General features: G+C 32.1%; 59 protein-coding genes (1 of these 59 only partly in view). 17 read left to right on the forward strand and 42 right to left on the reverse strand.

The features are described 5' to 3' along the window. A protein-coding gene (locus WPG_RS09880; protein WP_045471967.1) for an SLC13 family permease crosses the window boundary here: on the reverse strand, positions 1-847 show its 5' portion. It extends 590 nt beyond the left edge of the window; the window shows 847 of its 1,437 coding nt (coding positions 1-847); it begins with the start codon at positions 845-847; its stop codon lies beyond the left edge, outside the window. Positions 848-904: 57 nt separating this feature from the next. Between WPG_RS09880 and WPG_RS09885 the strand changes: the two genes are divergently transcribed. The 3 genes from WPG_RS09885 (at position 905) to WPG_RS09895 (ending at position 3,257) form a co-directional block, all read left to right on the forward strand. Next, positions 905-1,771, forward strand: coding sequence for a DUF4846 domain-containing protein (locus WPG_RS09885; RefSeq protein WP_045471970.1), 867 nt, complete (start codon positions 905-907; stop codon positions 1,769-1,771). A gap of 20 nt (positions 1,772-1,791) precedes the next feature. Beyond that, on the forward strand, positions 1,792-2,169 hold the full coding sequence (locus WPG_RS09890; RefSeq protein ID WP_045471973.1) for a hypothetical protein: 378 nt from the start codon (positions 1,792-1,794) through the stop codon (positions 2,167-2,169). 80 nt (positions 2,170-2,249) lie between these two features. Then, complete coding sequence (locus WPG_RS09895) at positions 2,250-3,257, forward strand: FAD:protein FMN transferase (RefSeq protein WP_045471977.1); 1,008 nt, start codon at positions 2,250-2,252, stop codon at positions 3,255-3,257. 95 nt (positions 3,258-3,352) lie between these two features. Here the strand turns inward: WPG_RS09895 and WPG_RS09900 are convergent, their stop codons facing one another. From WPG_RS09900 to gpmI, 4 genes are all read right to left on the reverse strand, one after another. Next, complete coding sequence (locus tag WPG_RS09900; protein ID WP_045471980.1) at positions 3,353-4,117, reverse strand: class I SAM-dependent methyltransferase; 765 nt, start codon at positions 4,115-4,117, stop codon at positions 3,353-3,355. Between the two features lies 1 nt (position 4,118). Beyond that, positions 4,119-4,937 (reverse strand): type I methionyl aminopeptidase, encoded by an 819-nt coding sequence (gene map / locus WPG_RS09905; RefSeq protein WP_045471983.1) that lies wholly within the window; start codon positions 4,935-4,937, stop codon positions 4,119-4,121. A 93-nt stretch (positions 4,938-5,030) separates the two neighbouring features. Beyond that, positions 5,031-5,429, reverse strand: a complete 399-nt coding sequence (locus tag WPG_RS09910) for a BT0820 family HAD-type phosphatase (RefSeq protein WP_045471986.1) — start codon at positions 5,427-5,429, stop codon at positions 5,031-5,033. A 43-nt stretch (positions 5,430-5,472) separates the two neighbouring features. Further along, positions 5,473-6,990 (reverse strand): 2,3-bisphosphoglycerate-independent phosphoglycerate mutase, encoded by a 1,518-nt coding sequence (gpmI, locus tag WPG_RS09915; protein ID WP_045471989.1) that lies wholly within the window; start codon positions 6,988-6,990, stop codon positions 5,473-5,475. A gap of 265 nt (positions 6,991-7,255) precedes the next feature. On the opposite strand from gpmI, the gene WPG_RS09920 reads away from it, so the two are divergent. Beyond that, positions 7,256-7,651, forward strand: coding sequence for an ankyrin repeat domain-containing protein (locus WPG_RS09920; protein WP_045471992.1), 396 nt, complete (start codon positions 7,256-7,258; stop codon positions 7,649-7,651). A 46-nt stretch (positions 7,652-7,697) separates the two neighbouring features. Here the strand turns inward: WPG_RS09920 and WPG_RS09925 are convergent, their stop codons facing one another. Beyond that, positions 7,698-8,465, reverse strand: coding sequence for a M48 family metallopeptidase (locus WPG_RS09925; protein WP_045471995.1), 768 nt, complete (start codon positions 8,463-8,465; stop codon positions 7,698-7,700). Between the two features lie 152 nt (positions 8,466-8,617). Here WPG_RS09925 and WPG_RS09930 point away from each other — a divergent pair, with 152 nt between their 5' ends. Further along, positions 8,618-9,043: a GNAT family N-acetyltransferase gene (locus tag WPG_RS09930; RefSeq protein ID WP_045471998.1), complete on the forward strand. Its 426-nt coding sequence runs from the start codon at positions 8,618-8,620 to the stop codon at positions 9,041-9,043. A 3-nt stretch (positions 9,044-9,046) separates the two neighbouring features. On the opposite strand, the gene pepE is transcribed toward WPG_RS09930, so the two are convergent. Further along, complete coding sequence (gene pepE, locus WPG_RS09935; protein WP_045472001.1) at positions 9,047-9,754, reverse strand: dipeptidase PepE; 708 nt, start codon at positions 9,752-9,754, stop codon at positions 9,047-9,049. A gap of 134 nt (positions 9,755-9,888) precedes the next feature. Between pepE and WPG_RS09940 the strand changes: the two genes are divergently transcribed. The 5 genes from WPG_RS09940 to WPG_RS09960 all read left to right on the forward strand — a co-directional run bounded on the left by WPG_RS09940 (position 9,889) and on the right by WPG_RS09960 (position 14,864). Continuing rightward, positions 9,889-10,707, forward strand: coding sequence for a carboxypeptidase-like regulatory domain-containing protein (locus tag WPG_RS09940; RefSeq protein ID WP_045472003.1), 819 nt, complete (start codon positions 9,889-9,891; stop codon positions 10,705-10,707). Between the two features lie 15 nt (positions 10,708-10,722). Then, positions 10,723-11,490: a hypothetical protein gene (locus tag WPG_RS09945; protein ID WP_144374448.1), complete on the forward strand. Its 768-nt coding sequence runs from the start codon at positions 10,723-10,725 to the stop codon at positions 11,488-11,490. 46 nt (positions 11,491-11,536) lie between these two features. Then, a complete protein-coding gene (locus WPG_RS09950) occupies positions 11,537-12,043 on the forward strand; it encodes a DUF6702 family protein (RefSeq protein WP_045472008.1) in 507 nt (168 codons plus the stop codon). A 153-nt stretch (positions 12,044-12,196) separates the two neighbouring features. Next, complete coding sequence (locus WPG_RS09955; RefSeq protein ID WP_045472011.1) at positions 12,197-14,494, forward strand: M1 family metallopeptidase; 2,298 nt, start codon at positions 12,197-12,199, stop codon at positions 14,492-14,494. 79 nt (positions 14,495-14,573) lie between these two features. Continuing rightward, positions 14,574-14,864 carry a twin-arginine translocase TatA/TatE family subunit gene (locus WPG_RS09960; RefSeq protein ID WP_045472013.1) on the forward strand — a complete coding sequence of 97 codons (291 nt, stop codon included), beginning with the start codon at positions 14,574-14,576 and terminating at the stop codon, positions 14,862-14,864. A 9-nt stretch (positions 14,865-14,873) separates the two neighbouring features. Here the strand turns inward: WPG_RS09960 and WPG_RS09965 are convergent, their stop codons facing one another. The 14 genes from WPG_RS09965 to kynU all read right to left on the reverse strand — a co-directional run bounded on the left by WPG_RS09965 (position 14,874) and on the right by kynU (position 27,325). Next, entirely contained in the window at positions 14,874-15,518 is a 645-nt protein-coding gene (locus WPG_RS09965; RefSeq protein WP_045472015.1) for an O-methyltransferase, read from the reverse strand. 26 nt (positions 15,519-15,544) lie between these two features. Beyond that, positions 15,545-15,766: a hypothetical protein gene (locus WPG_RS09970; protein WP_045472017.1), complete on the reverse strand. Its 222-nt coding sequence runs from the start codon at positions 15,764-15,766 to the stop codon at positions 15,545-15,547. A gap of 42 nt (positions 15,767-15,808) precedes the next feature. Continuing rightward, positions 15,809-16,894: an amidohydrolase family protein gene (locus tag WPG_RS09975; RefSeq protein WP_045472019.1), complete on the reverse strand. Its 1,086-nt coding sequence runs from the start codon at positions 16,892-16,894 to the stop codon at positions 15,809-15,811. 37 nt (positions 16,895-16,931) lie between these two features. Further along, positions 16,932-17,423, reverse strand: coding sequence for a 3-hydroxyanthranilate 3,4-dioxygenase (locus WPG_RS09980; RefSeq protein WP_045472020.1), 492 nt, complete (start codon positions 17,421-17,423; stop codon positions 16,932-16,934). A gap of 98 nt (positions 17,424-17,521) precedes the next feature. After that, on the reverse strand, positions 17,522-18,304 hold the full coding sequence (locus WPG_RS09985; RefSeq protein ID WP_045472023.1) for an SDR family oxidoreductase: 783 nt from the start codon (positions 18,302-18,304) through the stop codon (positions 17,522-17,524). Beyond that, positions 18,305-18,832, reverse strand: a complete 528-nt coding sequence (locus tag WPG_RS09990) for a PsbP-related protein (protein WP_045472026.1) — start codon at positions 18,830-18,832, stop codon at positions 18,305-18,307. Positions 18,833-18,895: 63 nt separating this feature from the next. Continuing rightward, a complete protein-coding gene (locus WPG_RS09995) occupies positions 18,896-20,335 on the reverse strand; it encodes an aldehyde dehydrogenase (RefSeq protein WP_045472029.1) in 1,440 nt (479 codons plus the stop codon). Positions 20,336-20,343: 8 nt separating this feature from the next. Further along, entirely contained in the window at positions 20,344-21,048 is a 705-nt protein-coding gene (locus WPG_RS17450) for a hypothetical protein (protein WP_171817135.1), read from the reverse strand. 31 nt (positions 21,049-21,079) lie between these two features. Next, a complete protein-coding gene (locus WPG_RS10005) occupies positions 21,080-22,594 on the reverse strand; it encodes a M20/M25/M40 family metallo-hydrolase (RefSeq protein ID WP_045472032.1) in 1,515 nt (504 codons plus the stop codon). 47 nt (positions 22,595-22,641) lie between these two features. After that, entirely contained in the window at positions 22,642-23,427 is a 786-nt protein-coding gene (locus WPG_RS17455; RefSeq protein ID WP_052471216.1) for a DUF6090 family protein, read from the reverse strand. After that, complete coding sequence (locus WPG_RS10015; protein WP_045472035.1) at positions 23,420-24,136, reverse strand: DUF6090 family protein; 717 nt, start codon at positions 24,134-24,136, stop codon at positions 23,420-23,422. Before WPG_RS10015 ends, WPG_RS17455 begins: the two co-directional genes overlap by 8 nt. Positions 24,137-24,250: 114 nt before the next feature. Then, a complete protein-coding gene (locus WPG_RS10020) occupies positions 24,251-24,655 on the reverse strand; it encodes a RidA family protein (protein WP_045472038.1) in 405 nt (134 codons plus the stop codon). Positions 24,656-24,660: 5 nt separating this feature from the next. Then, complete coding sequence (locus WPG_RS10025) at positions 24,661-26,061, reverse strand: FAD-dependent oxidoreductase (protein ID WP_045472041.1); 1,401 nt, start codon at positions 26,059-26,061, stop codon at positions 24,661-24,663. Then, positions 26,054-27,325, reverse strand: a complete 1,272-nt coding sequence (gene kynU / locus WPG_RS10030) for a kynureninase (protein WP_045475432.1) — start codon at positions 27,323-27,325, stop codon at positions 26,054-26,056. The genes WPG_RS10025 and kynU overlap by 8 nt, the downstream gene beginning before the upstream one ends. A 104-nt stretch (positions 27,326-27,429) precedes the next feature. On the opposite strand from kynU, the gene WPG_RS10035 reads away from it, so the two are divergent. Then, entirely contained in the window at positions 27,430-27,849 is a 420-nt protein-coding gene (locus WPG_RS10035; protein WP_045472044.1) for a (4Fe-4S)-binding protein, read from the forward strand. 150 nt (positions 27,850-27,999) lie between these two features. Here the strand turns inward: WPG_RS10035 and WPG_RS10040 are convergent, their stop codons facing one another. Further along, positions 28,000-28,680, reverse strand: a complete 681-nt coding sequence (locus tag WPG_RS10040; protein ID WP_045472047.1) for a hypothetical protein — start codon at positions 28,678-28,680, stop codon at positions 28,000-28,002. A 41-nt stretch (positions 28,681-28,721) separates the two neighbouring features. Here WPG_RS10040 and WPG_RS10045 point away from each other — a divergent pair, with 41 nt between their 5' ends. Further along, entirely contained in the window at positions 28,722-29,522 is an 801-nt protein-coding gene (locus tag WPG_RS10045) for a methyltransferase domain-containing protein (protein ID WP_045472050.1), read from the forward strand. 36 nt (positions 29,523-29,558) lie between these two features. Here WPG_RS10045 and msrA read toward each other — a convergent pair whose 3' ends face one another. From msrA to WPG_RS10065, 4 genes are all read right to left on the reverse strand, one after another. Then, positions 29,559-30,221, reverse strand: coding sequence for a peptide-methionine (S)-S-oxide reductase MsrA (gene msrA, locus WPG_RS10050; protein ID WP_045472053.1), 663 nt, complete (start codon positions 30,219-30,221; stop codon positions 29,559-29,561). A 112-nt stretch (positions 30,222-30,333) separates the two neighbouring features. Further along, complete coding sequence (locus WPG_RS10055; protein WP_045472057.1) at positions 30,334-30,891, reverse strand: hypothetical protein; 558 nt, start codon at positions 30,889-30,891, stop codon at positions 30,334-30,336. Positions 30,892-30,996: 105 nt separating this feature from the next. After that, complete coding sequence (locus WPG_RS10060) at positions 30,997-31,782, reverse strand: zinc ribbon domain-containing protein (RefSeq protein WP_045472060.1); 786 nt, start codon at positions 31,780-31,782, stop codon at positions 30,997-30,999. 2 nt (positions 31,783-31,784) lie between these two features. Next, a complete protein-coding gene (locus WPG_RS10065; protein WP_045472063.1) occupies positions 31,785-32,879 on the reverse strand; it encodes a Nif3-like dinuclear metal center hexameric protein in 1,095 nt (364 codons plus the stop codon). 40 nt (positions 32,880-32,919) lie between these two features. On the opposite strand from WPG_RS10065, the gene lpxK reads away from it, so the two are divergent. Further along, complete coding sequence (lpxK, locus tag WPG_RS10070) at positions 32,920-33,921, forward strand: tetraacyldisaccharide 4'-kinase (RefSeq protein ID WP_045472066.1); 1,002 nt, start codon at positions 32,920-32,922, stop codon at positions 33,919-33,921. Here lpxK and WPG_RS10075 read toward each other — a convergent pair. Genes WPG_RS10075 through WPG_RS10105 form a run of 7 tightly spaced genes read right to left on the reverse strand, consistent with a single transcriptional unit; the run spans position 33,918 to position 41,228 of the window. Next, positions 33,918-36,155 (reverse strand): ATP-binding protein, encoded by a 2,238-nt coding sequence (locus WPG_RS10075; RefSeq protein ID WP_045472069.1) that lies wholly within the window; start codon positions 36,153-36,155, stop codon positions 33,918-33,920. The two genes, lpxK and WPG_RS10075, sit on opposite strands and share 4 nt — an antisense overlap. Before the next feature lie 30 nt (positions 36,156-36,185). After that, the gene (gene gap / locus WPG_RS10080; RefSeq protein WP_045472072.1) at positions 36,186-37,202 is read right to left on the reverse strand and encodes a type I glyceraldehyde-3-phosphate dehydrogenase; all 1,017 of its coding nucleotides are present in this window, start codon (positions 37,200-37,202) and stop codon (positions 36,186-36,188) included. After that, positions 37,202-38,074 carry a lipoyl synthase gene (lipA, locus tag WPG_RS10085; protein WP_045472075.1) on the reverse strand — a complete coding sequence of 291 codons (873 nt, stop codon included), beginning with the start codon at positions 38,072-38,074 and terminating at the stop codon, positions 37,202-37,204. Before lipA ends, gap begins: the two co-directional genes overlap by 1 nt. Before the next feature lie 50 nt (positions 38,075-38,124). Continuing rightward, complete coding sequence (locus WPG_RS10090; RefSeq protein ID WP_045472078.1) at positions 38,125-39,369, reverse strand: Nramp family divalent metal transporter; 1,245 nt, start codon at positions 39,367-39,369, stop codon at positions 38,125-38,127. Further along, on the reverse strand, positions 39,369-39,914 hold the full coding sequence (locus tag WPG_RS10095; RefSeq protein ID WP_045472081.1) for an RNA polymerase sigma factor: 546 nt from the start codon (positions 39,912-39,914) through the stop codon (positions 39,369-39,371). Before WPG_RS10095 ends, WPG_RS10090 begins: the two co-directional genes overlap by 1 nt. Beyond that, positions 39,905-41,017 (reverse strand): glycosyltransferase, encoded by a 1,113-nt coding sequence (locus WPG_RS10100; protein WP_045472084.1) that lies wholly within the window; start codon positions 41,015-41,017, stop codon positions 39,905-39,907. The genes WPG_RS10095 and WPG_RS10100 overlap by 10 nt, the downstream gene beginning before the upstream one ends. Before the next feature lie 7 nt (positions 41,018-41,024). Next, positions 41,025-41,228 carry a hypothetical protein gene (locus WPG_RS10105; protein WP_045472088.1) on the reverse strand — a complete coding sequence of 68 codons (204 nt, stop codon included), beginning with the start codon at positions 41,226-41,228 and terminating at the stop codon, positions 41,025-41,027. A gap of 135 nt (positions 41,229-41,363) precedes the next feature. On the opposite strand from WPG_RS10105, the gene aqpZ reads away from it, so the two are divergent. Beyond that, positions 41,364-42,050, forward strand: coding sequence for an aquaporin Z (aqpZ, locus tag WPG_RS10110; RefSeq protein WP_045472091.1), 687 nt, complete (start codon positions 41,364-41,366; stop codon positions 42,048-42,050). 72 nt (positions 42,051-42,122) lie between these two features. Here aqpZ and WPG_RS10115 read toward each other — a convergent pair whose 3' ends face one another. The 4 genes from WPG_RS10115 to WPG_RS10130 all read right to left on the reverse strand — a co-directional run bounded on the left by WPG_RS10115 (position 42,123) and on the right by WPG_RS10130 (position 45,872). Then, the gene (locus WPG_RS10115; RefSeq protein WP_045472094.1) at positions 42,123-42,914 is read right to left on the reverse strand and encodes an anti-sigma factor domain-containing protein; all 792 of its coding nucleotides are present in this window, start codon (positions 42,912-42,914) and stop codon (positions 42,123-42,125) included. A gap of 11 nt (positions 42,915-42,925) precedes the next feature. Continuing rightward, positions 42,926-43,459, reverse strand: coding sequence for an RNA polymerase sigma factor (locus tag WPG_RS10120; RefSeq protein WP_045472096.1), 534 nt, complete (start codon positions 43,457-43,459; stop codon positions 42,926-42,928). Positions 43,460-43,668: 209 nt separating this feature from the next. Further along, complete coding sequence (gene murB, locus WPG_RS10125; protein WP_045472099.1) at positions 43,669-44,682, reverse strand: UDP-N-acetylmuramate dehydrogenase; 1,014 nt, start codon at positions 44,680-44,682, stop codon at positions 43,669-43,671. Continuing rightward, entirely contained in the window at positions 44,682-45,872 is a 1,191-nt protein-coding gene (locus tag WPG_RS10130) for a pyridoxal phosphate-dependent aminotransferase (RefSeq protein ID WP_045472102.1), read from the reverse strand. The genes murB and WPG_RS10130 overlap by 1 nt, the downstream gene beginning before the upstream one ends. 113 nt (positions 45,873-45,985) lie before the next feature. Between WPG_RS10130 and WPG_RS10135 the strand changes: the two genes are divergently transcribed. Further along, positions 45,986-47,341 (forward strand): aspartyl protease family protein, encoded by a 1,356-nt coding sequence (locus WPG_RS10135; RefSeq protein WP_171817173.1) that lies wholly within the window; start codon positions 45,986-45,988, stop codon positions 47,339-47,341. Between the two features lie 35 nt (positions 47,342-47,376). On the opposite strand, the gene WPG_RS10140 is transcribed toward WPG_RS10135, so the two are convergent. Next, on the reverse strand, positions 47,377-47,802 hold the full coding sequence (locus WPG_RS10140; RefSeq protein WP_045475436.1) for a DUF1573 domain-containing protein: 426 nt from the start codon (positions 47,800-47,802) through the stop codon (positions 47,377-47,379). A 187-nt stretch (positions 47,803-47,989) separates the two neighbouring features. On the opposite strand from WPG_RS10140, the gene WPG_RS10145 reads away from it, so the two are divergent. Beyond that, positions 47,990-50,626 (forward strand): valine--tRNA ligase, encoded by a 2,637-nt coding sequence (locus WPG_RS10145; protein ID WP_045472105.1) that lies wholly within the window; start codon positions 47,990-47,992, stop codon positions 50,624-50,626. Between the two features lie 2 nt (positions 50,627-50,628). Then, entirely contained in the window at positions 50,629-51,969 is a 1,341-nt protein-coding gene (locus WPG_RS10150) for a GntP family permease (RefSeq protein ID WP_045472108.1), read from the forward strand. Positions 51,970-51,978: 9 nt separating this feature from the next. Here WPG_RS10150 and rodA read toward each other — a convergent pair whose 3' ends face one another. From rodA to WPG_RS10175, 4 genes are all read right to left on the reverse strand, one after another. After that, positions 51,979-53,259: a rod shape-determining protein RodA gene (gene rodA, locus WPG_RS10155; RefSeq protein ID WP_045472110.1), complete on the reverse strand. Its 1,281-nt coding sequence runs from the start codon at positions 53,257-53,259 to the stop codon at positions 51,979-51,981. A gap of 3 nt (positions 53,260-53,262) precedes the next feature. Further along, positions 53,263-55,203, reverse strand: coding sequence for a penicillin-binding protein 2 (mrdA, locus tag WPG_RS10160; RefSeq protein WP_045472113.1), 1,941 nt, complete (start codon positions 55,201-55,203; stop codon positions 53,263-53,265). 495 nt (positions 55,204-55,698) lie between these two features. After that, complete coding sequence (gene mreC, locus WPG_RS10170; RefSeq protein ID WP_045472119.1) at positions 55,699-56,520, reverse strand: rod shape-determining protein MreC; 822 nt, start codon at positions 56,518-56,520, stop codon at positions 55,699-55,701. A 10-nt stretch (positions 56,521-56,530) separates the two neighbouring features. After that, positions 56,531-57,559 (reverse strand): rod shape-determining protein, encoded by a 1,029-nt coding sequence (locus WPG_RS10175; RefSeq protein ID WP_045472122.1) that lies wholly within the window; start codon positions 57,557-57,559, stop codon positions 56,531-56,533. Positions 57,560-57,671: the final 112 nt, after the last annotated feature.

A 57,671-nucleotide genomic window follows, 5' to 3' on the forward strand; every position in this document is an offset into this window, starting at 1 on the left:
AAAGCGACACAATAATTGCAAACGTTAGAAGCACTTGTTTTTCTTTGGGTGAGATCTTACCTAACTTATTTAATTCGTCTTTTATTACTGTATTTGAAGCATCAAAAACTAAATCTTTATTTGGAAATAACTTAATTAAAACAAAATATATAATGGTAATTAAAGTCGCAGAGAACGGAAGTCCAATCAGCATCCAATTTAAAAACGAAATTTCAATGCTATACTCATTTTCTAAAAGACCAATAAGAACAGAATTTGGAGGTGTGCCGATCACAGTGGCAATACCACCAGCATTTGCTGAAAATGCAATACCAAGCATCACACTAAGCGCAAAATTTTGATCTTTTTTGGTAAAACCATCTTCATCACTTATCAGTAAGTTAATAACTGACATAGCTATAGGAAGCATAACAACTGTACTCGCCGTATTACTAATCCACATGCTCATAAAAGCAGTAGCAATCATAAACCCAAGAATAACTTTATTTGGTGTGGTGCCTGTTAACTTTATAATACTAAGTGCAATACGTTTATGAAGATTCACTTTCTCTAATGCTAACGCCAAAACAAAACCACCAAAAAACAGAAAAACTATTGGACTTCCGTAATTTGCACCAACATCAGCTATAGGCATCACTTTAAATAATGGGAATAGTAATAAAGGAAGCAATGATGTTACTGATATAGAAACAGCTTCGGTAATCCACCAGATAACCATCCATAGAGCCGTCGCGATAACGGCATCAGCTTTATCTGAAATAAGTTCTAAAGACGAAATTTGAAGAATTAAAAATAGTAGAGGTCCTAAAAAAAGACCTAGACTTTTAGATAAAGGATGATGTTTCATTGATAGTAAAAATAAAAATTAAATACGAAAACAATAAATTTTAGCGTTTTAGACGATATGAAAAAAATATTAGGTATATCTGGTTTATTTGTCTTAGCTATATGTTTTGGATACTATTTTCTACAAGAAAAAAAAGTGGCAGAGTTGGCTAATGTTGTAATTGAAAAGCCAATTTTAATAAATAAGGATAGCCTAACCATAAGATCTAGAGTTAATGCTCCTGAAGGTTACAAACGCATAGACTATAGGAAAGGAAGTTTTGAAAACTATCTCAGAAACTACAAACTAAAACCCTTCGGAAGTAAAATTATAAACTATGATAATTCAGAATATTATTGGCAAAGAGGCCATATAGGTGTTTTAGAAATCTCTGTGCCTAAAAATGGACTGCAACAATGTGCAGATGCATTAATTAGAATTAGAAGTGAATACCTTTGGGATAACGATAGAAAAGAAGAAATTGGTTTCAAGTTCACTTCTGGTCATTATTGTTCATGGTTTAAATATGCTGAAGGATATCGTCCTAAAATTAATGGTAGCAAAGTAACATTTCATAAAACTGCTACTGCCAACACTTCAAAAGAAAATTTCTATAAGTACATAAATTTAATCTACATGTATTCAGGTACATTATCACTTTTTAATGAACTAAAATCCATTGATGCTAAAGATTTAAAAATTGGTGATATGCTTATTAAAGGTGGTTCACCTGGTCATATTGTTATGATTACTGATGAGGTTGTTAATGATAAAGGAGAAAAGCTATTCTTATTATTTCAAGGTAATACACCAGCACAGAGTGTACACTTGGTTAAAAATCTTGAAGACGATATTATTTCTCCTTGGTATCAATTAAAAAATGATGCCGTTATTCCTGTTTCAAACTACACGTTCGGCAGCGCGAAATTTGTTCGTTTTAAGTAGCTTCTTCGTATCTTTGTTAAATGAGTAAACCTTTATCTCCACAAGAAGTACATAATCTTGCAATGAATCATGTAGGCAAAGATTTAGAAGCTCGTGGTTTTGAGTTTGTAGCCATTAATAGCAAGTTAAAGAGACATCCTCAATTTGTTTGCATTGATAAAAACAGCCAATACTTTTTTGTTGTAGTAAGAGCAGTCATACTTCCCGAAAATCCTAACAATTATGATGTTGTTTGGATGGAAACTTTTAAGAAACATGCTTACGAAAAGGACGCTAAAGTTTTGTATGCTGGAGTTGGTCTAGGTAATCCTAAAGGTGAAGATTTTCCAATCTATTTAGATGAAGAATATCTAATTGAGTATAATGGTATCCAAGTTATTGAAATGAATTTGAATTAATTTAAATACCTTTATAATACAAGTTAATGGCTTCACAGAAAGAGGTGAACTTATATCAATTCACAAAAAAGTAGCAATCAATGAATAATTACACTACATTAAAAAAATTGCAAATAATTAGAATTACTTTATTAGTTCTTCTATTAACTTTCGTTTTTAACTGCACTAGTGAACCAAAAACAATAAAAGTATCTGGAGTTGTTTTTGGAACTACTTACTCTGTGATTTATTTAGGTCAAGAAAACCACAACCAACAATTTGATAGTTTGTTTAATGTTATTAATCAATCTATGTCAACTTATATTGAAGATTCAGATATTTCTAAACTAAATAGAAATGAGGATGTTGAGGTTGACAAACATTTTAAACGCGTGCTTAAGGCGTCAAAAGAAGTCTACAGAAATTCTGAAGGTGCTTTTGATCCATCTATAGGTAACGTTGTAAATGCTTGGAATTTTGGTGCTGAGGAAAATAAATTTTTAACAGATAGCACCATTATTGATAGTCTTATGAAATTTGTTGGGTTAAATCGCATAGGTTTGATAGGTAATAAAATAAAGAAGCCAAAAGAAGCTTACATAGAATTTAATGCTATAGCTAAAGGCTATGGTGTAGATGTAATTACCGAATTTTTAGAAACTAAAGCAGTTAATAATTATTTGGTCGAAATTGGAGGAGAGGTAAGAGTTAAAGGTGAAAATATTGAAAAGAATTCACCTTGGCGTATTGGACTAGACGAGCCACGTTTTGATGGTGGACAATCAGTTTATAAAGCAATAGAGTTAAAAGATGAAGCAATGGCGACTTCTGGCACTTATCGTAAATTTAAAATTGATAAAAATGGAAATCGTTATGCACACATCATCAATACAAAAACAGGTTATCCTACTAAAACAAGTATATTGAGTGTTTCTGTTATTGCGCCAGATTGTACGACCGCAGATGGATATGCAACGGCATTTCAGGCTATGGGAATTGAAAGAGTGACTTGGTTTTTAAATTCACATCCAGAATTGAAAGCTTATTTTATCTATGAAGATGAAGCTAAGAATTTGCAAACTTTGAACTTAAATGATTTTCCTGAATAATAAATGTGACCTATCAAAAATAGCAGTGTCTTATAAGTGCTATTAACTACTATTTATAAAAAAAGTTGTGCCTTGTTCGTTTGGTGCAGCTTTTTTTATTTAAAGACTACTGGAATTATTTCTCCTTTTGCTAATCGGTATTCGTTAATTTGAGAATCTGTAAGACGAGATGTGTAGTCTACTTTTTTAACTTTAAAACCTATTGAACGTAACTTGTCAAAATAATCGCGTCCATAAACTCTAACGTGGTCGTATTGACCAAATATTTTTGCGCGTTCTGCTTTATCAGTTATTGTATCGTCCTCAAAAGTTGTTTCACGATTTAAATCTTGAGGAATTTGAAAAATTCCATAGCCACCTGGTTTCATAACACGATATAATTCTTGCATAGCTTTAGTGTCATCAGGTATATGTTCTAGTACATGATTGCAAAGAATAATATCATAACTGTTATCTTCAAAAGGCAAATCACAAATATCGGCTTTAACATCAGCGATTGGTGATAATAAATCTGTTGTGGTATAGTCTAAGTTATTTAACTGTTTAAAACGCTTAAGAAAACATTGTTCTGGTGCAAAGTGTAATATTTTTTTTTCGGCAGAAAAAAAATCAGTTTCATTTTTTAAGTATAACCAAAGTAATCGGTGTCGCTCTAATGATAGCGTAGATGGTGAGAGAATATTTGGCCTTTGTTTCTCGTATCCGTAAGGTAAAAATGTTTTGAAACTTTTATTGTCAATAGGATCTGTATAGGTCTTTCCTTTTAAAAAGAATGCTAATAAAGGTCTAATAATATAACTAAGCCTTATTAGAATTGGCCTAGGTATGAGGTTTAGAAAAAACTTAAAAACTGATTTCATCTTAAAGCACTAAAGCCTTTTGTCGAAATGCATCCTCTTCATCAGAAGTTATCCCTAAGGCTTCATGAACATATGCAAATGTCGATAAAATCTCTGGCTTGCCATCTACAATAGCAATATCATGTTCAAAATGAACACTAGGTTTTCCGTCTTGTGTAACTATAGTCCAACCATCTTTTAGTTGTTTTACTTTGTGAGTTCCCATATTTATCATTGGCTCAATGGCAACAACCATACCTTCAATAAATTTCTTGCCTCTTCCACGTCTTCCATAGTTTGGCATTTCAGGATCTTCATGCATCTTACGACCTAAGCCATGACCAACTAATTCTCTAACAACACCATATCCTTCTTTTTCACAATATTGTTGTATAGCATAACCGACATCACCAACACGATTTCCAACTTTCAATTGATTGATTCCTACGTAAAGCGACTCCTTAGTAACTTGAATTAATTTTTTTGTCTCTTCAGCTACATTTCCAATTTCATAAGTATAGGCATGATCTCCGTAAAAACCGTTCATTAAAGAACCACAATCGATAGATACAATATCACCATCTTTTAAAGGTACATCTGTAGGAAGCCCGTGAACAACAGCTTCATTAACACTACATAAAAGTGTTGAAGGACAATCGTATAAACCTTTAAACCCTGGTAAAGCACCATGATCTCTAATAAACTCTTCGGCAATTGTGTCTAAGTGATTGGTTGTAACACCTTCTTTAACTTCTTTAGCTAACATGCCCAAAGTTTTAGATACAATAAGTGCACTTTGACGCATTAGTTCTATTTCTTCCTTGGTTTTTACAATAATCATTGTTGAAAATTTTAATGCGCAAAGATATGTAATTCTTAGTACAGTTAGATTAATCTTGTTTTAATGTTAGAAGAGATAAACTGGACTATTCTATTAAAATTGCCACCACTTTTTCCTTGGAGTATTAATATTAGGTTCTTCATTGGTAATCATTTGGTAGACTTCACCCCAACCAAGAACACCACCAATATTACGGTCATCTATAAAAAGATCTGCGTGGATTTTTCGACTTCGAGATTCATCGAATTTTTCCTCAGGGAAGCTTGCATTTACAGCATAAAAATCAATACCGTTTTCTTTGCAAAAATCTACAGCTTCTTGTAATTTGTTACCACTTCTGTAAGTCCATAAGATTAGCCTATGACCATCTTGTTGCAGTCTTTTAAGCGTTTCAAATGCAAAAATGCGTGTTTTGCCAATTCCAGGATAACCATCTTCTACAATGGTTCCATCAAAATCAACTGCTATTATTAATCTGTCCTGAAAATTCATTTTTTATACTCAGTATTAGGTAAAGGTACAATAAATTCTTACCTTAAATAAGACTATGTTGTGTCATACTTTCTGGTTGTGGTACTCCGATTAATTTTAAAACTGTCGGAGCAATATCGCCTAAAATTCCATCTTTAATAGTTTTTAAATCTTTATCTATTAATATAATAGGAACTGGGTTAGTCGTATGAGCTGTATGAGGTGATCCGTCTGGATTTACCATTGTCTCACAATTGCCGTGATCTGCAATTAATATGGTGGTGTAGTCATTTTTTAATGCGGTATCTATAACCTCTGTTACACAGGTGTCAACTGCTTCACAAGCTTTTATTGCTGCTTCCATTGAGCCTGTATGTCCAACCATATCTCCATTAGCAAAGTTGAGGCATACAAAATCTACTTCACCTTTCTTAAGTTCTGGAATTAATGCATCCTTTAATTCAAATGCACTCATTTCTGGTTTTAAATCATAGGTAGCAACTTTTGGTGAGTTTCTTAGAATCCTTGTTTCACCTTTAAATGGAGCTTCTTGTCCTCCAGAAAAGAAAAATGTAACATGAGGATACTTCTCAGTTTCGGCAATACGTATTTGTTTTTTATTATGTTTTTCTAAAATTTCACCCAAAGTCTCAGATAAATTATCTTTATTAAAAACTACATTTATGCCTTTGAAATTATCGTCATAATTAGTTAAAGTAACATAATGAAGATTTAATTTGTGCATGTTGTATTCATGAAAATCTTTCTGTGATAAAGCTTCTGTTAATTGACGTCCGCGATCAGTTCTGAAATTGAAGAATATAACCACATCGTCATCCTTAATAGTTGTTATTGGATTTTTATATTCATCGATACTAACTAGAGGTTTTATAAATTCATCAGTGATGTCGTTTTCATAATTATCCTGAATAGATTTTAGGATATTTTGCGTGTGAGTTCCATTACCTTCCACTAATGCATCATAAGCTAATTTTACACGTTCCCAACGTTTATCTCTGTCCATCGCATAGTAACGTCCAGTAACTGTAGCTAACTTACCAGTAGTTTTATTTAAATGATCCTCTAATTCTGATATAAATCCATATCCCGATTTAGGATCTACGTCTCTACCATCTGTAAAAGCATGGACAAAAACATCTTCTAAGCCATAATCATTAGCAGCATTAACTAAACCAAAAACATGGTTGATGTGTGAGTGAACACCTCCATCACTTATTAAGCCTAACAAATGAACATTCTTGTTATTTGTCTTTGCATATTCAAAGGCATTTTTTAAAACCTGCTCTTCTTGAAGTGTTTTGTTTTTAACAGCTAGATTTATTTTAACTAAATCTTGATATACGATTCTACCAGCACCTAAATTCATGTGTCCAACTTCACTATTACCCATTTGTCCTTCAGGTAAACCAACATGAAGCCCATCGGTTCTTAAACTAGCACTTGGGTATTTTGTATAAAGCGAGTCAATATATGGTGTTTTAGCATTGTCAATAGCAGAAACTTTAGGGTCAGGTGATTTTCCCCAACCATCTAAAATCATTAAAATAACCTTCTTGTTCATTTGAAAAATTTTATTGTATTCAAAGATAACATATACTATAGTATAACAAATTTGTAAACCATAAAAAGTTGAAGCATTATATCTATTTTAAATCTAAAGGATAATACTGTTAACAAAGAACAAACTTTTGGGAAAGCCTTAACAGATTTGTTTCTAGACCGTTAAAAATATGTTATATAACTTTTTTTAGTGTAACACTTTAAAAGTTATGTCGTCTCTTTAGTATATCAAAAAACAAATCAATTAAATTTTAAAATCTTTCATCATGAAAAAATCAGTAGTAGTTTTAGCCTTAGCATTAGGCTTTTCAATTAGTAATTTAAATGCATCAAATGAAGTTTTAACATCAGATGTTAATGAAGCAATTGTAAAAACAGTAGAAGTTAGTCCTTTATGTAAAGCAGTTGCAAAAGGAAATGTTGAAGAAGTAAATAAGCTTATTGCAGCTGGTGCGAATGTTAATGCCAAATCTAATGGTATGCAACCTATCCATTATGCAGCAAAATATAATAGAGTAAACCTTATAAAAGTTTTAATAACTGCAGGTTCAGAAATTCATACACCTTGTGATAAAGGATATACCGCTTTAAGACACGCAAAAAAAGCGAAAGCTAACGATGCGGCACAGTTCTTGAAACGTTTTAAAAACAAGAATGTCTAGGAGTAGACAATTATTTGAGTTAGTTAGTCAAGAAAACGCATCTTATTTAAGATGCGTTTTTGTATTTCTTAATAGCTTCTCTAATTTTTTCTATGCGATTTTCGGGATCAGGATGTGAACTCTGAAATTCAGGAACACGATTTGGACCTGCAGCTGCTTTTAGAATTTCCATGACACCTACCATTTCTTCAGGATTATAACCTGCTTTCATCATTAATAATACTCCAAGTTCGTCACTCTCTAATTCGTCACCTCTACCATTTTTTAATAATTGACCTTGCCCAAATTGTTGTGCAAGTCCTCCCATATCAATCGCTGAGCTTCCCATCGCTAATACTTTCCAGAAGTTAGCATTACTAATTCTTTCGTTAGAGTGTTTACCTAGTACATGACCAATTTCGTGACCTAGAACACCAGCAAGTTGATCTTGGTTTTCTAATTTAGAAAATAGTGCGAAAGTAATAAAGATCTGACCTCCTGGTAATGCAAAGGCATTGATGGTATTTTCATCTAATAATAAATGAAATTCATATTTATAAGGAGTGTCCTTTGCGATACTGCTATTAACTAGTTTATTACCAATATCATCTACTAAGGCCTGATAATCATTTCGTGGATGTAAACCTCCATGTTGCTGAGCCATTCCTGGTGCACTCTGTAGACCAATAGCTATTTCTTCTTGAGGCGATAAAGAAATGGCTTGTTTCTTACCTGTATATGGGTTAACTTCTTCTTGACTACATTTTCTTAAGAATGCAAATGCAGCTACTGCTACAAAGATTAAAATTCGAATTTTAATGCTACCTCTTCTCATAATGATTGTATTAGTGGATTCAATTTACAAAAGTTTGACACAAAATTTATTGTAAAGTCATGGCTTTTGTAATAAAAAATCTAAATTTTTAATTTTTTTCAATTATGAAGAACAGCCTAAAAGATTTATTTTTATCGTAATCTTAATAAGATATGAACTATAGTTTTAGAATTATTCCCAATGATGACTTACATCATGTCATACCTTTAGTGTATGAATTAAATGAAGGAAAAGTCAGTAAAGATTTGCTTCAATCTCGATTTAATGAAATGAAAGATCAAAATTATGAATGTGCAGGTATTTTTGATACTGATGAATTAATAGGCGTTACAGGATTATGGTATTGCACACGTCATTATGTTGGTAAGGCAGTAGAATTAGATCATGTTTATATTAAACTAGAATATAGAAGTAAAGGGCTTGGAAAACAATTTATAAATTGGATTAACGAATATGTGAAAAAGAAAGGGTGTAATTCGATGGAGTTAAATACATATGTGCAGAACTTTCCGTCTCACAAATTTTACTATAATGAAGGCTACGAAATTTGGGGCTATCATTTCTTTAAAAATATTTAAATCTTACTTTAAAAAACTGAGTTCAGAATTTGTTTCTATTTCGTAAGGATCTTTATTATACTCAAAAATTCTAGCGTCTAGTTTCCCTTTTAGAGTTAGTTTATAATCTTTTATTTCTATCCAACTACCTTCTCGCAATCCAATTACAGGTTGAGTCTTAAATGCATGGAATTCTTTAATACGTGTTTCACGTGTTTCACCCATATGTGTACTACCAACAATTGGATCTAAATAATGCGGATTTATATTAAAAGGTACTAAGCCCAAAGTTTTAAAACTAGGAGGATATGTAATTGGCATATCATTAGTTGTATTCATGGTTAAACCACAAATATTACTACCAGCACTAGTGCCTAAATATGGGGTGCCATTATTAATAGCATCTTTAATTGCTACTAAAACATCTTTCTTATATAATTGGTTGACTAATACAAACGTATTACCACCACCAACAAAGATACCTTTGGCGTTATTTATTGCATCTTTTGGGTTTTCAAATTGGTGAATACCTTTTACTGATTTTCCAATGGAATTAAAAGCTTTTGCAACATTTTTGGTGTAATCATCGTGTGATATACCTCCTGGTCTTGCATAGGGAATAAAAAGAATGTCTTCAATATTTTTAAAATGAAGCTTAAGTTCTTCTAAAAGATATTCTAAAGGTCCACTTCCATGAAGGGTTGATGTGCTTGCAATTATGACTGATCTCATCTGCTAAATTTTCTTTTTAATGCAAAGAAAGTTAAACTTTTTTAAACTTTAGTTTTTTGTTTTAACAAACATTTACCAAGAGATTGTTATGAGAATTAAAGAATATACCCGAAATTTATTACAATAATTTAAGTATGAAAAAAACTTTACTATTTGTATTCGGTTTATTTACAATAGCTTCCTTCTCACAAGATGTTAAAAGAATAGAGATTAAAGGCTCAGTAATTGTTGCAACTCAAGATAAAGAAGGTGTTACAGTATACAATTCTTCATCTAATAAAGGAACAACAACAGACGAAAATGGCGATTTTGAAATAAAAGTTGGATTAAATGATATTGTAGAATTTGGTGCGCTACAGTTCAAAGACTTTAAAGTAACTATAAATGAAAACGTCATAAAGTCTAAGCAACTAACCGTTATATTAGTTGAGGAAGTTAATAAATTAGATGAAGTTGTAATCTTGCCGTTTGGTCTTACAGGTAATTTAGATGCTGATTTAGAGAATGTAAGAACCTATAATGTAAGTTTAGATGATGTATATTTTGGTTTAGATCATATTAGTGATTTTGAATTTTCTCCAGATTATAAAACAAAGGCAGATAATTTAGCATTTAATGAGTACAATCCTACCATGGGTAATATGCTTAATGTAGTTAATCTAGCAGGGTTTTTGGTAAGTCAGATTGTAGATTTTGATGGAGATAAGGATAATACAACACAAGAAAAAGAAGTTGCTAAAACCCCTTTTAAAAAAGCCTTAGATCAGTATAGTGTAAATTATATGCACTCTAATTTTAATATTCCTCTTAATAAGGTTGATGCATTTATTCATTATGTTGAAAAAGAAGGTATTGATGAAACTTTGTTAGAAAAAGACAAAGAAATGCAGTTTTTAGAACGTATTACGCAGCTTAGTAAATCCTATCTAAAACTTGAGAGTGAAAAAGATTAGTCTTCTATGTTTTTTATGGTCTTTATCTCAACAATGGTTCTTAATGCTCAGCGCAAAGAATTAAAAGGTCAATTGGTTTCTAATGATGAAGTAGAAGGGCTTCACATACTCAATAAAACAGCAACTAAATATACTATTTCTAATGAAGATGGTAGTTTTGTTATACCAGCGAGAGTTTCAGATACAATAGTGATTTCAGGCTTAAAATACCAATTGCAAGAGTATATCATTACCCAATCTATAATGGATATAGGTAGCTTTAATGTCTTGTTAATTGAAAAAATAAATGAGCTAAATGAAGTTATTGTAGGAAAAATATTGACAGGAAGTTTAAAGTCTGATCTTGAAAATTCTGATGCAAAAACAGAGGTTAATTTTTACGATTTAGGTATTCCAGGAAATATAAAAAAACCCCTTACTCAAAATGAGCAGAAACTACACGATGCTGATGGTGGTTCGTGGGGACATGTAGGCCTAGGTTTTGGACTTAATTTTCATAAACTATTAAATAGAATTAGTGGTAGAACAAAAAAACTTAAAGACATTGTAGCTTTAGATGATAGAGATAGATGTATAAATCGACTAAGAATCGATTATGAGTCAATAATTTTTGAAAATGATACCTTAGCAGAGAATTTGAAAAACGAATACTTTTTGTTCTGTCAAGAGGACGAAAGCTTTCTTGGTTTATGTGAAGAAAAAAATGAAATAAAACTCTTAGAATATTTACAGCAAAAACTTAAAGCTTATCAAGAAAATAGGAAATCCTTAACTAAAGATTAACTTTGGAATACTTTTTGGATTTGTTTCAATAAGAACTAAAAATAATATGAAATCATTACCATATATAATCGCTTTTTTAATAGCTCCGTTACTTGTCTCTAACACTATTGAGCACGAGTATTATGTGAGCGTCACGAAGATTGAATATGCTAAGGAGCAACAATCTCTTCAAATTATAACTCAGATTTTTATTAATGACTTTGAAGAATTATTGCGTAAGCGTTATGATGAGGATATTACTTTAAATGAAAAAGATGAGTCAGAAACTGTAGAGAAATACATGAATAGATATTTGTCTGATAAGCTTAAGGTTAATGTCAATGGTGCTTTGGTTGGTTTTAAGTTTATAGGTAAAGAATATAGGGATGACATTACTTATTGCTATTTAGAAATTGAAAACATTTCTGAAGTAAAATCATTAGAGGTTGTTAACAGAACTCTGTTTGATATGTTTCCAGAACAGCAGAACATTGTAAGATTAAAACTACTAGACAGAAATAAGAGTTTTTTATTACTTCCAGATAATGATAAATGCATGTTAAACTTTGATTAAAATCTGTTAAAGACATCCTAAAATTACTACTTTAGGCATCATTTTTTAACAACACTAATTTCTATGAAACATCTTATTCAAAACTTGATCGTTTTTGTAATCGGTTAGATAGATGTTCTACAGGACTTTTAAAAAAAAGCAAAACAATAACTCATGAAAATTTTAAAGTATTTTTTATTCGCTTTTCTATTTGTTTCAGCGAGCACTTATGCTCAAAATGAAATAAAACCTGAGCGTAAACCTGGTCACACTAATCAAAACAAATTCAAACAATTATATGATGAATTTGCAACGCCTAACATGTTTAGAACAGGTTCTGGTGCTCCTGGTCCTGCATACTACCAGCAACAAGCAGATTACAAAATGGATATTGAAATCGATGATGTAAATGCAAAATTGTACGGTAATGAAACGATTACTTACACAAATAATTCGCCAGATGAATTAAAATATCTTTGGGTACAGTTAGATCAAAATATGCGTGCTAAAGATTCTAAAACACCTCTAATTAGTGGTTCTGGTGTATCACCAGCAACATCATCTTCTAGAGCTGTTAGATCTTATTTAAAAGAGCGTTTTGATGGTGGTTTTAATATTGAGCATGTCAAAGATGTAAACGGAAAAGATTTGCCACATATGATTAATCGTACCATGATGCGTGTAGAGTTACCAAATGCTATGAAAACTGGGGATAAGTTTTCATTTAGCATAAAGTGGTGGTATAATATTAATGATCATGTTAAAGATGGTGGACGTTCAGGTTATGAGTATTTTGAAGAAAATGATAACCGTATATATGTTATGGCACAATTCTATCCTCGTATGGCTGTATATAACGATACTGAAGGATGGCAAAATTCGCAATTTTGGGGACGTGATGAGTTTGCGTTACCTTTTGGTGATTTTGACGTAAATATTACTGTTCCTGCTGATCATATTTTAGATGGTACTGGTTACTTAGTAAATAGAGAAGATGTTTTTTCTAAAACTATGATGAAGCGTTATAAGCAGGCTAAAAAGTCTTTTGATGAGCCGGTTATGATTGTAACTCAAGAAGAAGCAGAAAAAACTGAAAAGACTAAAAGTAATAAGAAGAAAACATGGAAGCTATCTGCACAGATGGTGCGTGATTTTGGTTTTGCAACATCTCGAAAATTTATTTGGGATATGATGGCAGTAAAAATTGGAGATAAAGATGTAATGGCGGTTTCAATGTATTCTAAAGAAGGAAATCCATTATGGGAACAGTGGTCTACAAGAACTGTAGCCAGTACATTAAAGTCTTATTCTCGTATGACATTTGATTATCCTTATCATAAAGCAATATCAGTGCATGCACCTATGGGAATGGAATATCCAATGATCTGTTACAATTTTGGTCGTCCTGATAAAGAAGGAAACTATTCTGATAGAACTAAGTACGGAATGATTAGTGTAATTATTCATGAGGTAGGTCATAACTTTTTTCCAATGATTGTAAATAGTGATGAACGCCAATGGACATGGATGGATGAAGGTTTAAATACATTTGTACAATATGTTGCTGAGCAAGATTTTGGAGAATGGAATCCTACAGCACTTTCGGAAGGTCACGATGCTTATCCATCACGACGAGGACCTGCTAAAAATATCGTGAGATATATGGGAGGAAATCAGGATTTTATTGCTCCTATTATGACTAAAGGTTTAAATACGTATCAATTTGGTAGTAATGCTTACAGTAAACCAGCAACAGGACTAAATATGTTGCGAGAAACCATAATGGGTCGAGACCTTTTTGATTACTCTTTTAGAGAATATTCTAATCGTTGGATGTTTAAGCATCCTACACCAGAAGATTTCTTTCGTACAATGGAAGATGCATCTGCAATCGATTTGGATTGGTTTTGGAGAGGCTGGTTCTATACGACTGATTACACAGATATTGGTTTAAAGGAAGTTAAGAAATTTGTAGTTACTGGCACACCAAATGAAAATGGGAAGAAGCTAGCTGAGCGTTACAATAGAGATCCGAATAGTTTGGTTTATTTCGTTGAAGAAGGTGCTGAAGGTTATGATGAAGCGATGAGTAATCCAACATCTATCGAGGATATTCCTACTGTAAAGGAATACATTATGGATAATTTTACTCCCGAAGAGCAGAAGGCTATGAAAAAAGCTCCAAAATATTTTTATCAAGTTACTTTTGATAAGCCTGGTGGATTGGTAATGCCTCTTATCGTAGAATATGAATATGCAGATGGTACAAAAGAGAAAATAACTTATCCAGCCCAGATATGGAGATTTAACGACAAAGAGGTTAGTAGAGCAGTAGCTAGTGATAAAGAAATAGTATCAATTACTGTTGACCCAGATTTGGAAACAGCAGATGTTGATACCTCTAATAATTCTTGGCCAAGAGAAGTTGAAGAGAGTGATTTCGATAAGTTTAAGAATAAAGTAAAGGACTAATTAGTTCTAATAAAAAATATAAAGCCGACTTTAACGAGTTGGCTTTTTTTATTACATAAAGTCGCTCTATATTTGTACTGTGATACAACAAGTAACATTATTATTTATTGGAGGTACTGAAATCGTATTTATACTATTTATAGTAGTCTTAGTTTTTGGTGCTGATAAACTACCTGAAATTGCTAGAGGTTTGGGTAAAGGTATGCGAACTTTAAAAGACGCTACTAATGATATTAAGAATGAGGTTACTAAAAGCGCTAAGGAAAATAATATCATCGATACAGATGTTGCCAAGGATATTCAAGACGAAATCAATAAAGTGAAAGACGATTTAGGTGACTTTACAGGCTCTGTAAAGAGAAAATTATAAAAAGCATTACTATTTTATTCTTCTACTTATTGTTAATCCATCTCTAACAGGTAATAGAACGGTTTCTATCCGCTCATCATTTTTAAGCAAAATATTATAGTCTAGAACGGCTTTTGTAGATTTATCTTTATCATTTAATGGCTCAATAACTTTACCGTGCCACAATACATTATCTGATAGAATAATACCACCAGGATTGAGCTTGTCAATTATCAAATGAAAATAATTACAGTAATTGGGTTTGTCTGCATCAATAAATACTAAATCAAAAGTCTGATTTAATTTTGGAATAATATCTATTGCACTACCAGTATGCTGAGTAATTTGATTTCCATAATCAGATTTTTCAAAATATTTACGCTGAAAATCAACTAATTCCTCATTGATATCAATGGTATGTAATATACCATCAGAAGTTAATCCTTCAGCCAAACAGAGTGTAGAGTAGCCAGTAAATGTTCCTAATTCTAATATAGATCTTGGATTTACCAATTTAGAAATCATACTTAGTACTCTACCTTGGTATGGACCACTGAGCATAATAGGCTGTAATACTTTTTGATATGTTTCTCTAGTGAGTTGCTGTAATAACTTAGGCTCTTGCTCTGAATGAGATACAACATAAGTGTCTAAAGCTTCAGACAAAAAATACATAAATAGAAAATTAAGTAAATGAGAATTTATTCAGCAGACTCCACGACAGCTTCAACGGTTTCTTCTACTCCAGGCTTACCCATAAAATAAAGTACAGCACCTAAGACTATTAAGCCTATTTTTATAGCCCAAGCTACAGTTTCACCCCAATCATAAATCCAATCGGTGAAACGAACAGTTAAACCAACAAAAGGTAATATGATTAATGCAATGCTTATAACTGCTAAGTAGCCTCCAATTTTTCTCATAATATAGTTATTGATTAGAATTTAAATATAGAAATAAATATTTTAAGAGGTGATTCGTGTAATGAGTTTTTGCTTGGCATTATCATCATCACCACACAACCATTGTATCACATTATCTTCCCAAATAGCATCACGTTGTGTTTCTGTAATTATATTTCTTTCAGTTGCTAGATCTAATATTTTTCCAGGATAAGACGATTGTTTTTCACTTTCCATTTCTCCAAGAGGATAAGGGTCATCTAATCCCATTAATACTTGTTTAGAGCCTTGATTTTTAATAAGTAATTCTAAACCACCTGTATCATGCACTAAAGTATCGAAGAATATATTTTTATGACCAACAGCTTGCCTTGGATGGCTTTTATCTTCAAACAAATCTGGTCGTCCATCAAAGCCTTGAATACGTCGACCTAAGTTTATCTGAGCCAATTGTCCACCATGAGCAAAACAAACACGCATATTTTTGTACTTTTCGTAATAACCGTTTAAGGTTAAAAAGTGATAAGCATCCGCACATTGTGCTAACATCCATATGAGGTGAAAACGCCAAGATGTATTTTCCAATTTTATGAATTTTTCACCATCATAAGGGTGAACCTCCACAGCTAGATTATATTTATCTGCGAGTTCAAAAATTGGTTCGTTCTCTTCATCAAAAATACAACGCCATGTCCCAATAGTATCCATATAATGTGTTGGTAAGCATAAGAGCTGAAGTCCTAAGACCTCAACACAACGTTCAATTTCCCAACAAGCTCCTCTAACAAAACCAGGATGTACAACAAAACCACAAGTAAATTTACTTGGATTATTATGCTGAATACGAGCATTAAAATCATTTTGAAAGCGCAAGGCTTGTTTCATCTCTTCGAGACGTAAACCATTTCCGTATAGTTGAGATAAGTTTAAAACAACTGCATGATCAATTTTAAAATGCTCCATCCAAGCTAACTTCTCATCCAAGAAAAAACTAGAATCTGTAATTGGTCTATTCCAATCTTTTTGAAGCATAAATTTTCGGTCTTTATCGACCCAGAAAATTCCTTTATCTTTCATGAATTCAGGAATTTCTTCAGGATAAGGAAGAAGATGTGAGTGACCGTTTATTCTTAGTTTACGTTTACTCATCAATTTGTACTTTTTTAGGTTGTTGCATAAATATGCTTTACTCTTTAGAATCTTTTTTCTCTATGGTATTGTAATATCTATCGAAGATAGCAGGCATATCCGTTTCAATATTGGCCAAAGTAAACTCTTCTTCATATAGTAAATTTGCATCCTCTTCAGAATACCACTGTAATTTGTCTTTTACTCCTTCTGGTCTAGGGTATTCAATTACCAAACCAACTGTATTAGGACCACGTTGAGGTGAATGTGGTATACCAGGAGGTAATAAGAAAATGTCGCCTTCTTTTATGTGAATATCTTTCGGTTTATCATTTTCTATAACTTTTAAAACAATATCACCTTCTACCTGATAGAAAAATTCTGGTGTTTCGTTATAGTGATAATCCTTTCTGCTGTTTGGTCCACCAACAACCATCACAATAAATTCACCATCTTTCCATACCACTTTATTACCAACAGGTGGTTTCAGTAGATGACGGTTTTCTTCTATCCAAGCTTTGAAATTTATAGGAGGAAATAATTTACTCATGATACTTCTGTTTTGTCATTCCTGCGAAAGCAGGAATCTATATTAATTATTGTTTTCATTGTGGGTTCCTGCTTTCGCAGGAATGACAAGTTCTAAAGTTACAAACTTTTTGTGCGACCACCATCAACAGGAAGGTTAATTCCGTTAATGTAAGCTGCACGTTCACTAGCTAAAAATGTAATAGCATCTGCTAACTCTTCAGGTTTAGCAAATCGCTTTGCTGGTACAGCATTTTTCATAGCTTCAGATGTGTCTTCTTCTGATTTGCCAGTTTTTACTGATTTGTTTTTAATGATTTGAGTTAACCGTTCAGTACCAGTAGCTCCAGGAAGTACATTATTTACTGTAATACCAAATTGACCTAATTCATTAGCTAAAGTTTTACTCCAGCTGGCAACAGCCCCACGAATGGTATTACTCACACCTAGACCATCTAAAGGTTGTTTTACCGAAGTAGAAATAACATTAATAATACGACCATAACCTTGTTCTTTCATTTGTGGAACAACAGCCTGAACTAATACATGATTACATTTCAAATGTTGCGTAAAAGCACTTTCAAAGTCTTCAACTTTAGCCGAAAATATTGGTCCACCTGCTGGTCCGCCTGTATTATTGATTAGAACATGAAAACCATGTTGTTTTTTTATATAATTATTGACCTTTTCCATTAGTTCTATTGGATTAGAAAAATCAGCAACTATATAATCGTGATTTCTATGCTGAGGTAATTCAGCAAGGGTCATATTTAATTTATCCTCGTTACGCGCTATTAAAGTTACAATTGCTCCTTCTTCAGCTAAAGCTAAAGCAGTTGCTTTTCCTATACCTGCAGTACTACCACAGACTAAAGCGTATTTATTGTTAAGGTTTAAGTTCATTTATTTTGTGAATTTAAAACTGTTAAGTGTTTTTGTTACATCCTCGATATATTCATTGTATTCTGCTTCAGTAGACGTAAACGTTAAGACATAAGCTATTCTATCTTTTATGGCAAATAATTGGTTAAATTGTAATACTGTACCATTACCAAAATCTGCAGACCAAACAATATTTGCAGCATCTATATCACCTATGCTTACAGGTAGGGCAGTTATCATTTTTGCAGCAGGTATTTTCTTTTTAACTTGGTCTAAGACTAACTCTGTATATTGGTCTAGTGTATAATCTGCACTACTCAACTCTTCAATAGTTAAATTAATACTTTCTCGGTAGAGATCTTCTTTTTGTGATGCTTCCGGGCTGTAAAGCATAAAAGCCACTGTAGGCTTTGGCTTATAGTCACTATAAACCCAATCCGCAGGAAAATTAATTGAGTAGTTATCTTTTTCAAAAGTTTGCCAATCCTCTTGTGCACATAAAGTAGTCGATATAAATAAGAGTAATAGTGTAGTTAATTTAATTTTCATTTTAATTGATTTTTTTAAGATTATTATAATATGCAGAAACAAGATCAGCATAATAATGATTCGTTAATATTTTATACAAACATTCTTAGCTTCAGTAAAAAAGCGTAAGGCTTCAAAACCACCTTCTCGACCAACACCAGAAGCTTTTACTCCACCAAATGGCGTACGCAAATCGCGCATCATCCAAGTATTTACCCAAACAATACCTGCTTGCAGTTGGTTACTTAGTCTCATAGTACGTTTTAAATCATTGGTCCATAATGTGGCTGATAAACCATACTTCACTTTGTTTGCCATTTGTAATACATCTTCTTCAGTATTAAAAGGCATTATAGTAACGACTGGCCCAAAAATTTCTTCTTGGTTTACTCTGCACACATCGTTTGGGACTTCTATTACTGTTGGCTCTAAATAATAGCCATTTTCATAACCAGTTACATTGACTTCATTTCCACCACATAAAACAGTACCATTTTCTTCTTTGGCAATGTTGATATAATCTTTTACTTTTTCAAGATGTGGTTTTGACACTAGTGCTCCAATATTAGTGTCTTTTTCTGAAGGATGACCAACTTTTAATGCTTTTACTTTTTCAACAAAATCAGTCTTAAACTTTTCATAGATTGAAGCCTCAACAAATATGCGACTTCCACATAAGCAAATCTGCCCTTGATTTGCAAATGACGAACGAACTGTTGTATTCAACATATCCTCATAATCACAATCTGCAAAAATAATATTCGGGTTTTTGCCACCTAATTCTAAAGATAGTTTTTTAAATAGTGGAGCGGCTACTTTGGCAATATGTGCTCCAGTTGCTGTGCCTCCTGTAAAGGAAATAGCCTTAATATCTGCATGTTCCACTATGGCTTGACCTGTTGTTGTGCCTAAGCCATGAACAATGTTTAAAACACCTATTGGTAAACCAGCTTCAATACATAGTTCTCCTAATAGAAAAGCGGTCATTGGTGTGACTTCACTAGGTTTAGCAACCACACAATTTCCAGCGGCAAGTGCTGGTGCAATTTTCCATGTGAACAGATAGAGTGGAAGGTTCCATGGCGAAATACAACCTACAACTCCAATGGGTTGACGTAATGTGTAATTAACTGCGTTTTGCCCAACGCTTTCATGACTTTCACTCGCAAATTGTGTTATGGCATTTCCAAAAAATCTAAAGTTACTTGCTGCTCTAGGTATATCGATCGCTTTAGCTAAGGAAATAGGTTTGCCATTATCTAGACTTTCGGCCTCTGCAAACTGTTGTACGTTGGCTTCTAATAACTCTGAAATTTTAATTAGAATACGACTCCGTTCTTCAAAAGTAGTTTGTGACCACAGCTTAAAGGCTGATTTAGCAGCTTTATATGCTTTCGCAATATCTTCTTTTGAAGAGTTAGGTATTTGCCCATAAACATCTCCGCTTGCTGGATTGTAGTTGTCAATCCAGTTATCTTGAATTGGATTAATAAATTTTCCGTTGATGTAGTTTTTAATTTTCATTAAAACATCTAGTTGTATTTGGTTTCTTCTAAAATAGCATCTAAGATAGTTCCGATTCGTTTTAAACTTTTTTCAGCGGCAACTACTCTGTAAAGATAATCATCAATTATGTTTTCGAACTCAATATCATTAAAAATCGCATACTTATTTATTTTAAGAGTAGTGTTTTCTTTCCAATTTAAAGCTCCATATTTGTCTATATCTTTTAATGGATAATGTTTTGATAGATATGGTACCAATTCATTGTCAATTTTTAGTTCTGTACGCTCAAAAGCAACCTTTGAGTCTTTGAGTTGGCTTTGCCAATTATAGAGTAATAGTTTAAGCGCTTTATTTTTTAATAATCTAAGTCTTCCAGACTGGATAAGATCATTGATTGTATTCTCACTTGGTCGAAACTCACCAGGCTCAAGAAATGTGAATAAAAGACTATCTATATTTTGTTTTTTTATGAGTGCTTCTGATTTTCCCATAAGATTCATTATGGAATATCCTGTTTGTTTTGCATTTTCTGTATCGACTATCTTTTGGTCGTACATTTTCTTGTTTTCGGAAAACTCATAATATAAATTTTGTATTATAGAGTTTTCTTCTGATAATTCTTTTCGGTTTTCATTCCAATTATTAATCTGAAGCGCAATAAGAATACCAATAACAACAAGGATAATTTCACCTATGGCGTATTTAAAATACTTGCTTGTTTTGTTTTCCATAAGTAGTGATTTGCGAATATGTCTAAAAAACTTAATCATTAATTTTAGTTTGTAATACAGCAATGCATGTTTTTATACCAGATCGAATATTGCCAATCCTAATATTCTCATTTGGGCTATGTTGATTATTATCCATATTTACCATAGGTACAATAATTGCTGGAATATCTAAAGTCTTAACAGCCGAAATAATTGGAACTGTACCTCCCATTGTTCTTATAGAAATCGGAAGTTCACTAAAGACTTCAGTGAGGCTTTCTCTTAATGTCGTTCCTAAGTTAGAATTTAAATCTGTTCTAAACGCATTAACACCATTGGTTCTTGTAAATTTTACAATTTTTTTGTGTTTAAGACGCTCATCATCTGTAGGGTCTCGATCTAAAACTAAATAACCTAAGCTTTCTATATGGGCTTTTACTTTATCTATCTGTTTTTTATCATCGGTTTCTACAACCAACCTTACATCGATATTTGCCATTGCAATTTTTGGAATAATAGTTTTAGGTTTATCACCTTTCCATGAGGTTTCAATTTGCCTAAGGTTTAATGATGGATATTGTAATGCTTCTTGATAATTATTGCCAACAGATTCAGCCTGAGTGATTCCTAATCTTTTATTAAGTGCCTCTATATCATCAGGAACATTGTTAAGTATTTGCTGTTCCTCGGGAGAGATATTTATTTCTGAATAAAAATCTTTGATGAGAACATTTCCATTCTCATCTTTCATACTAGATAGAATGCGAGACAAAGAAAATACAGGATTTGGTACATAATTTCCGAAATGACCACTATGTTGTGGTAATTTAGCGCCATAAGTTGTAATGGTGCATCTTGCTATACCACGACAGCCAAAAGTAAGTGTTGGTTTATTAGATTCGTGCGCAGGTCCATCCACAATAATCATGGCATCTGCAGCGTAACGTTCTTTATATTTATTTATAGTTGACAAAAATGCATTAGAACCATATTCTTCTTCTGGGTCAAATATTATTTTAATATTGAATTTTGGTTCAACACCTTCTGCCTTCATAAATTTTAAAGCATTAAACAGCATTGTTATTGGTCCTTTGTCATCAGCTGCGGCTCTTGCACAGATTCTCCACTCGTCGTCGATATCTTTGTCAATAACATCCCAATTTAAAGTTTTCCAATTCCCTTTCTCATTTTTATATTTTAAAGCAGGTATAAAAGGATCTTCTTGGTTCCATTTTCTTGGATCTACAGGTTGTCCATCTATATGAAAATAGAATAGTACCGTTTTAAATTCTGGGTTGTATTCTTTCTCTATAAGAAGAAGTGGAAGTGTTGACGATTCTAATAAATTGATTTTAAAACCATGTGTTTTGTAGTTGTTAGCAACCCAATTTATATTTTTAAGCATGAGTTCTTCGTTTTCAGGAAGATTTGGAATACTCACAAATGCTTTATGCTGCTTAACAATGTCTTTTAAATTATCTTGAATTAAGACGTCCCAATTGGTTTGAGATTGTATTAAAAGAGGTATTAATAAAAACGGGAAAAGTAGAGTAAATTTTAGTTTCATTTTAAATAGTTTTCAATAAATTTTACGGAAGAACTTAATCATATCTCTTAATGCTCTAATTCTTTATTAATAAGGCTGATTATATTTTGAGCCTTCTTTATTAAGTCTTCTGTCTCATAATTTGAAATATCACAAAAAGAAGCTCTACGGTTTAATAAATTTAAAAATCGCTTGTTGTTTAGTAATGAGTTATAATCACTTGATGTAATAGGGTTATCTGGCATAATTTGAACATTAATTTGCTTAAATCGTAATCCAGAAGTTGTGTACTGTTTTACTAAATCTTTCCACGATAAGAAATTTTCCAGAATTTCGGAATAAGGTCCAATATAAATTTCTCTATGAGAAATTTCATCTTCAATCATATCGGCAACATCTCCAGGCCATCCTATAAGCATATTCTTTAAGGCTTGGTTTGATATAAGATTGATTTTACCAGAAGTCAATAAAACATTTAGTGAACCTGCTTTATTGTTATATGTCGGTGCCGTTAATGTCTTACTAAATAAACTGTCTAAGTAGGTGGTAGGGTATTTGTTAATTTCATTTAATTTAATTGAGATGATTGTTTTTGATACCTCAATAAAGTCTCTACGAAGTTTATTTAATGCTTGAAACTCATCAATGGCATTTTTATAGTCTTTCGTTAAGTTTTGCAGAATTACTTTTTCTTCATTACGCTGAAGACGATTCTCATTCCAATTATTAATTTGTAATGCTATTAAAATCCCAATAACTACGAGGATGATCTTGCCTATAGCGTATTTAAAGTATTTGCCTGTTTTGTTTTCCATAACGAGGTTTTGACGAATTTTTCGGAAGAATTTAATCATTCATATGTTTTTTAGATAGCATTCTAATTTTGGATATTTGTTCTAATGCTATTTCTGAATAGATTTCACCACTAGACCTATTCTCTCTATAAAACTTTAAAAAGCTTTTAACCGACTGTTTTTCAAAAAACGATTTTGAATCATTTGGTATAGCATACTCACGCCATCTATAATCGTAAAAATCTTCTTGAATTATTGGGTGCCAATCTTTTTTAAAAGACTCTTGCACATCCTTATTTGCTACGTAAACATTATGCACACTTTCATCATAATAGCTTATTAATTCTAATTGTAGTTCTGTATTAGAAATAATATCTATGCCTTTAGATTTTAAAACTTCAAAGGCACTGGATTGCGATTTAAAACGTTCAAACGAAATTATTTTCCCTAGCCAATGGTTTAAACTGTCATTATAATTTCCTACACTTACTTGTTCTAATAATCGCCCTGTTAATTCATTAGATACCCTTAATTTATTTAACTCAATAGATAAAGCAATAGAATCTTTTTTTAAATTCTGATTAATCAGATATAAGATTTCTTGTTCATATGTTCTATTTTTTCTACTTTCATTCCAGTTGTTAATTTGTAGCGCTAATAGAATGCCAATAACAACTAGGATAATTTCGCCAATGGCGTATTTAAAGTATTTAGCAGTTTTTCCTTCTGAAAGAAGTTGTTGTCGTATACGACGAAAAAATTTAATCATTTACTTTCTTTACGTTGAAAGCAAATTAGGTCGATGGTATAGTTGAGGTTGGTTAACTATTTGTATGTAAATATATTATAATGTTAAGGATTCCTGCCTTCGCAGAAACGACAGTTATTGTTTTTTATAAGCCATTACCTTAATCTCTATCACTAAATCTGGATGTGGTAATTGGTGAACAGCTACTGTAGTTCTGGTTGGTCCTGTTGCTTTGTCAAAGAATTCAGCGTAAGCTTTGTTATAATCTGCAAAGTCATTCATATTTACTAAAAAAGAGGTGACATCTACGACGTCTTTTAAGCATGCTCCAACTTTAGCTAAGTTGCCTTCAATATTTTTTAAAACTTCTTGGGTTTGGGTGTAAGCGTTTAGCTTTTTTGTTCCCATTTCGTCAATAATATCAACTCCAGCGATGCTGTTATCTGGTCTTCGTGAACTTGTACCAGAAACGAAAATGAAATCTCCGACTTGTTTAACATGTGGATAGGCTCCTCTTGGTGTAACTATTTTATCGCTCATGAGAATTAATGTAATCCTGCAATTTTATCGTCTTCTAAAATCGCTTCGGTTTCCGTTTTTACTTTATCTAAAATGTCTTTAATGTCATCGTCTGTAGAAATGACTCCATCAGATAACATATTCAAAATGGCTTTGTCTTGCGCTCTTCCTCTTAGCATGGCTTCTTTATAGCCAATATCTTCATTAAAGGTAACCAAACTATATTTTGATGAATAGTCATCAGGAAATTGATTCTCAAGAGCCATTTCAATTTTACGCTTCTCTTGAAAAATTGCTTGGCCAACATGGCTTTTCATTTCATGGAAATTATCGACAGCTAAATCGGCAATGGCATCAGTATCTTTCTTTCTGTTTTTCTCATAAGCCTCAAACGTAGCTTCCCAATTTTCTAAATTTTGGTCGAGTACTTTATCCAATTCTACCACATCTTCAAAGGAAGCATTCATACCTTGTCCATAAAAAGGTACAATAGCATGTGCAGAGTCTCCCATCAGCAACGTATTACCTTTATAATGCCATGGGGAACATTTTACAGTGCCTAATGGTGCGGTTGGGTTGTCGAAGAATTCTTCAACCAGATTGGGCATTAATTCCAACGCATCCGGAAATTCTTTTTTAAAGAACTCAGTAACAATTTCTGGTTTGGTTAGGTTATTAAAATTGTATTTGCCTTCAGCATAACTTAAAAATAGCGTGACTGTAAAACTACCATCTAAATTGGGTAACGCAATCACCATAAAATCACCTCTTGGCCATATATGCAAGGCATTTTTATAGGTTTTGAAACCACCATTTTCAGTAGGAAGTATGCTCAGCTCTTTATAACCATGTGTTAAATAATCTTGCGAAAAACTGAATAAGAATTTACGTTCTAAATAATAACTTCGTCGTAAAGCAGAGCCTGCTCCATCTGTAGCGATAATGCAATCTGCATCTTCAATAAATTCATCTTTAGTTGTATAATCTTGAAATAATGCTGTGGTTTTTTCGAAGTCTACAGATTGACATCTTTTATTAAAATGAATCTTTACATTGTCGTGTTTTTCTGCTTCCGTTAATAGTAAGCCATTGAGTTCACCTCTCGAGATAGAATTGATATACTCATAATCTCTTCCGCTATAATTAGATAAAAACGTATTACCTTCCTTATCATGCAACATTCTCCCATTCATAGGAATGCAGAGTTCTTTTACTTTATCTTCAATGCCAACTAACTTCATCGCTTTATTTCCACGATCAGAAAAGGCTAAATTGATAGATCGACCAGCAGAAATATCTGTTTTACGTAGGTCTGGACGCATTTCGTAAACAGTTACGTTGTAACCACGTTGTCCAAGCCTTAAGGCTAAAAGACTTCCACAGAGACCTGCTCCAATAATTAGTATGTTTTGTTGTTTGTTACTCATTCAAAATAGCTTTCATTTTCTCAACCATTTGATATACATCTTCAAATGAATTATATAAAGGTACAGGTGCACATCGTATTACATCTGGTTCTCTCCAATCACTAATTACTCCGGCTTCTGTTAATTTATCATGTAATGTTTTATCAGCGTTTAGCACCTGTATAGATAGTTGACAACCACGTTCTTCAGGATTTTCTGGAGTAATGATTCTTATAACATCTTCTCCTAGTGCTTTTAATAAAGATTCAAAGTAACCTGTCAGTTTTTTAGACTTTGTTAATAGCTTATCGAAGCCTACGTCATTGAACATATCTAACGAAGCTTTTATGGCAGCCATAGATAAAATAGGTGGATTACTTAATTGCCAACCTTCAGCTCCAGGTAATAGGTCAAACTCATGGCGCATATTAAAGCGTGTTTCTTTGTTATGACTCCACCAACCTGTAAAACGATTGAGGTTTTTATCATAAGCATGTCTTTCGTGTACAAAACAACCAGACAAACTTCCTGGTCCAGAGTTTAAGTATTTATAAGTACACCAAACTGCAAAGTCAGCACCTGAGTTGTGCAAATCTAAATTAACATTCCCTGCTCCATGCGCACAGTCAAAACCTACCATACAACCATGTTTATGCCCAAGTTCTGTAATACGTTTAAAATCGAAAAACTGACCAGTGTAGTAATTTACACCACCAATCATTACCAAAGCAATTTCATTGCCATGAGATTCTAGGATTTCCTCTAAATCTTCATAACGTAGTAATTCTTCTCCTTCTGGAGGTGACCAAAGTATTAAACCTTCTTTATCATCATAACCGTGATGTCTTAATTGAGATTCTACAGCATATTTATCTGAAGGAAAGGCATCACTTTCAATCACAATTTTATAGCGCTCTTTAGTTGGTTTGTAAAACGACGCCATCATAAAATGGAGATTCGCAGTTAGCGAATTCATAGTGACCACTTCAATAGGTTTTGCTCCAACAAGTTTAGCAGAGCTTTGAGTCAAAAACTCATGATAAGGTAACCAAGGGTTTTTAGCTTCAGTATGTCCTTCTACACCAAGATTTGCCCAATCTTTTAGTTCTTGATTTATATAAGCTTTAGTTGATTTTGGTTGTAAACCAAGAGAGTTTCCACATAGGTAAATCAATTCATTTCCGTTTTTATCCTTCGGAATATGAAACTGCTCTCTGTAGCTAGATAATGGGTCTGCAGCGTCTTGTTGTTTTGCGTAATCAAGACCAGATTTAAAGTTGGACAATGTAAATTGTTTTTCGGTTGCTAACAAAAATAAGGATTTAAAGCGACTGTAGAAAGCCTTAAATTCTTATATGGATTTAGTATCTTTAAAGAAAGAATTTAAGTATGGGAAAGACAAAAGAATATAGTAACGGTGAGGTTACAGTGGTTTGGGAGCCTGAAAAATGTATTCATTCTGCAATTTGTGCAAAAGGATTGCCAAGTGTTTTTCAACTTAAAGATAGACCTTGGGTTAAGATTGATGCAGCTGTAACAGATGAGATAGTAAATACTGTAAAAAAATGCCCATCAGGTGCTTTAAGTTTTTATATGAATGCTGAAGATAATTTATCTGAAGAATCATTAGAAACTAAAGTTGAAGTTTTAGAAAATGGACCGCTTTTGGTTTATGGGATTTTAAAAGTGTCGGATAAAAATGGCAATACTGAAACTAAAAATAGAACAACTGCATTTTGTCGTTGTGGAGCTTCAGAGAATAAACCGTATTGTGATGGTGCACATATAAAAGAAGATTTTAGAGGATAAAATAAAGCACCTTAACTTGTGAGATAAAGTGCTTCGATATATATAGGCGCCAAAAGGCGGAAAATGTAAGCTATACCTTTTTAGTCGAAACTAGTATCGTGAAACTTACATTATAGATTACAAAAGTAATGCCAAAAATTAAATTTAGTACTACTCTAGTGTTATTTCAACATCTCCAAAATTTAAATTCCAATTACCACCTTCCATTTTATGGTCTATGGCAATTTTAATTCCGTTAAAGTCTTGATAATTCTCAAATGTGGTAGACATCGATGGTTCCTCTGCATTTCCTTTTCTAAAAATCCATTCTCTAATCATATAATTTTCGTCATAAAAGATGTCATAAGCATCACCAGGTGTATAACCACCTTCATCACCATACAAAATTGTAATCATATCTAATTGTTCCTTGCCAATTGGTGATTTAGCTATTTTGGATTCAGAAATTGTTGCAGATGTATCCCAAACCAATTGAAAAGGTACTAGAAGCCAGAACTTATCATTGGTAAAAGCTCTATCAGTGCCTATATCTGTGCTATCTATTTTATTTCTGGTATATTCTATTGATCCCGTATGATTTTCTAAAACCACGATGTCTTGTTTAGGTTTCCAACTCCATGATCTCCCTTTTCCTTTTATAGTATCTCTATCAACTTTAAAGATGAATTTTACTTCTGATACATTTTTCCAGTTTTCAAAACCATGTGCATTTGCAATTTTTTCAGCAATAGTTAGTTCTTTAAGGTCTTCTCTTATTGATGCTTCTGATTTTTCAGATTTGCAGCCTAATACTAATAGGAAACAAATCAATCCTGTATATAATGACTTCATATTAAAAAGTTGTTTTAAATTACATGCAAAATTAACCAACCATGAAAGAGAACACTAATTATTTTGAAGTAAATAAAGCGACTTGGAATAAGAAAGTAGATATACATGCTAAAAGTGAAATGTATAAAATGGATGCTTTTAAGTCTGGTAGGACCTCTTTGATGTCATATGAATTAAAGGCTTTAGGAGATGTTAATGGAAAATCGTTATTGCATTTGCAATGCCATTTTGGACAAGACACTTTAAGTTGGAGTAGGATGGGAGCGAAGTGCGTTGGTGTAGACTTAAGTGATGAAGGTATAAAGTTAGCAAAGCAATTAAATGGCGAGTTAAAATTAGATGCTGAGTTTGTATGTTGTAATGTTTTGGATACATCCCAACATATTTCTGAAACCTTTGATATTGTGTTTACAAGTTATGGTACTATAGGTTGGTTGCCTGATTTAAAACCATGGGCACAAATGATTTCAGAGCGCCTCAAAGTCGGTGGTACATTTTATATCGTGGAGTTTCATCCTATTATTTGGATGTTTGATTATGTTGATGGTACATCTAAGATGAAGTATCATTATAACAGAAAAGAATTAATTTATGACGAGTACGAAGGGACTTATGCAAATCAATCATCAAAAATGGTAAGTAAAGAGTATGGTTGGAATCATGGTTTAAGTGAAGTTGTAAATTCACTAATTGAAGCAGGATTACAAATAGAATACCTCAATGAATATGATGAAAGTCCTTATGATGTGTTTCCTGACTTAACACAATTAGAAAACGGGATGTATAAGATTAAAGATCAATTGTTCCCAATGCTGTTTGAGATAAAAGCTACTAAGAAGTAATAAAAAAAGCCTGAATTTATTTTCAGGCTTTTTTATTTAATGTTTTTCATCTTCCTTTAACAACTCAGGAAACTTAGCTTTAAAACGATTAAGTCTTGGTATAGAAACTGCCCTAATATATCTTTGATTAGGATTACGTTTTTCAAAATCTTGGTGATAAGCTTCACCTACCCAAAATTTTTGAAATGGATAAACCTCTGCCGCAATTGTAGTATCTAACTTTTCAGCTAAAGCCGCTTTCTTTTCCTCTATTATTTTCTTTTGAGCTTCGTCTTGGTAAAATATTATTGAACGGTATTGAGAACCTCTATCTGGACCTTGCCCATTAACTTGTGTAGGGTTTTGAGAACCAAAATAAACATCTAGTAAAGTAGAGAAACTCACTACTTCTGGATCGTAAATAATTTCTACAGCTTCTGCATGTCCTGTTCTTCCGGTATTACTAGCTTCATAAGTTGGGTTTTCGGTATGTCCGCCAGAATAGCCACTAATAGATTCTTCGACACCTTTCACACTTTCAAAAACGGCTTCAACACACCAAAAACAGCCACTAGCAAAATAAGCTCTTGCTTTACCATTTTTTATAGGCACAACTACTGGGTCTGCATCAATAACAGATTTTTCTTTCTCACTGACTTGTGCCTGATTTTGACAACTAAAAAATAAACTTATACTTAAAATGAATACTAATTTTTTCATGGTAATGATTTTCTTTTTCTCATAGACGAACAAAATTACAATTCCTTAATTCTAATTCTTTTAAAGTTTTATTAAATAAAGTTATGTAGTGAAGATTTATATTATCGGAAAGCTATGAAACAACAGGTATAATCCATTCGCCATTTATATGATAGTAAGCATGTATTAAACTAGGAAAACAAGAGTACGGCATATCATCTGCAATGATAAGCACAGTATCCATTGATTTATTGAAAAAAGGTTTGGACAGTACCATAAAGCCTTTTGGACATATTGAATCTAAAATACGTTCTTTTTCCTGTCTATTTCTCAGCATGGCAATGGATTCAGCTAGTTTTTCAGGGATTAAAGTATAATTATTATTGGTTATTGTTTTGTTGAGATTGACTTGTCTAGAAAGACTGTTTATACTATCGATTTCGAACCGAGACTTTAAGTTTGTGCGCATCATGAAATAGTCTTTATTTAATTCAGGTCTTTCCATTTCTTCATAATCAACTGTTGTATAACTTGGTTCAATTATACAACTACAACTAAATTCACTCAATTCTAATAATTTAGCTACAAATTCATTAGCTACTTTGTTATAAGTGTCTTCTGGAGTAGTCTTAGTTTCAGTTTTACAACTGAAGCAAAATATTAAAAAAATGAATATGGAAAGTTTATTCAAAATAAGCTGTTTAATAATTTAACTGGGAAGAAGGTGTATTATTTTAGATTAAATAAAAAAAAGCCTTTGCGAAAGCAAAGGCTTTTAAAATATATTTTAAGAAGATTATTTACTCAACTTAGCAAATAATTTATTCATTTTTACTTTTTCTTCTTCAGCTAATACGGCATCAACTAAGATACGACCACTATGCTCATCAGTGATTACTTTTTTGCGAGAAGCAATCTCTACTTGAACTTGTGGAGGAATTGTAAAGAAAGAACCACCAGAAGCACCACGCTCTATAGCTACAACTGCTAAACCATTTTTAACGTTGTTTCTAATTCTAAGGTATGCTTTAACTAAACGATCATCGATTTTCTTTTGGAAATCTTCAGATTTACCTAATAATGCTTCTTCTTCTTTTTCAGTTTCCTTTAAGATTTCGTTTAACTCACCTTTTTTATGTTTAAGGTGCGCTTGACGATCTTTTAAACGATCTTTAGTTTCAGAAATCACTTCTTTTTTCTGATCGATCTGAACTTTAAATTCTTTAATGTGCTTTTCAGCTAATTGAATTTCTAGTTCTTGAAATTCAATCTCTTTTGTCAATGAGTTATATTCTCTGTTATTTCTAACATTTTTTTGTTGCTCACTGTATTTTTTGATTAAAGCTTTTGCTTCTTCGATTAAATTCTTTTTTCCTTTAATCTCATCATCAATAATAGCAAGGCTATCATTTAACTTTTCCATTCTAGTGTTAAGCCCTTCAACTTCGTCTTCTAAGTCTCTAACTTCTAAAGGAAGCTCACCTCTGACATTTCTTATTTCGTCTACTCTAGAGTCAATTAATTGTAAATCATATAATGCCCTTAATCGCTCTTCAACAGAAACTTCAGCTTTTTTTGCCATAATTATAAATACTTTACCGGATTTGTATTTGTCTTTGATAAAATGACTGCAAAATTAGTAATTTTTTTTGAGAGATAGTCTACTAAAAACGATTTTGTGAACTGTTCACTTTCATAATGGCCAATATCTGCTAAAACGATTTCATTTTCGGCGCTGAAAAAATCATGATATTTTAAGTCTGCAGTGACCAAAAGATCTGCATTTAAAGCTTTTGCGGCTTGTATTGCGAAACTTCCAGAACCACCTAAAACTGCAATATGCTTTATAGGTTTATTTAAAAGGTTTGAATGTCTAATACATTCTGTATTCATTTTGTCTTTAATAAAATTCAGACAATCTGTTGCTGACATGGATTCTTTAAGTTCACCAATCATTCCCATACCAATGTGTTGGTTTGTGTTTTCTAGTGTGGTAATTTCATAAGCAACTTCTTCATATGGATGTGCTTCAAAAAGTGTTTTTAAAATTTTTGATTCGAGATGCTTTTTAAAAGTAACTGATATGGCTGTTTCATTTTCAGTGTGTAATTCTCCTTTTTTTCCAATTGCAGGATTTGAATTCTCATTGCCTAAATAAGTACCTTCTCCATCAATATTAAAACTACAAGATTCGTAATTACCAAGACTACCAGCACCAGCATTAAATAACTCAGCCCTTAGTTCTGCAGCATTTGTTTTAGGTACATAAGTTTGTAATTTTTTAATTGTGCTAGATTGCGGAATTAAAATTTGCTTATTCTTTAATCCTAATTGATCACAAATAATAGAGTTTACACCCTCAATAGCATTATCTAAAGCCGTATGAATAGAGAAAATAGCAATGTTGTTTTGAATTGCTTTAATTACAACACGCTCCACATAAGTTTTACCTGTTAATTTTTTAAGTCCTTTAAATATAATAGGATGGAAGCTTACAATAAGATTACACTTGTTATTAATTGCTTCATCTACGACAGTTTCAAGCGTATCTAATGTTACTAAAATTCCTGAAACAGGTTGATCTTTGTTTCCGACTAAAAGTCCGACATTGTCAAAATCTTCAGCATAAGCTAATGGTGCTAAGTCGTGTAAGTGATTTATAACATCTTGTACTATCATAAGTGCTTATTTGTTTCAAAAATAATATATTTTAGTGCTCATGAAGTTTATACGCATCATATTATTTCCTATTGTTCCTATATACTATTTAGTCACTTGGTTCCGTAATTGGTTATATGATAAAGGTTTTAATTCTTCTGAGTCTTACGATTTCCCAGTGATATGTGTTGGAAACCTTAGTACAGGTGGAACCGGTAAAACACCAATGATTGAATATTTAATTCGATTATTGAAAGACGAAAAATCTGTTGCGACTCTGAGTAGAGGTTATAAAAGAATAACAGAAGGTTTTGTATTAGCTGATAAAAGTGCAACTGCAGATACTATTGGTGATGAACCTTTTCAATTTTTTAAGAAATTTAAAGACATTAAAGTAGCAGTTGACGGTAATCGTCAAAATGGCATTAAAGAACTTACAGCTACAGACGAACAAACAGAAGTTATTTTATTAGATGATGCATATCAACATAGAAAGGTAATAGCTGGTTTTAATATTCTATTGACAGCATATAATAATTTATATTACAAGGATATTGTTTTACCAACAGGTAATTTAAGAGAACCACGTTCGGGTGCTAAAAGAGCAGATTTAATTGTTGTGACCAAATGCCCTAAAACAATTTCTGAAACTGAAAAGAGCAAGATTAGTTCTAGGTTAAAATTAAACTCAAATCAGCAATTATTTTTTAGTCATATTAATTATTCTGAAAAAGTGATATCAAAGAGTAGTGAATTAGCACTGAATCAACTTTCTAAATTCACTTTAGTAACAGGTATTGCCAATGCAAAGCCTTTGGTTGATTTTCTGAATAAAAGGGGATTAGAATTTGATCATGTTGAATATCCAGACCATTATAGTTTTAAACCAACAGATACTGAAATATTAGAAGGTAAAGGGCTTATTGTAACAACTGAAAAGGACTATGTAAGATTATCATCTAATAATGAAAGTTTAGAGCCTAATTTGTTTTACTTACCAATAGAGATTGAAATAGACAAAAAGAAAGCTTTTGATGAATCAATTAAAGAGTTCGTTGATTAAAAGAAACTAGAGACTACTTCTTTGCCAGATAGAACATCATGTAGTTTATTCTCGAAATCCTCTTGCTTAAATGGTTTTGAAATAATATCATCAAACCCAGCTTCACCAAATTCGTGCATTTTATCTTCAAGAGTTACTGCAGTAAGAGCAAAAATGGTCAATTCCTTATCGAAAGTTCTTATAATTTTAGTTGCTTCTAATCCGCTAATTCCGGGCATATGAATATCCATTAATACCACATTGTAATCAACATTTTTAACTTGTTCTACTGCGGATTCTCCATTATCAACGACATCACAATAAAGCCCCATTTTATTGAGAATCTTTTTAGTAATCATCTGATTGATTTTGTTGTCCTCTACAACTAAAATTTTAACTTCACTTAAATCCAAATCTTCCATCTTATTAGATTGTTTAACTTCTGCTACTTTCGGTTTTTTGGCTTTTTCAGTGTGTTCTAGAGGTAATTCAAAGAAGAACGTAGTGCCTGTACCAAGTTCACTCTTCAAGTAAATTTTACCTTTAAGAATCTGAATCAATCCTTTAACAATAGATAGACCTAGACCAGTACCTCCATACTTTCTGTTAATTTGTACAGAGCCTTGAGAGAAACTCTCAAACATGTGATCTTGCTTCTCTTTTGTAATACCAATACCATTATCTTCAATTTCAAAGCGAAGGTTGTATATATTGTCCTTCTGGTCAATTTTGTACGCTCTTACCCAGATGTCTCCATCTTTTGTGAATTTAATAGCATTACCGAGTAGGTTAATTAAGATTTGGGAAATCTTTAATTGGTCACCAGTATAAGTTTCTGGTAAACTGTCGTCATAATTGAAATGTAACTTTGTATTATTGTCATTTGCTGAGTTACTTAATGCAGAAATTACATTTTCAAGTTTATTTTTAAGGTTGAATTGTTCTGGGTCTAATTCAACTTTGTTAGCTTCAATTTTATTAATCTGAAGAATGTCATTGATGAATGTTAGCAGATAGTCTCCTGAGAATTTTAATGATTTAAGATGCGGTATTTGGTGATCTTTTGGTTTTTCATCTAATAGCATGTTCGTAAGACCAGTAACGGCATATAAAGGAGTTCTAAGCTCGTGAGTTACTGTTGATAAGAAGTTAGCTTTAGTCTTAGATGCTAGTTCTGCTTTTTCCTTTGCCACAATAAGCTCATCATTTTTTTTATGGAGCATATTATTAGTCTTTAACCTTATATTATTATTTTTATAAAGAGATAAAGTTAAAAGAGATAGTATGGTTATTAAAGCAATACTTAATATTGTAGTAATCCTTGTGAAATTACTTTCGGCACTAATTTCATCATTCTGTAACTTTAATTGTTGGTTCTCAGCCTCTTTATATTGATAAATAGATTGACTTGTAACACCAGGCGCTAAGTTTTCTCGCTTTACGTTTAATATAGAATCAGATAGCTTTATATGCTTTTTTACATAGTCGTATGAATTTTTATAATCACCTTGTTTTTCATGTATGTCACTAAGCGTCAAATAAGCTTCATTAATATTTTCTGTAATTTTATAAGATTCTGCAATTGAAAGCCCTTCTTTTGCTTGAGATAGTGCTAATATGTTATTATTTAATGCACTAGATACTTTACCAGTTTGAATAAGAGCACTACTTAGACGACGTCTTTGATCATATTTTTTCGCTATTATAATCGTCTTTTCTAGTTGATTCTTTGCCTCTTCATAGCGATTTTGAGCGATATAAACTTTAGCCTCGTTTAATGTAACTTCAGAAATATATTCCTCTAAGTCCTCCTGTTCAAATAAATTCTTAGCAGAATTAAAATATTCTAATGCACTTTCATACTCTTCTTTAGTACTATGAATAACCCCTTTAATATTGTAAGTAATGGCTAGGTTATCATAATCATTATTTTCACGTTGAATTTGAATAGCATTACTGATGGAAACAGTAGCTTGGTCTTTTTCATCCATTAAAAACTGCACTTTAGCAATTTTTGTATGAATTTTACCCTGGCTCTCTTTGTCATCAATTTTTTCAGCAAAAACTAATGCCTTATTTAAGTTAACTTTGGCATTATAATAATCACCACGATTATTATCTAATTTGGCTTGATTAATACGTTCTTGCAGTCTAACTGCAAGCATGTCTGTATCTTCAACGCTATCTTGTTGCGAGAAAATAAGACTACAAAAACATGCTAAAAAAACAAATATGTAATATTTGATTTGGGACATTTCAGCTCACTTTACTTTTAACAAATATAATTAAATATTCGACAAAAGTGCATTTTTATCCGATAAATTGCAAATTAAATCTAAAATTCTAGAACTATACCCAGTTTCATTATCGTACCAACCCACTATTTTTACCATGTTTCCTATTACAGAAGTCATTTGAGAATCAAAAATACAAGAGTGAGGATTGCCAACAATATCAATCGATACAATTGGGTCTTCGGTATACTCTAGAATTCCTTTTAATTTTGAAGTAGCAGCATTCTTAAAAATTGAATTAACTTCTTCAATAGAAGTTTGTTTTTCAACATTAATAGTAATATCCGTTAAAGAACCATTAGCTACAGGAACTCTTATACCGCATCCACCAATAACGTCTGATAAATCTGTGAAAATCTTAGTTAATGCTTTGGCTGCACCTGTTGTAGTGGGAACTATAGATTGGCCAGCTGCTCTTGCACGTCGTAAGTCGCGATGTGGTTGATCGTGTAAACTTTGATCTGTTGTATACGAATGTATAGTAGTAATATAAGCTTGCTTAATACCAAAATACTCTTTAATTAATGAAATCATTGGCGCAGCATTATTCGTTGTACAAGATGCATTTGATAAAATAGTTTCAGTACCATCTAGAATATTATCATTGACACCAAGAACTATCGTTTTAATATCATCCTCTAATGCAGGAACCGATAGAATGACTTGATTAGCACCATTATCAATGTGATATTGAAGTTCTGACTTTATTTTAAACTTCCCGGTAGACTCAATTACATAATCGGGTTTAGTCGAAGACCAATCTATATCTTTAGGATGTGATAGGTTGTATAAAGGAATTTTTATATCATTTAGAATTATGTGATTCTTATCAAAAGAAATAGCTTCATCTAAAACGCCATGAATACTGTCATACTTCAATAAATGACTTAAGGTCTTTGTGTCTGCTAAATCGTTAATTGCTACAACTCTTATTTGTGGATGTTGAAGCGCTAATCTAAATACACGACGACCAATTCTGCCAAATCCGTTAATGGCAATAGTAATCATTAGTTGATGTGTTTTTGAGCTTTGTAAGAAGATCTTACTAAAGCACTACTTTCAACATGTCTAAATCCTAAATCCAATCCAATAGCTTTATATTCATCAAACTGATCTGGATTGATAAACTGTTTTACAGGTAAGTGTTTTTTACTTGGTTGTAAGTATTGACCAATTGTTACCACATCGACATCATTTGCTCTTAGATCATGTAAAGTTTCTATAACTTCTTCACGTTTTTCACCTAAACCTAACATAATTCCAGACTTGGTTCTACGTTGTCCTTGCTGTTTTAAATATTTTAAAACTCCCATACTACGATCGTACTTGGCTTGTATACGAACTTCACGAGTTAATCTCCTTACAGTTTCTATATTATGAGATACAACCTCAGGAGCTACATCTATAATGCGGTCGATGTGCTTTTCTAAACCTTGAAAATCTGGTATCAGTGTTTCGAGTGTAGTTTCTGGATTCATTCGTCTAACCGCTTTTACAGTTTCTGACCACATAATGCTTCCCATGTCTTTAAGATCATCTCTATCAACACTTGTTAAAACCGCATGTTTAATTTGCATTAATTTTATAGAACGTGCTACTTTTTCAGGTTCGTCCCAATCGACCGTTTCTGGTCGTCCAGTTTTCACACCACAAAATCCACACGAGCGAGTACATACATTACCTAAAATCATAAAAGTTGCTGTGCCTTCTCCCCAACATTCCCCCATGTTTGGACAACTTCCAGAGGTGCAAATTGTATTTAGTTTATATTTATCAACAAGACTTCTAAGTTCAGTATACTTTTTACCAGTAGGCAATTTTACGCGAAGCCATTTTGGCTTACGCTCAGGTAAAATATTTGAAGCAACTTTGGTTTCCATGCATTTTCAATTTCAGATAACAAAGATACGAAGTAAATAATTAAACTGACTTATAATAAAGTGAGATACCAGACACTAAAACCAACCAAAAACAAAATACCTAACCATGATAAAACATGTAGCTTTAAAGTTGGTCTCCATGCTTTAGGAGTATGTTTGCTAGAAATTAATTTATAATTAATAATGGCGTAAAAAGGAGCAGTTATAAAAGAGAGTATTGTTGCAATTTTAATAAGTAATCCCATTTCTGAGGCAAAAACAAAAAAGATAATAAGTGTTCCAAAGGTTAATATTAAAATCCAAAGTAAATAGCCTCTTTTAAATACTTTTTTAGTCAGCAATTCTAAACTTCTAGACATAGCTCTTGGTGATGCATCTAAAGTTGTAATAGTTGTACTAAACATAGCAGTAAATGCTGCAATACCAATTACAATGTATGCCCAGTTCCCTAAACTTTTAGTATATAAATCTACTAACTGATTTGAAAAAACAGCCGCTTTATTGCTGAAGGTTTCACCTGTGTTAAACATCACAAAGTAGCCTAAGCATACGAATGCGATTCCTAAAATTATAGCGCAGATGTAACCAATGTTAAAATCTAGTAAAGCCGTTTTAGGTGTAAATATGCCTTCGTCTTTTTTCTTTTCAATAGCCCAAATAGAATGCCATACTGAAATATCTAATGGTGCAGGCATCCAACCCATAAAGGCAATTAAAAAGGCTATTTCAGTAGTGTTTTCTGGTAATACTTGTGCTAATGAGATAGGGTTTTTAAATTCTGTAAAGGCGAAACAAACAGCTACAAGTGTACTTATAGTCAATGTTATAATGATAAACTTAATGAGTTTATCAAGTGCACTGTATTTACCAAGAAATAGAATTAAGAGACAAACGAATAAGATAATTACTGTCCATATTTCTACACTTGTAATACTTTCATAGCCAAAATTTAGAAAGCTAATATCGCCAAAAAAAGAATGTGCTAGGCCAGCACTAACAATAGTTACAGCGGTTTGAATAGTAAACATGGTGCCTAAACTCAGAATAAAGTAGAAGATTAAAACACCTTTGCCTAATTTATGATAGCCTTCTAATAAACTTTCTCCTGTAGCAGATGCATATCGTGGACCAAATTGAAAGAAAGGATATTTAAATAAATTAACTAGTAGTAGAGCCCATAGTAAGCCTAAACCAAAATCTGCTCCAGCTCTTGTGGATTGTACCAAATGTGATACACCAATTGCTGCACCTGCAAATAATAAACCTGGGCCTAATTTTTTTAATGTTGTAAGCATTATATTTTGGTAATAATTGCAGCAAGTAACTTTTTGGCTCTGAGCAATTTCACCTTTACATTATTAATAGGCTCATTTAATTGTTCAGCTATTTCTTTATAACTTAATTCTTGAAAAAACCTCAAATTAATTACTTCTTGATAATGCGGTTTTAACTTTTTAATATCTCGCAGAAGTTTTGCCAAATTTTGCTCTGTAATAATCTTATGTTCAGGAGTAGGAGAGTCATCAACTATTTCTAAGTAATAGTCGTCATTATCTTTAGATGTATTTCGGATTGACTTCTTTTGTTTTCTTACTAAATCTATATGAATATTTTTAGAAATAGTGATTAACCAAGTTTTAAACTGGTATGATTCTTTGTAAGTATTAATCTTGTCAAAAGCTTTAGAAAATGTCTGAATAGTAATGTCCTCAGCGTCGTTTTCGTTTTGAGTTCGCTTTAGTTGAAATCCATAAATATCATTCCAAAACGTATCTAGTAGAAAATTGAATGCAATTTGATTATTCTCTTTAGCCTTACTAATAGCTTCTTTTACTTCCAATGCTTTGGTTTAGATATAAGATTTGCAATAAAGATACTTAATTGCGAAAGAATTAAAAAGAATTCGAGAATTGGAGCTAAAAAAATAAGGTCAATTTCATTAAGTTTTTTTGCAGTTAGCCCAAAACATAATAATTGAATTATAAAACGTAACGAAATTAGTGCGGTTAACCATTCCCAAGGAAATGATAAAGTGAATAATAGAATTCCTAAAATCCAAAACAACAATTGTGATGTGTAAAATAGACCTAACATAAATTTATGCAAAGGCTTATAAAATTTTGCTGTGCTTACATGTCTGCGTTTTTGTAGAATCCAACTTTTATAAGATGTTTTAGGTACTGAAATCGTAAAACTCTCTTTTGTAAAACAAGTTGAAGTATTCTTATTATCTGCTACTTTATTTACAAATAAGTCATCATCACCAGACTTTAGACTCATATGGTTATTGAAACCAGAATTATTAAAAAATAGTTCTTTTCTATAGGCCATATTCCTACCAACTCCCATGTAAGGTAATCCGAGATTGGCATAAGAAAAATACTGTAAAGCTGTCATTACAGTTTCAAAACGAATAAGTTTATTTAAAAAAGAAAAGCCCTTTTTTGTATAAGCACCATAGCCAAGTACAATAGATTTTTGATTAGAAAAATTGCTGCTGATATGATTTAACCATTTAGTTGAATTTGGTAAACAATCAGCATCAGTAAAAACTAAGAAGTCGTGTTTTGAAGCTTTTATACCTAAAGTCAATGCATATTTTTTATTTCCCCAAAATGTTTCAATAGTTTTTACATCTACCAGTTTTATATTACTATTTTTTTCTGCAAAACCTTTCATGACATCTAGAGTGTCATCCCAAGAGCTGTCATTGACTAAAACGACTTCAAAAGTTGAATAATCTTGATTTAATATAAAAGGAAGATTTTTTTTTAAGTTCTCAGCTTCATTTTTAGCGCAAATGATAATTGAAATTGGAATATTTTTTTTTAAACGTGTTTCGGCGCGTTTAACAGCAAAAGAAAATAAAAAACTGAGGTAATAGATAATTTGAATACTAACAATTGCAATAAATGCAGAAAATAGTATTGTTGAAATATTCATCTAAATTCTATGAATGTTGAGGTTCGTTACAATCCTTATATTCATCTGGTGTTTTTCCACAAAAACCACAAGTTTCCCCTTCTTTATTAAGCATAGGGTTTTGACTTGCACATGTTCCGGCAAATTTACCATCTTTTTTTGCCCAGATTTTTATAGCTATTCCTGCTATGGCTACAGACAATAATCCTAATGTAAGTAGTAGTAATTTCATCTAAATGCTTAAATTTAGCACAAAGGTAATGCTTTTTGCTTTTATTTTATAGCCCTTCTTCAATGTGACTTAACGCACTAATCTTATGTCGTATATCTATTAAACATTTATTACTAACTAATTAATTTATCTATTATGAAAAAATTATTTGCCGAGTTTTTCGGAACATTTTGGCTTGTATTTGGAGGTTGTGGTAGTGCAGTTTTTGCAGCCGGATTTCCAGAATTAGGAATTGGATTTGTAGGAGTGGCATTAGCCTTTGGTCTTACAGTATTAACTATGGCCTATGCAGTTGGACATATTTCTGGAGGTCATTTTAATCCTGCTGTCTCTATTGGTCTTTGGGCTGGTGGAAAATTTGAAGCTAAAGATTTAATTGGCTATATCGTAGCACAGGTAGTTGGTGCTATTGTAGCAGCTGCATTACTATATCTTATTGTTTCTGGTAAAACTGGATTTGAATCTGTAGGTGGTTTCGCTTCTAATGGTTATGATGCTTTATCACCAGATGGTTATAATATGATGTCTGTGATAGTAGCTGAAGTTATTTTAACAGCATTTTTCTTAATTGTTATTTTAGGAAGTACGAATGTTAGAGCTCCTAAAGGTTTTGCTCCAATTGCTATTGGTTTAGCTTTAACTTTAATACATCTTATTAGCATCCCTATTTCTAATACATCTGTAAATCCGGCAAGATCTTTAAGTCAGGCTTTATTTGCTGATGCTGCATATTTATCTCAAGTTTGGGTATTTTGGGTAGCACCTATTGCTGGCGCAATTATTGGTGGAATTATCCATAAAACATTATTCGAGAAAGAATAATTTTTTAAAAATTAAAACAAAAAAAGGAGGCACATTAAATGCGCCTTCTTTTTTATTTATCTAATTAATTCTTTATTCCTCTTTTAAAGAAATCTCAGCTACTTCAGTATCATTTTCATTAGTTTCGTCTCCCTTTGTACCAATTTTAATACTTAAGGCTAAAGCATCTTCCATGTAAGGAATCTGTTTTAATTTACGGTCAGCCTCATCCAAAATACCTAAATTAACCATTCTGTCTTGTAGTTCAGCCCAAATTTGATAATGCTGATCTTTTGGTAATTGCGGTAAAGTAATCACATCAATCATAGATGTTTTTTCTATTGGATTTATATAGGCAACAGTTTTTAAGTTCTTGGCACGTTCATTACCATTGATAACATATTTCTTAGAATCAGGATTATTAAGTTTCATTAACTCTCTAGATAATTCATCTAGCTTAGAATTATTCTTGTCAATATCACTTCTTAAATCATAAATTTCTTCAACAACAATGTTGTTTTCATCATTAAGATTCTGATTCTTTTGGTAAAGCATAAAAGATGTTACTGCAAATAAAACAGCAGCTGCACTTGCAGCAATACTATACCAAGGAGTCTTTGTTTTCTGTACAAGCTGAATCACTTTAGTGTCGTCAGATTCATCTAAAGATTCTAAAATATTTGATAATATATGATTAGGTACATCTATTGCACCTGCTTTAGCAATAATCTCTAGGTTATTCTGAAGCTTCTCATAAGCAGAAGCAGCTTCTGGGTAATTAGAAATGAAATATTCTACCTCTTTAGATTCTTTTAAAGAAGTTTCACCTACTAAATATTTGTTTAGTAAGTTAGAATTTAAAAAGCTATGTAATTTTGTTTCCATATTAAACTATTTTACGGATTATAAACTTTTTTAAGTTCTCTCAACCCTATTTTTAATCTAGATTTAATAGTACCTAATGGAATGTCTAATTCGTCACTCGCTTCTTGTTGCGTCATCCCTTGAAAAAATAGGGCCTCTAATACAATTTGATACTTTTCTTCTAGTCTTCCAATATGCTCTTTTATATCCATTACATCTTGGTTAAAATTGCTTGTTGGTAAGATATATACGTTAGAAGTATCAATTTGGACTTCTTTTTTATAACGATTATTAAAACTTCTTAGTTTGTCTATTGCTGTATTCCTTGCTATACGGAATAACCAGGTAAATAACTTTGCTTTGCTAGAATCGTATTTATGAGCATTTTTCCAAACCTTTATAAAGGTTTCTTGAAGTGCATCTTGAGCAATTTCCTCGTTAATTGTAATTTTTAAAATTACACCATATAGACTATTAGAATAGTTTTCATAAAGTAAATTTAAAGCTCGTTTATCTCCTTCTTTAAGTAAGTCTATAATTTTTCGTTCTGTAGGTGTAATACTCAAAATGTTAAAATATTGTTTTTCTGATACTTAGAACATCCAAAATGGATTTATAATCGTAAATATAATTAAATACACCATATAACTCGATGAACATATATGGTAAGAATAGTTTTTTCTTCAATTAGAATATGATTAATAGCATTATCAAGAATTATTCTTAATTCAAAAGTCGCAATGTGAATTGTGAATTGTGAATTGTGACTTTTGTTTTATATAATATTTACTTCAGTTTCAATAAAGATATTAAAGAGGCGCTTTACAGTTGTTTGGATGAGTTGTGCTAATTTATAAATATCAATGCCATTAGCATTCCCATAGTTAACTAGAACTAAGGCTTGTTTATTATGCACTCCATAATTATTAAAGCGTTTACCTTTAAAACCAGCTTTTTCTATTAACCAACCCGCAGGAACTTTTACTTCTTTATCCGAAATTTTATACGAAGGTACTTCTGGAAAATTTTCTTGTAGTTGTTTGAATTGTTGAGCAGAGATAATTGGGTTTTTAAAAAAACTGCCACTGTTGCCAATATCATTAGGATCTGGTAGTTTACTTTGTCTTATCGCTATTACTGCATTCGAAATGTCTTGAATAGTGGGATTAGTTATGTTTAAAGTTTCGAGTTCTGCTTGAATCGCTCCATAATCCATTCTTAAACTATGATTGTTTTTTGTAAGCTCAAGGTTAACACTTGTAATTATATATTCGCCTTTTAAATCTTGCTTAAAAACGGACTCTCTATATCCAAACTTACAATCAGATTTGGTAAATATTTTTGTAGTTTGAGTTCTAATATGAATCGCTTCGCAACTCACAAAAACATCTTTTAGTTCTACACCATAAGCTCCAATGTTTTGTATTGGTGCTGTACCGATATTTCCGGGAATTAAAGACATATTCTCTATACCTCCATAATTATGGTCTAAACACCAAAGTACAAAGTTGTGCCAATTTTCGCCAGCCATTGCATTAATTGTAACTGTATTTTTAGTTTCATTAACAACTTCGATACCTTTTAAATTAATGTGTAAAACTAAGGCTTCAATATCTTGAGTTAATAACATATTACTACCTCCTCCTAAAATAAATAATGGATGAGAATGTTGCTCTTTTAAAACCCTTTTGAGATTTTCAGTAGAAGTAATATTGCAAAACGATTTAGCTTTAGCTTCAATACCAAAGGTGTTAAATGATTTTAATGAAACGTTTTTTCCTATGGTCATTAGTCTTTATATACCTTAAGAGCTTCTGCTAAAATATTCACAGCTAATCTTAGGCTGTCTTCATTTAATACGTAGGCAATACGAATTTGGTTTAGACCTACACTAGGAGTAGAGTAGAAACCAGCTGCTGGTGCTACCATAACTGTATTGTTTTCATAATCAAAAGATTCTAGTAGCCAACGTGCAAAATCGTCAGAGTTTTTAACAGGTAATTCTGCAATACAATAAAAAGCACCATTGGGTTTTGCTACTTTGACCCCTTTAATTTTTTCTAATTCTTCAATTAGTGTATTTCTACGATTTACATATTCATTTTTTACATCATCAAAGTAACTTTGAGGTGTTTCTAATGCTCCTTCACTTGCTATTTGTGCTAGAGTAGGTGGGCTTAGTCTTGCTTGAGCAAACTTGAGAGCTGTTTTAATAACTTCATTATTTTTAGATACTAAATATCCAATTCTTGCTCCACACATACTATAACGTTTAGAAACCGAATCAATAATAATCGCGTTATCCTCTAAACCAGACTCCTGTAAAATAGAGTAGTGAGTAACTCCATCATAAACAAACTCTCTATATACTTCATCTGCAATTAAGAAAAGATCATGTTTTTTTACAATAGAAGCTAATTTTTGTATTTCTTCCTTAGAGTATAAATAACCTGTTGGGTTTCCTGGATTACAAATTAAAATAGCTTTCGTTTTAGGTGTAATTAATTTTTCAAATTCTTCTATTGGAGGCAATGCAAAGTTGTCTTCAATTTTTGATATTACAGGAATTACATTAACTCCAGAAGCTGTTGAAAAACCATTATAATTAGCATAGAAGGGCTCAGGAATTATAATTTCATCATTTTCATCCATGATGCTTCCAAAAGCAAATAAAAGGGCTTCACTACCTCCAGTGGTTACAATAATATCGTTGTGTGAGACATGGATGTCATTACGTTTATAATACTCAGCAATTTTCATTCTGTAGCTTTCAGAACCTTCAGAGCGAGAATAAGCTATAATATTTAATGAGTTATTTTTAACGGCTTCTAAAGCAACTGTTGGAGTTTTTATATCTGGTTGGCCGATATTTAAATAAAACACTTTTTTTCCTTGTTTTTCAGCTTCTTCTGCGAAAGGCACCAATTTTCGAATTGGTGATTCAGGCATGTTAACACCTTTTTTTGATATCGTTGGCATAAGTTAGTTTTAAAGTGCTAAGTTCTGAAAAATCTTAAAGTTTATTTAAAAATTAACGTTTAAAATATGCGATAAGGTAAAGATTTGTAACTTGATTTTAAATGTATCAATTCTTGAAGTTAGTATTTACTTATATTTTACCGTTTTTTTTACTTTTAAATTTTTGGGTTTTACCAGCTCAAAGTGAGTTTTTATTGGATGATAAGGTGAGCGAAAAAATTCATTTTGAGTTCACGAGTAATTTAATAATAATCCCATTGGAAATTAATAGTGTTGAATTATCGTTTGTTTTAGATACTGGTGTAAACAAGCCGATTTTATTCAATTTACTTGAGAGTGATTTATTGTCTTTAAAAGATACTGAAACGTTCTTTTTACATGGTTTAGGAGGTGATGGGAAAATAGAGGCCTTAAAATCTAGCCATAATGAATTTAAAATTGGTAATGCTATTAATACAGATCAAGACTTGTTTGTAGTTTTTGATAAAACGATAAATTTCACTCCCAGACTTGGGATTTTAGTTCATGGTATTATAGGCTATGATGTGTTTAAGAATTTTGTAGTAGAAATCAATTATAATGCTAAGTACATTAGATTACATAAGCCAGAATATTTTAAGCCTAAAACTTCAAAAAAGTGCAAGACATTACCCTTAAACCTCTATAGAGGTAAAGCTTATATAGATGGTGAAGTTAATATTAATGATGCTGAAAAACATGTAAAATTATTAATAGATACTGGGAGTAGTGATGCTTTATGGTTATTCGAAGATGAGTCAGAGGGTTTCTCACCGAATAAGAGTATGTTTTTTGTGGATTATCTAGGCAAAGGATTGAGTGGCTCGGTTTATGGAAAACGTTCTAAAGTAAATAATTTTGAGCTTGGAGATTTTAATATGGAGAATGTTAATGTCGCATTTCCAGATTCTGTGTCAATTGATTTAACCAAAACATTTAAAGGGCGTAATGGAAGTTTAGGAGGCGATATTTTAAAAAGATTTAATCTTTTTTTTGACTATACAAATGAGAAATTGCACCTAAAAAAAAATAGTTTTTACAAAGCATCTTTTACCTATAATAATAGCGGAATCGTTCTAGAATACAATGGAAATATGTTTGTTGAAGAACAAATAAAATTACCTAATTCTAGTAATTTTACAAATTCTAAACGAATGGATGCTGTACAAATCAATCAATCTTTTAACTACATAATGACATTGAAGCCTGTATATGAAATTGTAGAGATTAGAACATCATCTAATGCATATAAAGCTGGATTAAGAAATGGTGATGTATTGCTTACTATTAATTCTAAAGCTGCTTATAATTATAAACTTCAGGAAATTAGTGAAATACTTCACGGAAAAACTGGAAAAACAATTCGTGTTAAAATAGGTCGTAAAGGAGAAGATATGGTTTTTAAGTTTAAGTTAGATGATGTATTTAAAACAAATGAGCCCTCAAATTGAGAGCTCATTAATTTTATTTAAAAAGTGTTTTGAGTCTATTGCTCAATCATACTTTTTTCTTTTTTTTCTAAAACACTTGTTTTATTAGGATCTATTACTAAACCTTTAATCTTCAATGCCACAGTTGGAGTAACTGCATTAGAATAAACCGTAATTGTTTTTCTAATTGGGTTAACACGTTTTGTATCGTATTTTACTTCAATCTCACCTGTTTCACCTGGCATAATTGGATCTTTTGGTTTCTTAGGTACAGTACAACCACAAGACGATTTTACTCTAGAAATGATTAATGGTGCATCTCCAGTATTTGTAAATTCAAAAACTCTAACACCGTCAGCACCTTTTTCAATTGTGCCATAATCAATAACATTAGTTTTAAATTCAATCTTAGCTACTTTTTCTTGAGCAAAAGAACCAAGGCTAACAAGTCCTACAAATAAGATTACTACTAAATTTTTCATCATTTTATATTTAAATTGATACTATCAAAATTACTCACTTTTTTATTCTCCTCAAAATTAATTAGATGTAATACACTGCATTTAACAGAATTTAGGTTTTTCAGACCATATAAGTGCGCTAATAATTTTTCAAAAAAAGAAATATAAGTACTTTTGTCAGTTACTTAGCAAAAACGATACCAAAAATATGGACATTCCATCTCAATATAATGCATTATCAGTAGAAAATAAGTGGTACGACTATTGGATGAAGCATAATTATTTTCATTCTACGCCAGACGAAAGAGATCCTTATACCGTTGTAATTCCTCCACCAAATGTTACAGGGATTTTGCATATGGGACACATGCTTAATAACACAGTTCAAGATATATTGATTCGTCGTGCGCGATTACTGGGAAAAAATGCTTGCTGGGTTCCTGGTACAGATCATGCATCTATTGCTACTGAAGCAAAAGTTGTTGCTAAATTGAAGACTCAAGGCATTGATAAGAATGATTTATCTCGAGATGAGTTTTTAAAGCATGCTTGGGATTGGACTGAAGAATATGGTGGGGTTATCTTAGAGCAACTAAAGAAGTTAGGCTGTTCTTGTGATTGGGATCGTACCAAGTTTACTATGGATGATGATATGAGTGAAGCTGTCATAAAGACTTTTGTTGATTTATATAACAAAGGTTTAATTTACAGAGGTTATCGAATGGTAAATTGGGATCCGGAAGCTAAAACAACATTATCTGATGAAGAAGTTATCCATGTTGAAAAGCAAGGCTTACTCTATTATTTAGAATACAAAGTTGAAGGTAGCGATGAAAAGCTAACTATAGCTACAACGCGCCCTGAAACAATTTTTGGAGATACTGCTATTTGCATCAATCCAACAGATGAACGTTTTACACATTTAAAAGGTAAGAAAGCAATTGTTCCTATTTGTGGACGTGTCATTCCTATTATCGAAGACGATTATGTAGATATTGAGTTTGGTACAGGTTGTCTTAAAGTAACACCTGCTCATGATGAAAATGATAAAGTATTAGGTGATAAACATAATTTAGAAGTAGTAGATATTTTTAATGAAGATGCTTCATTAAATAGTTTCGGAATGCATTACGAAGGACAAGATCGTTTCATTGTGAGAAAAGCTATTACCAAAGAGTTAGAAGCTGCTAAAATTTTAGTTAAAACTGAAAGTCATATTAATAAAGTAGGAACTTCGGAGCGCACAAAGGCAGTTATAGAACCAAGACTAAGTGACCAATGGTTTCTTAAAATGGAGGATTTGGCTAAACCAGCCCTAGATGCTGTTTTAAAAAATGGTGATGTAAAGCTCTTTCCGAAGAAGTTTGAAAACACCTTTCGTCATTGGATGGAAAATATTCGTGATTGGAATATTTCACGTCAATTGCTTTGGGGACAGCAAATTCCTGCATACTTCTATGGCGATGGAAAAGAAGATTTTGTAGTTGCAGAAACAAATGAAGAAGCTTTAAAGTTAGCCCAAGAGAAAACAAATAATCTTGCTTTAAAGATTGAAGATTTAAAACAGGACTCCGATGCTTTAGATACATGGTTCTCATCATGGTTATGGCCAATGAGTGTTTTTGATGGCATTCGAAATCCAGAAAATGAAGAAATTAAGTATTACTATCCTACAAATGATTTAGTAACTGGTCCAGATATTTTATTCTTTTGGGTAGCGCGAATGATTATTGCTGGCTATGAGTATAAAGATGAAAGACCCTTTGAAAATGTGTACCTCACAGGATTAGTTAGAGATAAGCAAAGACGAAAAATGTCAAAACAATTAGGGAATTCACCTGATGCATTGAAGCTAATTGAAGAATATGGCGCTGATGGTGTAAGAGTGGGACTTTTATTAAGTTCAGCTGCAGGTAATGACTTAATGTTTGACGAAGATCTTTGTCAGCAAGGTAAACAGTTTGCTAATAAAATATGGAACGCCTTTAGATTGATACAAGGTTGGGAGATTGATGAAATAATCAGTCAACCTAATTCTAGTCAAACTGCCTTAGATTGGTATGAGTCTAAATTCCAAAAGACTATTGCTGAAATTGAAGATCATTTTAGTAAATATAGACTAAGTGATGCCCTTATGGCAACTTATAAGTTGATTTGGGATGATTTTGCTTCATGGTTATTAGAGATAATAAAGCCAGCTTATCAAAAACCAATTGATAGGAGAACTTATAATGAAGTCATTAGATTATTTGAAAATAATTTAAAGATTCTTCACCCATTTATGCCATTCTTAACAGAAGAGATTTGGCAATATATAGAAGAGCGTTCACCTGAAGAGGCTTTAATAATTTCAAAATGGCCAGAAACAAAGTCAGTTAATGAAGTTTTAATTTCAGAATTCGATTTTGCATCTGAGGTTATTTCTGGTATTAGAAATATAAGAAAGCAAAAGAATATTGCTTTTAAAGATGCTATTAGTTTTTCAGTTATAAATACTGAAAAGGTTAAATCGACTTTTGATGAAGTAATATCTAAATTGGGTAATCTGAGCGACTTTGATTATGTAACTGAACCAATTGAAGGTGCGTTGACTTATAGAGTAAAGTCTAACGAATACTTTATTCCCATAGAAGGAAGTATTGATGTGGAAGCAGAAATTAAAAAGCTTACAGAAGAATTAAGTTATACTGAAGGTTTTTTGAAATCTGTACAAAAGAAATTATCTAATGAGCGTTTTGTAAATAATGCTCCAGAGCAAGTTGTTGCTTCGGAGAAGAAGAAAGAAGCAGATGCATTGGCTAAGATTGAAACGATAAAAACAAGTTTAGTTAGTTTAGGATCTTAAATATGGATTACTCTCTTCTCGGTGCTGTATTTGCTGGTGTAGTATTGTTAATTACACTAATTCTTAGATTCAAAATCCAAGCATTTATCGCATTATTATTAGCAAGTATACTAGTTGGAATATTATCTGGTATGGAGCCTATGATGATTATAAAAACTATTCAAGAAGGTATGGGTAATACACTTGGATTTGTTGCTGTTGTTGTAGGTTTAGGGGCAATCTTTGGTGCAATCCTAGAGCAATCTGGTGGAGCAGAAGCCTTAGCTGTATTTCTTTTGAATAAGTTTGGGGAGAAAAATTCGTCTTGGGCATTAATGCTTACAGGATTTATTGTTGCCATACCTGTATTTTTTGATGTTGCATTTATCATTTTAGTACCAATGATTTACGCACTTCAGCGTAAAACAGGAAAATCCCTTTTACTATATGGTATTCCATTATTAGCGGGTTTAGCAATTACGCATAGTTTTATACCTCCAACACCAGGTCCAATTGCTGTAGCTGATATTTTAATAGCAGATTTAGGCTGGGTTATTCTTTTTGGATTTTTAGTAGGTATTCCAACAGCTATATTTTGTGGCCCTTTATTCGGAAAATATATTGCAAAAAGAATACATGTAGAAGCTCCAAAACTTAAAGAGAATAAGGAGACTTCTAAACAAGTCCCACCTGTTAGTTCAATAATAGCCATTATTGCAATTCCAATTGTTTTAATTGTTATGAATACATTATTGAATAGTCCATTAGTTGGTGATGATATTGTTTCAAAGTATGTATTAGAATGGATAGGAATGATTGGTCATCCATTTTCGGCCTTAATAATTGCTAATCTAATTGCATGGTATTTACTAGGTATAAGAAAAGGGTTTACAAAAAGTCAACTCTTGGATATTAGTACAAAATCTTTAGCTCCAGCAGGAGTGATTATATTGATTACTGGAGCTGGTGGTGTGTTTAAACAAATTTTGGTAAATACAGGAACTGGTACAATGTTAGCTAATTATTTTGCAGATAAAGGGATAAGTTTGCTCGTATTTGGTTTTCTATCCGCTGTAATTGTTAGAATTTTACAAGGATCTGCTACTGTAGCTATGATAACTGCTGCTGGTTTAACTGCACCTTTATTATTAAGTAATACTTCTGAGCCTGAGAAAGCTTTATTGGTTATAGCAATTGCAGCTGGAGCTAGTATTATGTCTCATGTAAATGATAGTGGATTTTGGTTGGTTGGAAAGTATTTAGGGCTTTCAGAAAAGCAAACATTCCAAAGTTGGACATTAATGACTACTATTTTGGCTCTTTCAGGTTTTTTATCTGCTTTTTTATTATCATTGTTTTTCTAAAAAAAAATCTTACCACTCATTAATCTTATTACTATCTAACTTAATAAAAATAAATAGTAAAATAGTAAAACCCCAAAGGCCTGAGCCTCCATAACTAAAGAAAGGTAAAGGAATTCCAACAGTTGGTATTAAACCCATTACCATACCAGTATTAATTGTAAAATGCACAAATAATATGGAAGCGACTCCATAACCATAAACACGACTGAATTGTGATTTTTGAGATTCCGCCAAGTATAATATTCTAATAATAAGTGTCACGAATAATAGGACTACAAAACTACTTCCCCAAAATCCCCATTCTTCGCCAACTGTACTAAAAATATAGTCGGTTTCTTGTTCTGGTACAAATTTACCTGTGGTTCTTGTGCCTTGCAGAAAGCCTTTTCCAGTCCATCTACCAGAACTAATCGCTTGTTCAGATTGAATGAGGTTATAGGCTTCAGCTTTTTTCATTTTCTGAAGCTTAATTGGATCTTTTTCTAGGCGTAACCAAAGGCTAATTCTATTTTGCTGATGAGTTTTTAAGCCATGATCATAAAACAACTTCACACCATAAGAAAATCCAACAGCTACAATCAATACTATAATATACTCTAGTATTGAAGCACGTTTTTTTTGCCTTATAAAATATATACCTAATAATGCCAATATACTCACTATAGCTGATATAAGAATGCCATATTTTAGAGCAAGCACGGCTAAAATAATTAAAGATAAAGCTACAATTAGATATATTTGTTGAAGTCCTTCACGATAAAAAACAAAGAAAAAAGCAGAATAAACAATTGTACTGCCAGCGTCATTCTGGAGTAATATTAACAAGGCTGGGACAAATATTATTGCAACAACTCGTATTTGGTCCTTTAAGGTTTGCATATTAGTTTGCAAATCACTGATATACTTTGCAACAGCAAGTGCTGTGGCAAATTTTGCAAACTCGCTAGGCTGAATAGTCATACTTCCAATTCCATACCAGGATCGCGCTCCATTTACGTCCTTTCCAAAAACAAATAATCCAATAAGCGATATAATAGCAGCTAAGTAAATAATACTAGCAAAACGCTCATAGAATTTTGCTTCAAAGGATAGAATAAAAACAATTAGTAAAAAAGTTAGACCTAAAAAGATAAGTTGTTTCCCATAAAGTTCTGATGTATCAAAATAGCTGGTTACTTCACCTACGTGAGATGCTGATAATATATTAAGATATCCAAAGGAAACTAACAGTAAGAATAAAATTATAGTTATCCAATCAAATTTAAAGCGTCTTAGGTTTTCTCTTAGCATACCTTAAGACTTAGTTATTTCAGCTTTAGTTTTTAAGCTTTTTTGAAATTCATTTTCCTCAATTGGTACTAAAGACGTTTGTCTATTAATGCCAAATGGTTCTCCAGAATATGGTTTCTCATATTCATGTTTTAATGAATATCGTAATACGAAGTTTTCCATATCAGTGCGTGTAATTTTGCCCTTGAGATATTGCTCAATCATTAGACTTGCCATCCTTCCGGCAAAACGACTTCCAAAGTATCCGTTTTCTACAAAAACTGCAATGGCAATTTTAGGATTGTCTTTTGGGGCAAAAGCAACAAAAATTGAGTGATCTGTTAATTGAGTTTTTACGCTATCAATAATGGCAAAATTTTCGGCAGTACCTGTTTTACCGCATATCTCAATATCTTTTACTTTGAGCATTGATGCAGTTCCTTTATTGTATACATCATACATGCCTTGGACAACAGGTTCGAAATGTTGCTTATCTATAGTTGTGTATTTAGGTATTGTGAAATTTAAAGGAACAGTGTCACCTTCTATATTTTTTATAATATGAGGTGTATAATAATAACCTCTATTTCCAATTGCTGCAGCCATGTTTGCTAACTGAATGGGCGTGGCTAAAACCTCTCCTTGTCCTATAGCATTAGAGATTGTAAATGTTGTATACCACTTGTTTTTACCGTAGTCTCTATCGTAAGTTTCAGCTGAGGGAACTTTTCCAGGTTGTCCAACTGACAAATCATTATTTAAATAATTACCTAAGCCAAAACTTTTAATATGTTTACTCCAGGCATCCATTCCGTCAGACGGTTTATCATATTTATCAATTATTTTTCTGTAAATATTCGCGAAATATGCATTACAAGATTCATAGATTCCAATATTCATATTTACAGGACTTCTATGCACATGGCAACCCATTTTTCTGTTCCCGTATCGATAACCCATTGAACAACTAAATCGATCTTCTGTTTTAACAACACCTTCTTGTAAAGCAATTAATGCATTAAGGGTCTTAAAAGGTGAGCCTGGCGGATACATAGCTTGCAAGCCTCTATCGAATAAAGGTTTTGCTATACTATCTCTATATAGTTTCGAAAAATTCTTAGAGCGATCTCTGCCAACCAATAAATTCGGATTATAAGATGGACCGGATACCATAGCTAAAATTTCACCAGAACTTGGTTCAATAGCAACAATTCCACCACGTTTGTTTTTCATTAATAATTCACCATAAGCTTGAAGCCTAGAATCGATAGTAATTGTAATGTCTTTCCCTGGTTTTGGTAATGTGTCAAAACTTCCTTCTTTAAATGGTCCTATGTTTTTGTTGAAACGATCTTTCTGAATGAACTTTATACCTTTAACTCCTCTAAGTATATTTTCATAGGTTTTTTCAATCCCTTGCTTTCCAATTAAATCTCCTAATTTATAGTAGGGTTGTTTTGTTATAATACCTCGATTTACTTCTCCAATATCACCTAAAACATTAGCTCCGATAGTAGTTTGATACGATCTTAATGAACGTTTTTGAATATAGAATCCTTCATATTTTCGCATTTTTTCTTGCAGTACTGCATAATCATTCTTTGATAACTGTGGTACAAATGGTGAGGGTAATCTTGTAGAGTAATTAGTAGCTCGGTCTAGTTTTTTTATATAATCTTTTTTTGAAATCTTTAATAGCTTACAGAAATCATAAAACTCTGTAGAATCCATAGGTTCAACTTCTCTGGGTATAACCATGACATCATAAGAAGGTTGATTTGCGACTAAAAGTTTTCCGTTTCGATCATATACATAACCACGTTTAGGATAGGTAAACTCTTTTAATATTGCAGTATCTTCAAAAATATTGTAAGAATTACTGCTGTATACTTGAAGATAAAATAATCGCGCTATAAATACGAGACCAACTAATATCACAGATGTTAATAGCAATAATTTTCTCATTTCCGGCTTCTACTAAATAGGATTATGATTAATACATTAAGTATTATACTGAAAATACTGGAAAATAACGTCTTCTTTAATATTAAAAGTATATTCGATATGTTAAAGATTTCGAGAGAAAATAGTACTAAATGATGCAATATAGTTCCGAATGCAATGTATGTTATTAAACTTCCAATTTCGGTATTTGTAAATTTAATACTCTGGTGCTCATACAGCATTCCAAAAGAGGACTTCAATAGAACAGGTCTAGCATGAGCTAAGCAAAGTGAAGCAGTAGCATGAACACCACCCGAATCAGAGAACATATCTACTAGCATACCTAATAAAAAGCTTATTAGTAATAATATTAATCTGTTATCTTTGATAGGAAACAAAAAAATAAATATGATATAGATGTATGGATTGATATAGCCAAGAAAATTAATGTGGTTACATATAATTACTTGTACAAGTAATAAGGCAATAAAACGTGCGCTATGTATAACAGAAACATTATTCATTTGTATTGTTCTCTAATGTTTTTATCTCTGTTCTATCAATATTTTCTATGATATAGACTTTTCCGATACTAGTCATATCATTAAATAATTTCACTTGTATAGTATAAGTATCTCCACTTATATCTGTTACAAAACTTTCAATTATCCCAATATCAATACCTTTAGGAAAGATAGCTGATTGTCCTCCTGTAACTATGGTATCTCCTACTTTAACTGGTGCAAATTTCGAAACATCAATAAGCTGAGTAAACTCTGGAGAATCTCCATTCCAAGTTAAAGAACCTATATGATTACTCGATTTTAGCTTTGCATTTATTTGGCTCTTTTTATTTAAAATAGAAAGTACAGTTGAGTAATTGCTAGAGGTGTTATCGATAATACCAAGGATGCCTTTCGGTGTTATTACACCAAAATCCTCTTTAATACTATCGTTTTCACCTTTATTTAGAGTGAGGTAATTATTAGTGTTTGAATAACTATTTTTATAAACTTCAGCTGTTTTTACTCTATATTTTCCTTTAGAATATCTTGTGTCGAAATAAGAAGAGTCTTTTGTTGAAGTTGAGTTAAGTAATTGTTCTCTTAAAAGTTTATTTTCTTCAGCTAAAATGGTGTTTTCATCTTTTAGATTGAAATACTGACCTAAAGAATTAAAAGTACCATAAACACCACCTGTTAAACTGTTTGCAGAATTTATAAATTTACTTCTATGATAAGAGTGAGATTGAATAGTTAAAGTTAAGGCAATACTAAAGAGCAATAAAAACAACAGAAATGTTTTGTTTCTTATAACAAAATTGAATATTTGCTGCATTATTTATTACTTATTTAATCAATACGCTTTTGTATTTAGATAAGTTTTTTAGCACAATACCTGTACCTCTAACTACGGCTCTTAAAGGATCTTCAGCAATGTAAACTGGTAGATCTGTTTTTTGAGATAAACGCTTATCTAGACCTCTCAACATAGATCCACCACCAGCTAAATAAATGCCAGTATTATATATATCGGCAGCTAACTCTGGAGGTGTTTGAGATAAAGTTTCCATTACAGAATCTTCAACACGTAAGATAGATTTGTCTAAAGCTTTTGCAATTTCTCTAAATGAAATTTGAACTTGCTTTGGTTTACCAGTTAACAAATCACGGCCCTGAACGCTCATATCTTCTGGAGGTAATTCTAAGTCTTCAGTAGCAGCACCAATCTGAATTTTAATTTTTTCAGCTGTGCGATCTCCAACATATAAGTTATGTTGCGTTCGCATGTAATATATAATATCGTTAGTAAATACATCACCCGCTACCTTTACAGATTTGTCGCAAACAATTCCTCCAAGCGCAATAACTGCAATTTCAGTGGTTCCACCACCTATATCAACAATCATATTCCCTTTAGGTTGCATAATGTCTACACCAATACCAATAGCTGCTGCCATTGGTTCATGTATTAAATAAACTTCTTTTCCATTAACACGCTCACAAGATTCCTTTACTGCTCGCATTTCTACTTCAGTAATACCTGAAGGAATACAAACAACCATTCTTAATGCAGGATTGAAAAATTTCTTCTTTAAGGCAGGAATATTTTTTATAAACAAACTTATCATTTGCTCCGAAGCATCAAAATCTGCAATTACACCATCTTTTAATGGACGTATGGTTTTAATGTTTTCATGCGTTTTACCTTGCATCATGTTGGCTTCTTTACCAACTGCAATAATTTTTCCACTGATGCGGTCTCTTGCTACTATTGAAGGATTATCAACTACGACCTTGTCGTTATGAATAATTAGTGTGTTTGCTGTTCCTAAATCAATGGCTATTTCTTCCGTTAGGAAATCAAAAAATCCCATGTGCTATTCTAAATTATTTGGGTTATTCTTGTCTGTTTTTTTAGACTATCTGTAAAAGTAATAAAATATACGTTACTTCTACGTTTATAGATGTTTATTGATTGATTTTTTT

The organism is Winogradskyella sp. PG-2 (genome assembly GCF_000828715.1).
Taxonomy (GTDB): Bacteria; Bacteroidota; Bacteroidia; order Flavobacteriales; family Flavobacteriaceae; genus Winogradskyella.

Coding starts and splice junctions, on each gene's coding strand:
- WPG_RS09885 (WP_045471970.1), top strand. CDS start 905: ATGAAAAAAATATTAGGTATATCTGGTTTATTTGTCTTAGCTATATGT.
- WPG_RS09890 (WP_045471973.1), top strand. CDS start 1,792: ATGAGTAAACCTTTATCTCCACAAGAAGTACATAATCTTGCAATGAAT.
- WPG_RS09895 (WP_045471977.1), top strand. CDS start 2,250: ATGAATAATTACACTACATTAAAAAAATTGCAAATAATTAGAATTACT.
- WPG_RS09900 (WP_045471980.1), bottom strand. CDS start 4,117: ATGAAATCAGTTTTTAAGTTTTTTCTAAACCTCATACCTAGGCCAATT.
- map (WP_045471983.1), bottom strand. CDS start 4,937: ATGATTATTGTAAAAACCAAGGAAGAAATAGAACTAATGCGTCAAAGT.
- WPG_RS09910 (WP_045471986.1), bottom strand. CDS start 5,429: ATGAATTTTCAGGACAGATTAATAATAGCAGTTGATTTTGATGGAACC.
- gpmI (WP_045471989.1), bottom strand. CDS start 6,990: ATGAACAAGAAGGTTATTTTAATGATTTTAGATGGTTGGGGAAAATCA.
- WPG_RS09920 (WP_045471992.1), top strand. CDS start 7,256: ATGAAAAAATCAGTAGTAGTTTTAGCCTTAGCATTAGGCTTTTCAATT.
- WPG_RS09925 (WP_045471995.1), bottom strand. CDS start 8,465: ATGAGAAGAGGTAGCATTAAAATTCGAATTTTAATCTTTGTAGCAGTA.
- WPG_RS09930 (WP_045471998.1), top strand. CDS start 8,618: ATGAACTATAGTTTTAGAATTATTCCCAATGATGACTTACATCATGTC.
- pepE (WP_045472001.1), bottom strand. CDS start 9,754: ATGAGATCAGTCATAATTGCAAGCACATCAACCCTTCATGGAAGTGGA.
- WPG_RS09940 (WP_045472003.1), top strand. CDS start 9,889: ATGAAAAAAACTTTACTATTTGTATTCGGTTTATTTACAATAGCTTCC.
- WPG_RS09945 (WP_144374448.1), top strand. CDS start 10,723: ATGGTCTTTATCTCAACAATGGTTCTTAATGCTCAGCGCAAAGAATTA.
- WPG_RS09950 (WP_045472008.1), top strand. CDS start 11,537: ATGAAATCATTACCATATATAATCGCTTTTTTAATAGCTCCGTTACTT.
- WPG_RS09955 (WP_045472011.1), top strand. CDS start 12,197: ATGAAAATTTTAAAGTATTTTTTATTCGCTTTTCTATTTGTTTCAGCG.
- WPG_RS09965 (WP_045472015.1), bottom strand. CDS start 15,518: ATGTATTTTTTGTCTGAAGCTTTAGACACTTATGTTGTATCTCATTCA.
- WPG_RS09970 (WP_045472017.1), bottom strand. CDS start 15,766: ATGAGAAAAATTGGAGGCTACTTAGCAGTTATAAGCATTGCATTAATC.
- WPG_RS09975 (WP_045472019.1), bottom strand. CDS start 16,894: ATGAGTAAACGTAAACTAAGAATAAACGGTCACTCACATCTTCTTCCT.
- WPG_RS09980 (WP_045472020.1), bottom strand. CDS start 17,423: ATGAGTAAATTATTTCCTCCTATAAATTTCAAAGCTTGGATAGAAGAA.
- WPG_RS09985 (WP_045472023.1), bottom strand. CDS start 18,304: ATGAACTTAAACCTTAACAATAAATACGCTTTAGTCTGTGGTAGTACT.
- WPG_RS09990 (WP_045472026.1), bottom strand. CDS start 18,832: ATGAAAATTAAATTAACTACACTATTACTCTTATTTATATCGACTACT.
- WPG_RS09995 (WP_045472029.1), bottom strand. CDS start 20,335: ATGAAAATTAAAAACTACATCAACGGAAAATTTATTAATCCAATTCAA.
- WPG_RS17450 (WP_171817135.1), bottom strand. CDS start 21,048: ATGGAAAACAAAACAAGCAAGTATTTTAAATACGCCATAGGTGAAATT.
- WPG_RS10005 (WP_045472032.1), bottom strand. CDS start 22,594: ATGAAACTAAAATTTACTCTACTTTTCCCGTTTTTATTAATACCTCTT.
- WPG_RS17455 (WP_052471216.1), bottom strand. CDS start 23,427: ATGATTAAATTCTTCCGAAAAATTCGTCAAAACCTCGTTATGGAAAAC.
- WPG_RS10015 (WP_045472035.1), bottom strand. CDS start 24,136: ATGATTAAATTTTTTCGTCGTATACGACAACAACTTCTTTCAGAAGGA.
- WPG_RS10020 (WP_045472038.1), bottom strand. CDS start 24,655: ATGAGCGATAAAATAGTTACACCAAGAGGAGCCTATCCACATGTTAAA.
- WPG_RS10025 (WP_045472041.1), bottom strand. CDS start 26,061: ATGAGTAACAAACAACAAAACATACTAATTATTGGAGCAGGTCTCTGT.
- WPG_RS10035 (WP_045472044.1), top strand. CDS start 27,430: ATGGGAAAGACAAAAGAATATAGTAACGGTGAGGTTACAGTGGTTTGG.
- WPG_RS10040 (WP_045472047.1), bottom strand. CDS start 28,680: ATGAAGTCATTATATACAGGATTGATTTGTTTCCTATTAGTATTAGGC.
- WPG_RS10045 (WP_045472050.1), top strand. CDS start 28,722: ATGAAAGAGAACACTAATTATTTTGAAGTAAATAAAGCGACTTGGAAT.
- msrA (WP_045472053.1), bottom strand. CDS start 30,221: ATGAAAAAATTAGTATTCATTTTAAGTATAAGTTTATTTTTTAGTTGT.
- WPG_RS10060 (WP_045472060.1), bottom strand. CDS start 31,782: ATGGCAAAAAAAGCTGAAGTTTCTGTTGAAGAGCGATTAAGGGCATTA.
- WPG_RS10065 (WP_045472063.1), bottom strand. CDS start 32,879: ATGATAGTACAAGATGTTATAAATCACTTACACGACTTAGCACCATTA.
- lpxK (WP_045472066.1), top strand. CDS start 32,920: ATGAAGTTTATACGCATCATATTATTTCCTATTGTTCCTATATACTAT.
- WPG_RS10075 (WP_045472069.1), bottom strand. CDS start 36,155: ATGTCCCAAATCAAATATTACATATTTGTTTTTTTAGCATGTTTTTGT.
- gap (WP_045472072.1), bottom strand. CDS start 37,202: ATGATTACTATTGCCATTAACGGATTTGGCAGAATTGGTCGTCGTGTA.
- lipA (WP_045472075.1), bottom strand. CDS start 38,074: ATGGAAACCAAAGTTGCTTCAAATATTTTACCTGAGCGTAAGCCAAAA.
- WPG_RS10090 (WP_045472078.1), bottom strand. CDS start 39,369: ATGCTTACAACATTAAAAAAATTAGGCCCAGGTTTATTATTTGCAGGT.
- WPG_RS10100 (WP_045472084.1), bottom strand. CDS start 41,017: ATGAATATTTCAACAATACTATTTTCTGCATTTATTGCAATTGTTAGT.
- WPG_RS10105 (WP_045472088.1), bottom strand. CDS start 41,228: ATGAAATTACTACTACTTACATTAGGATTATTGTCTGTAGCCATAGCA.
- aqpZ (WP_045472091.1), top strand. CDS start 41,364: ATGAAAAAATTATTTGCCGAGTTTTTCGGAACATTTTGGCTTGTATTT.
- WPG_RS10115 (WP_045472094.1), bottom strand. CDS start 42,914: ATGGAAACAAAATTACATAGCTTTTTAAATTCTAACTTACTAAACAAA.
- murB (WP_045472099.1), bottom strand. CDS start 44,682: ATGACCATAGGAAAAAACGTTTCATTAAAATCATTTAACACCTTTGGT.
- WPG_RS10130 (WP_045472102.1), bottom strand. CDS start 45,872: ATGCCAACGATATCAAAAAAAGGTGTTAACATGCCTGAATCACCAATT.
- WPG_RS10140 (WP_045475436.1), bottom strand. CDS start 47,802: ATGAAAAATTTAGTAGTAATCTTATTTGTAGGACTTGTTAGCCTTGGT.
- WPG_RS10145 (WP_045472105.1), top strand. CDS start 47,990: ATGGACATTCCATCTCAATATAATGCATTATCAGTAGAAAATAAGTGG.
- WPG_RS10150 (WP_045472108.1), top strand. CDS start 50,629: ATGGATTACTCTCTTCTCGGTGCTGTATTTGCTGGTGTAGTATTGTTA.
- rodA (WP_045472110.1), bottom strand. CDS start 53,259: ATGCTAAGAGAAAACCTAAGACGCTTTAAATTTGATTGGATAACTATA.
- mrdA (WP_045472113.1), bottom strand. CDS start 55,203: ATGAGAAAATTATTGCTATTAACATCTGTGATATTAGTTGGTCTCGTA.
- mreC (WP_045472119.1), bottom strand. CDS start 56,520: ATGCAGCAAATATTCAATTTTGTTATAAGAAACAAAACATTTCTGTTG.
- WPG_RS10175 (WP_045472122.1), bottom strand. CDS start 57,559: ATGGGATTTTTTGATTTCCTAACGGAAGAAATAGCCATTGATTTAGGA.